Annotated in this window: 49 protein-coding genes and 1 pseudogene (1 of these 50 running past the window's edge); 30 read left to right on the plus strand and 20 right to left on the minus strand. The window is 56.2% G+C overall.

The annotated features are described in order from the left end of the window. Positions 1 to 912 (plus strand): MFS transporter (locus CW267_RS07810; protein WP_101148617.1); only part of this gene is annotated, 912 nt, incomplete at its 5' end. 44 nt (positions 913 to 956) lie between these two features. Here the strand turns inward: CW267_RS07810 and CW267_RS07815 are convergent. Next, complete coding sequence (locus tag CW267_RS07815) at positions 957 to 2,267, minus strand: MFS transporter (protein WP_012542864.1); 1,311 nt, start codon at positions 2,265 to 2,267, stop codon at positions 957 to 959. A gap of 231 nt (positions 2,268 to 2,498) precedes the next feature. Between CW267_RS07815 and CW267_RS07820 the strand changes: the two genes are divergently transcribed. Further along, positions 2,499 to 3,395 carry a LysR family transcriptional regulator gene (locus CW267_RS07820; RefSeq protein ID WP_012542863.1) on the plus strand — a complete coding sequence of 299 codons (897 nt, stop codon included), beginning with the start codon at positions 2,499 to 2,501 and terminating at the stop codon, positions 3,393 to 3,395. A gap of 37 nt (positions 3,396 to 3,432) precedes the next feature. Here CW267_RS07820 and aroD read toward each other — a convergent pair whose 3' ends face one another. From aroD to leuL, 9 genes are all read right to left on the minus strand, one after another. After that, positions 3,433 to 4,188 carry a type I 3-dehydroquinate dehydratase gene (gene aroD / locus CW267_RS07825; RefSeq protein ID WP_012968942.1) on the minus strand — a complete coding sequence of 252 codons (756 nt, stop codon included), beginning with the start codon at positions 4,186 to 4,188 and terminating at the stop codon, positions 3,433 to 3,435. A 30-nt stretch (positions 4,189 to 4,218) separates the two neighbouring features. After that, entirely contained in the window at positions 4,219 to 5,433 is a 1,215-nt protein-coding gene (locus CW267_RS07830) for an MFS transporter (RefSeq protein WP_096834287.1), read from the minus strand. 10 nt (positions 5,434 to 5,443) lie between these two features. Beyond that, positions 5,444 to 6,307 (minus strand): shikimate dehydrogenase, encoded by an 864-nt coding sequence (locus CW267_RS07835; protein ID WP_008807448.1) that lies wholly within the window; start codon positions 6,305 to 6,307, stop codon positions 5,444 to 5,446. A gap of 11 nt (positions 6,308 to 6,318) precedes the next feature. Further along, positions 6,319 to 8,352, minus strand: coding sequence for an FAD-dependent oxidoreductase (locus CW267_RS07840; RefSeq protein ID WP_022066129.1), 2,034 nt, complete (start codon positions 8,350 to 8,352; stop codon positions 6,319 to 6,321). Between the two features lie 397 nt (positions 8,353 to 8,749). After that, positions 8,750 to 9,355 carry a 3-isopropylmalate dehydratase small subunit gene (gene leuD, locus CW267_RS07845; protein WP_008807446.1) on the minus strand — a complete coding sequence of 202 codons (606 nt, stop codon included), beginning with the start codon at positions 9,353 to 9,355 and terminating at the stop codon, positions 8,750 to 8,752. A gap of 10 nt (positions 9,356 to 9,365) precedes the next feature. After that, entirely contained in the window at positions 9,366 to 10,766 is a 1,401-nt protein-coding gene (leuC, locus tag CW267_RS07850) for a 3-isopropylmalate dehydratase large subunit (protein WP_046882126.1), read from the minus strand. A gap of 2 nt (positions 10,767 to 10,768) precedes the next feature. Next, the gene (leuB, locus tag CW267_RS07855) at positions 10,769 to 11,860 is read right to left on the minus strand and encodes a 3-isopropylmalate dehydrogenase (protein WP_008807444.1); all 1,092 of its coding nucleotides are present in this window, start codon (positions 11,858 to 11,860) and stop codon (positions 10,769 to 10,771) included. Beyond that, positions 11,860 to 13,431: a 2-isopropylmalate synthase gene (gene leuA, locus CW267_RS07860; protein WP_008807443.1), complete on the minus strand. Its 1,572-nt coding sequence runs from the start codon at positions 13,429 to 13,431 to the stop codon at positions 11,860 to 11,862. Before leuA ends, leuB begins: the two co-directional genes overlap by 1 nt. A gap of 95 nt (positions 13,432 to 13,526) precedes the next feature. Next, positions 13,527 to 13,613 (minus strand): leu operon leader peptide, encoded by an 87-nt coding sequence (leuL, locus tag CW267_RS07865; RefSeq protein WP_004222662.1) that lies wholly within the window; start codon positions 13,611 to 13,613, stop codon positions 13,527 to 13,529. Between the two features lie 612 nt (positions 13,614 to 14,225). Between leuL and leuO the strand changes: the two genes are divergently transcribed. The 23 genes from leuO (at position 14,226) to mutT (ending at position 41,543) form a co-directional block, all read left to right on the plus strand. Further along, positions 14,226 to 15,194 (plus strand): transcriptional regulator LeuO, encoded by a 969-nt coding sequence (gene leuO, locus CW267_RS07875; RefSeq protein WP_072121929.1) that lies wholly within the window; start codon positions 14,226 to 14,228, stop codon positions 15,192 to 15,194. Positions 15,195 to 15,588: 394 nt separating this feature from the next. Continuing rightward, the gene (ilvI, locus tag CW267_RS07885; protein WP_023297065.1) at positions 15,589 to 17,313 is read left to right on the plus strand and encodes an acetolactate synthase 3 large subunit; all 1,725 of its coding nucleotides are present in this window, start codon (positions 15,589 to 15,591) and stop codon (positions 17,311 to 17,313) included. Between the two features lie 2 nt (positions 17,314 to 17,315). Next, positions 17,316 to 17,807 carry an acetolactate synthase small subunit gene (gene ilvN / locus CW267_RS07890; protein WP_002888536.1) on the plus strand — a complete coding sequence of 164 codons (492 nt, stop codon included), beginning with the start codon at positions 17,316 to 17,318 and terminating at the stop codon, positions 17,805 to 17,807. Positions 17,808 to 17,987: 180 nt separating this feature from the next. Further along, a complete protein-coding gene (cra, locus tag CW267_RS07895; protein ID WP_004145952.1) occupies positions 17,988 to 18,992 on the plus strand; it encodes a catabolite repressor/activator in 1,005 nt (334 codons plus the stop codon). A gap of 640 nt (positions 18,993 to 19,632) precedes the next feature. Next, the gene (mraZ, locus tag CW267_RS07905) at positions 19,633 to 20,091 is read left to right on the plus strand and encodes a division/cell wall cluster transcriptional repressor MraZ (protein ID WP_012542858.1); all 459 of its coding nucleotides are present in this window, start codon (positions 19,633 to 19,635) and stop codon (positions 20,089 to 20,091) included. 2 nt (positions 20,092 to 20,093) lie between these two features. Beyond that, positions 20,094 to 21,035, plus strand: a complete 942-nt coding sequence (gene rsmH, locus CW267_RS07910; RefSeq protein WP_047667425.1) for a 16S rRNA (cytosine(1402)-N(4))-methyltransferase RsmH — start codon at positions 20,094 to 20,096, stop codon at positions 21,033 to 21,035. Further along, a complete protein-coding gene (gene ftsL, locus CW267_RS07915; RefSeq protein WP_002888550.1) occupies positions 21,032 to 21,397 on the plus strand; it encodes a cell division protein FtsL in 366 nt (121 codons plus the stop codon). The genes rsmH and ftsL overlap by 4 nt, the downstream gene beginning before the upstream one ends. A 15-nt stretch (positions 21,398 to 21,412) precedes the next feature. After that, positions 21,413 to 23,179: a peptidoglycan glycosyltransferase FtsI gene (locus CW267_RS07920; protein ID WP_008807437.1), complete on the plus strand. Its 1,767-nt coding sequence runs from the start codon at positions 21,413 to 21,415 to the stop codon at positions 23,177 to 23,179. Next, positions 23,166 to 24,653: a UDP-N-acetylmuramoyl-L-alanyl-D-glutamate--2,6-diaminopimelate ligase gene (gene murE / locus CW267_RS07925; protein WP_008807436.1), complete on the plus strand. Its 1,488-nt coding sequence runs from the start codon at positions 23,166 to 23,168 to the stop codon at positions 24,651 to 24,653. Before CW267_RS07920 ends, murE begins: the two co-directional genes overlap by 14 nt. Beyond that, a complete protein-coding gene (murF, locus tag CW267_RS07930; RefSeq protein WP_100781231.1) occupies positions 24,650 to 26,008 on the plus strand; it encodes a UDP-N-acetylmuramoyl-tripeptide--D-alanyl-D-alanine ligase in 1,359 nt (452 codons plus the stop codon). The genes murE and murF overlap by 4 nt, the downstream gene beginning before the upstream one ends. Continuing rightward, a complete protein-coding gene (gene mraY, locus CW267_RS07935) occupies positions 26,002 to 27,084 on the plus strand; it encodes a phospho-N-acetylmuramoyl-pentapeptide-transferase (protein ID WP_008807434.1) in 1,083 nt (360 codons plus the stop codon). The genes murF and mraY overlap by 7 nt, the downstream gene beginning before the upstream one ends. A 2-nt stretch (positions 27,085 to 27,086) precedes the next feature. Continuing rightward, on the plus strand, positions 27,087 to 28,403 hold the full coding sequence (gene murD, locus CW267_RS07940; protein WP_008807433.1) for a UDP-N-acetylmuramoyl-L-alanine--D-glutamate ligase: 1,317 nt from the start codon (positions 27,087 to 27,089) through the stop codon (positions 28,401 to 28,403). Beyond that, entirely contained in the window at positions 28,403 to 29,677 is a 1,275-nt protein-coding gene (gene ftsW, locus CW267_RS07945; protein ID WP_004204337.1) for a cell division protein FtsW, read from the plus strand. The genes murD and ftsW overlap by 1 nt, the downstream gene beginning before the upstream one ends. Continuing rightward, entirely contained in the window at positions 29,674 to 30,744 is a 1,071-nt protein-coding gene (gene murG / locus CW267_RS07950; RefSeq protein ID WP_008807432.1) for an undecaprenyldiphospho-muramoylpentapeptide beta-N-acetylglucosaminyltransferase, read from the plus strand. Before ftsW ends, murG begins: the two co-directional genes overlap by 4 nt. Positions 30,745 to 30,792: 48 nt before the next feature. Beyond that, positions 30,793 to 32,268 carry a UDP-N-acetylmuramate--L-alanine ligase gene (gene murC, locus CW267_RS07955; RefSeq protein ID WP_008807431.1) on the plus strand — a complete coding sequence of 492 codons (1,476 nt, stop codon included), beginning with the start codon at positions 30,793 to 30,795 and terminating at the stop codon, positions 32,266 to 32,268. Beyond that, positions 32,261 to 33,181, plus strand: a complete 921-nt coding sequence (locus tag CW267_RS07960; RefSeq protein ID WP_008807430.1) for a D-alanine--D-alanine ligase — start codon at positions 32,261 to 32,263, stop codon at positions 33,179 to 33,181. The genes murC and CW267_RS07960 overlap by 8 nt, the downstream gene beginning before the upstream one ends. 1 nt (position 33,182) lies before the next feature. Continuing rightward, the gene (gene ftsQ, locus CW267_RS07965) at positions 33,183 to 34,013 is read left to right on the plus strand and encodes a cell division protein FtsQ (RefSeq protein ID WP_008807429.1); all 831 of its coding nucleotides are present in this window, start codon (positions 33,183 to 33,185) and stop codon (positions 34,011 to 34,013) included. Then, the gene (ftsA, locus tag CW267_RS07970; protein WP_004204343.1) at positions 34,010 to 35,272 is read left to right on the plus strand and encodes a cell division protein FtsA; all 1,263 of its coding nucleotides are present in this window, start codon (positions 34,010 to 34,012) and stop codon (positions 35,270 to 35,272) included. Before ftsQ ends, ftsA begins: the two co-directional genes overlap by 4 nt. A 62-nt stretch (positions 35,273 to 35,334) precedes the next feature. Further along, positions 35,335 to 36,486 carry a cell division protein FtsZ gene (gene ftsZ, locus CW267_RS07975; RefSeq protein WP_002888628.1) on the plus strand — a complete coding sequence of 384 codons (1,152 nt, stop codon included), beginning with the start codon at positions 35,335 to 35,337 and terminating at the stop codon, positions 36,484 to 36,486. Between the two features lie 100 nt (positions 36,487 to 36,586). Beyond that, complete coding sequence (gene lpxC, locus CW267_RS07980) at positions 36,587 to 37,504, plus strand: UDP-3-O-acyl-N-acetylglucosamine deacetylase (protein WP_002888632.1); 918 nt, start codon at positions 36,587 to 36,589, stop codon at positions 37,502 to 37,504. A gap of 323 nt (positions 37,505 to 37,827) precedes the next feature. After that, positions 37,828 to 38,325 (plus strand): secA translation cis-regulator SecM, encoded by a 498-nt coding sequence (gene secM, locus CW267_RS07985; protein WP_049245540.1) that lies wholly within the window; start codon positions 37,828 to 37,830, stop codon positions 38,323 to 38,325. Positions 38,326 to 38,387: 62 nt separating this feature from the next. Then, positions 38,388 to 41,093: a preprotein translocase subunit SecA gene (gene secA, locus CW267_RS07990; RefSeq protein ID WP_049152093.1), complete on the plus strand. Its 2,706-nt coding sequence runs from the start codon at positions 38,388 to 38,390 to the stop codon at positions 41,091 to 41,093. A 57-nt stretch (positions 41,094 to 41,150) separates the two neighbouring features. Further along, positions 41,151 to 41,543 carry an 8-oxo-dGTP diphosphatase MutT gene (gene mutT / locus CW267_RS07995; RefSeq protein WP_049152095.1) on the plus strand — a complete coding sequence of 131 codons (393 nt, stop codon included), beginning with the start codon at positions 41,151 to 41,153 and terminating at the stop codon, positions 41,541 to 41,543. Between the two features lie 52 nt (positions 41,544 to 41,595). On the opposite strand, the gene yacG is transcribed toward mutT, so the two are convergent. The 3 genes from yacG to coaE are packed head-to-tail and all read right to left on the minus strand — an operon-like array spanning position 41,596 to position 43,163. Continuing rightward, complete coding sequence (gene yacG, locus CW267_RS08000) at positions 41,596 to 41,790, minus strand: DNA gyrase inhibitor YacG (protein ID WP_008807425.1); 195 nt, start codon at positions 41,788 to 41,790, stop codon at positions 41,596 to 41,598. 9 nt (positions 41,791 to 41,799) lie between these two features. Then, positions 41,800 to 42,543: a cell division protein ZapD gene (gene zapD, locus CW267_RS08005; protein ID WP_008807424.1), complete on the minus strand. Its 744-nt coding sequence runs from the start codon at positions 42,541 to 42,543 to the stop codon at positions 41,800 to 41,802. Beyond that, entirely contained in the window at positions 42,543 to 43,163 is a 621-nt protein-coding gene (gene coaE / locus CW267_RS08010; protein ID WP_016160296.1) for a dephospho-CoA kinase, read from the minus strand. Before coaE ends, zapD begins: the two co-directional genes overlap by 1 nt. A gap of 343 nt (positions 43,164 to 43,506) precedes the next feature. Here coaE and CW267_RS08015 point away from each other — a divergent pair, with 343 nt between their 5' ends. Then, positions 43,507 to 44,550: a GMP reductase gene (locus tag CW267_RS08015; protein WP_012542849.1), complete on the plus strand. Its 1,044-nt coding sequence runs from the start codon at positions 43,507 to 43,509 to the stop codon at positions 44,548 to 44,550. Positions 44,551 to 44,586: 36 nt separating this feature from the next. Here the strand turns inward: CW267_RS08015 and hofC are convergent, their stop codons facing one another. The 4 genes and pseudogenes from hofC to nadC form a co-directional block, all read right to left on the minus strand. Continuing rightward, a complete protein-coding gene (hofC, locus tag CW267_RS08020) occupies positions 44,587 to 45,792 on the minus strand; it encodes a protein transport protein HofC (protein WP_100781230.1) in 1,206 nt (401 codons plus the stop codon). After that, positions 45,782 to 47,168: pseudogene (gene gspE, locus CW267_RS08025) on the minus strand (type II secretion system protein GspE). Before gspE ends, hofC begins: the two are co-directional and overlap by 11 nt. A gap of 10 nt (positions 47,169 to 47,178) precedes the next feature. Continuing rightward, positions 47,179 to 47,610, minus strand: a complete 432-nt coding sequence (gene ppdD, locus CW267_RS08030) for a prepilin peptidase-dependent pilin (RefSeq protein ID WP_008807418.1) — start codon at positions 47,608 to 47,610, stop codon at positions 47,179 to 47,181. 181 nt (positions 47,611 to 47,791) lie between these two features. Further along, complete coding sequence (nadC, locus tag CW267_RS08035) at positions 47,792 to 48,685, minus strand: carboxylating nicotinate-nucleotide diphosphorylase (RefSeq protein WP_002888684.1); 894 nt, start codon at positions 48,683 to 48,685, stop codon at positions 47,792 to 47,794. Between the two features lie 133 nt (positions 48,686 to 48,818). On the opposite strand from nadC, the gene ampD reads away from it, so the two are divergent. Then, positions 48,819 to 49,382 carry a 1,6-anhydro-N-acetylmuramyl-L-alanine amidase AmpD gene (ampD, locus tag CW267_RS08040; RefSeq protein WP_008807417.1) on the plus strand — a complete coding sequence of 188 codons (564 nt, stop codon included), beginning with the start codon at positions 48,819 to 48,821 and terminating at the stop codon, positions 49,380 to 49,382. Continuing rightward, positions 49,379 to 50,233 (plus strand): beta-lactamase regulator AmpE, encoded by an 855-nt coding sequence (gene ampE, locus CW267_RS08045; protein WP_012542846.1) that lies wholly within the window; start codon positions 49,379 to 49,381, stop codon positions 50,231 to 50,233. Before ampD ends, ampE begins: the two co-directional genes overlap by 4 nt. A gap of 119 nt (positions 50,234 to 50,352) precedes the next feature. Here ampE and CW267_RS08050 read toward each other — a convergent pair whose 3' ends face one another. The 3 genes from CW267_RS08050 to aroP form a co-directional block, all read right to left on the minus strand. Beyond that, positions 50,353 to 51,303 carry a family 43 glycosylhydrolase gene (locus tag CW267_RS08050; protein ID WP_022066122.1) on the minus strand — a complete coding sequence of 317 codons (951 nt, stop codon included), beginning with the start codon at positions 51,301 to 51,303 and terminating at the stop codon, positions 50,353 to 50,355. Further along, entirely contained in the window at positions 51,303 to 52,709 is a 1,407-nt protein-coding gene (locus CW267_RS08055) for a glycoside-pentoside-hexuronide (GPH):cation symporter (RefSeq protein WP_100781229.1), read from the minus strand. Before CW267_RS08055 ends, CW267_RS08050 begins: the two co-directional genes overlap by 1 nt. A 184-nt stretch (positions 52,710 to 52,893) precedes the next feature. Then, the gene (aroP, locus tag CW267_RS08060) at positions 52,894 to 54,264 is read right to left on the minus strand and encodes an aromatic amino acid transporter AroP (protein ID WP_008807413.1); all 1,371 of its coding nucleotides are present in this window, start codon (positions 54,262 to 54,264) and stop codon (positions 52,894 to 52,896) included. Between the two features lie 644 nt (positions 54,265 to 54,908). Here aroP and pdhR point away from each other — a divergent pair. Together pdhR and aceE are read left to right on the plus strand one after the other, a co-directional pair. Next, positions 54,909 to 55,688, plus strand: a complete 780-nt coding sequence (pdhR, locus tag CW267_RS08065; RefSeq protein WP_002888699.1) for a pyruvate dehydrogenase complex transcriptional repressor PdhR — start codon at positions 54,909 to 54,911, stop codon at positions 55,686 to 55,688. Positions 55,689 to 55,825: 137 nt separating this feature from the next. After that, positions 55,826 to 57,671, plus strand: the 5' portion of a protein-coding gene (gene aceE / locus CW267_RS08070; RefSeq protein ID WP_008807412.1) for a pyruvate dehydrogenase (acetyl-transferring), homodimeric type. The gene runs 818 nt beyond the window's last position; the window shows 1,846 of its 2,664 coding nt (coding positions 1-1,846); its start codon is at positions 55,826 to 55,828; the stop codon falls past the right edge of the window.

Here is a 57,671-nt window from a genome sequence, read left to right on the forward strand (position 1 = left end):
GGCAATGCGCTGCTGTTTGCCTTCAACCGTCACTACCTGACGTTAATTACCTGCGGGGTGATGCTGGCGTCCATCGCCAATGCCGCCATGCCGCAGCTCTTCGCCCTGGCCCGGGAGTATGCCGACAGCTCGGCGCGGGAAGTGGTGATGTTCAGCTCGATCATGCGCGCCCAGCTGTCGCTGGCGTGGGTGATTGGCCCGCCTCTGGCCTTTATGCTGGCCCTCAATTATGGCTTTACCACCATGTTTTCCATTGCGGCGGGCATCTTTGTCATTAGCCTGGCGCTGATTGCCATTAAACTGCCCTCGGTCCCGCGGGTGGAGCAGCCTTCGGAAGAGGCGGCGGCGCTGGTGCAGGCCGGCGGCTGGCAGGATAAGAACGTGCGCATGCTGTTTATCGCCTCCACGCTGATGTGGACCTGCAACACGATGTATATCATTGATATGCCGCTGTGGATCAGTAACGATCTCGGTCTTCCCGACAGCCTTGCCGGGATCCTGATGGGCACCGCCGCCGGACTGGAAATACCGGCGATGATCCTCGCCGGCTACTACGTGAAGCGCTTTGGTAAACGTAAAATGATGGTGGCGGCGGTCGCGGCCGGTGTGCTGTTTTATGCCGGGTTGATTCTGTTTCATGGCCGTACGGCGCTGCTGGCCCTGCAGCTATTTAACGCGGTCTTTATCGGTATTATCGCCGGGATCGGTATGCTGTGGTTCCAGGACTTAATGCCGGGTCGGGCGGGGGCGGCGACCACCCTGTTCACCAACAGTATTTCCACCGGCGTGATCCTCGCCGGCGTGATGCAGGGGGCGCTGTCGCAAAGTTATGGCCACGCCAGCGTCTACTGGACAATCGCCGCGATTTCGCTGGTGACACTGTTTTTGACCAGCAGGGTGAAGGATATCTGACAATCTGCCTTGCCCCGGCGAGCCGCGTCGCCGGGGCAAGCTGACTACTCCAGGACGATACGCTTGATATCGCCGATGATAAAAATGTAGGCAATCACGCCGATCAGCGCCGTCAGGCCGACATAGATCAGCGCGTAAAAGAAATTACCCGTTGCGGAGATAATCACGCCAATTATCAGTGGCGCAATAATAGATGCCATATTGGCGCAAAAGTTAAATATGCCGCCGGTGAGGCCTGCCATATTTTCCGGGGCAATATCAGAAATTAAGGTCCAGCCCAGACCGACCATCCCCTGGCCAAAAAATGCCACCGACATAATAATGATAACGGTGCTGTTAGCGCTTACCCAGTTCGCCGCAATAATACAGCTGGACAGTAGTAAACCGGAAATTATTGGTAACTTTCGACTGATGTTGACGGAGCCGGTTCGCTTCAGCAACCGGTCCGAGATCCAGCCGCCGAAGAGGATGCCGATCGCGGCGGCGAGGAAGGGCCAGGTGGCGAAAAATCCGACGTGAAGCCAGGGAAGATGGCGCTCGTTGGCAAGATAGCTGGGAAACCACGTCAGGAAAAACACCAGCGTGGTGTTCCCGGCGAACTGGCCCAGACTGGCGCCTACGATCTGACGACAGCCCAGCAGACGCCTGGCGTCACGCCAGTTAAATGGAACGTTCTGGATTTTATTGTTAATGTTGTTTGCGCCGATGTAATCCAATTCTGCTTTATTAGCCGTGCGTGATTCATGCGGTTCGTGATAAAAACGCCACCACACCAACGTAAATAAAATACCTAATCCGCCGGTGAGAAAAAACAGCGTTCTCCAGCCATGGTGTTCGAGGATTAAAAATAACAGCGGCGAGAAAGCGGCCAGCCCTATATATTCGCCAACTGTATATGTTGCCGTCGCCCGCGCGCGCTCATGCTGGGGAAACCAGGTGCTGACGATGCGGCTGTTGGCCGGAAAGCAGGGCGCTTCGCTGACGCCAAGCCCCAGGCGCAGGAGGAGCAGGGTTTTCAGCCCGAGGGTAAAACTTTGCAGCAGAGTAAACAGCGACCAGAAGAAAATAGACAGGGCATAGGTGAGCTTGTTACCAAAACGGTCTAAAAATACCCCGCCAGGGATCTGCGCCAGCGCATAGGTCCAGGCAAAGGCGGAGAAAATGATGCCCATCATCGCTGGATCGATATGAATTTCCTGGGTTAATTGTGGGGCGACAATACCCAGGATGGTGCGATCGAGATAATTGATCATCGTTCCGACGGACAACAGCAGTAAAATAACTATCCGAACGCGGCTTCTTTTTTTCGTCCCCGATGAGGAAGTGAGGACTTCCTGAGAGTTTGACATACTCATAGCGAGTTCCTTTAAAGTTTAAAATATTTTTGCATATATTCGCACATGCAAAAACATCTCCAGGAACTATAGATAGTATCTATGAATGGCAACGCTTTGTTGCACATTCATACGCTTCACAAAAGAATATTTGATGTAACGCCGATATTTACCCGCTCCCGCACATTATTGGTGGCTTGCATGGTATATTAGCGTCAGTGCATTTATTCTTATATTATACGGGCAAAAATAATGAACCTAAAGCAACTTTATTATTTTAAACGTCTGTCTGAAACCGAACATTACACCGAAGCCGCCTCCAGTCTGTGCATCACCCAGCCCTCGCTAAGCCATGCGATATCGGAGCTGGAGAAGGAGTTAGGGGTCGCGCTGTTCGCCAGACAGGGACGGAACGTTAAAATTACGCAAAACGGCAAGCGTTTTTTGCCGTATGTCGAAGATGCGCTGGCCTCGCTGGAGAATGGCCGGATGACATTACAAAAAAATGGCGCCGAGAATAAAGAGAATATTCGCATCGCCTTTATTTACACGATGGGCGAATATGTTGTTCCGCAGTTAATTAATCAATATTCTCTTTCACCTGAATGTCACAACGTTACTTTTTCTTTTACTCAGGGGACATCGCTGACCCTATTGCAGGAGCTGAAAGCTGGCAAAGTCGATCTGGCGATTTGCTCTTATATTGCGGATGAGCCGGATATCGATTTTATTCCTGTTATTCAGCAGGAGCTGGTGGTGGTCACGGCGAAGGATCATCCGTTGGCCCGCCTGTATGAACATGAGGTCGATCTGGTAGAGACGATTCATTATCCCTATATCTATTTTTCAGAGAATAGCGGTTTACGTCCGTTTATCGATAATGTGTTTATGCAGCAAAAGCTGGTGCCGGAGATCGCCTGCTACGTGGATGAGGATACCGCGATGGCCGGGCTGGTCAGTATTGACTATGGGATCGCGATTATGCCGCGGATCTCCGCGCTCTCCTATTACAACGTTCACATCCTGAAGATTAAAAACACCATCCCCCCACGCTATATCTATCTGGCGACAATGAAAGATCGGTTACTTTCCCCGGCGCTACAGTCATTTAAAAATGTGGTTATCCACGACAGCCAGAATCTCTGTTAGTGGATGGCCCGGAGATCGCCTCCGGGCCATTCGGGCATCAGGAGAGAATATCCATCACTTCACGTAGTTTGGCGATGGCGATCTGTCCTGGCGCAGAAGCCTGTCCTACGGTACCGAAGGTCATCGCCGAGCCGAATAAGCGCCCGGTAACCCGGCTAACGCCACCGGATTTGCCCATCGACATGGTAATCAGCGGGCGAGTGGCATATTTTTCTTTCATGGTCAGCGTAGCGGCAAGCAAGGTCAGAACGTCCTGCGGCGACTGCGGCATCACCGCGATCTTCGGCAGGTCGGCGCCCAGATCCTGCATGCGGCGCAGGCGATAGATAATATCTTCCTGAGCGGGAGTCTTGTGGAAATCATGGTTACTCATGATCACCTTGACGCCCGCGGCATGCGCATCGTCAACCAGCGCGCGGATCTGCGCTTCATCATTGAATAGCTCGATATCGATAACATCAACCAGTCCGCTGCGCGCGGCTTCGCGATTGAGCGCGAAGTACGCTTCGTCGCTGATCTCGGTTTCGCCACCTTCTTTCTTGCTGCGGAAGGTGAACAGCAGCGGGAGCGCTTTCAGCGCGCCACGGATTTCCGCCAGCGCGGCCATCACCTGGGTCATGTCTCTGACCTGGGTAAAGTGGTCAACGCGCCATTCGATAATATCGGCGCCGGCATCGACCAGACCATGGGCGTTACCCAGTATCTCATCGAGGGTTTTGCCGATCAGCGGTACACAAATGAGGGTTTCCCCTTCCTGAAAGGTGATGTTCTTTACGGTTACTGCATTTGTCATGTAGGTATCCATTATTGTTCGCGTTGAACCTCAGGCGGTGACTGCGGTGCGGGACACTTTTTGCGCCGCCCGAGCCTGCAGTTGACGATAGCCGATGTACAGGGCGATCACAAAGCCGATCACGGCGATTGCAAAATCAAACCACATAATGCTGGCAATACTGATCTGCGAAAGCTTTGCGGTGATCAGCGGGATCGTGAAGCTGGCGATACTGCCGGCGGTGTAGAAGATCCCGGTTGCTTTACCTTTTCCGTTCGGGAAACTCATCGCCATGATTGTTGCTCCCAACTGCAGTACCCCGCCGGCGGCGGCAAAGCCGATGATAAAGGCGAAGCCGGTGACCATCATCGGCGTCGGGAACAGGCACACCAGCAGCAGCGAAATCATCGACAGGCCAGTATAGATGATCATGGCGATGGCCGAGCTGAACACCTCTTTGACGAAGGAGGCGGTCACGAAGACGCAGACCAGCGAACCGACGGTATAGATGCTAAGCAGTTTAATCGCCGAGGCGTAGGGCAGACCGACCACGAATTGACCGTACTGCGCCAGCCACTGGCTGACCAGATAGAAGGTTGCCATGCCAATGTAGCCGTACAGGGTGAAGATCACCATATCCAGCTTATTAGCCTGCGGCCGGGCAGTTGCTTCCGCCTGCGCCGTAGGGGCCTCCTCTTTTTTCGCCGACTGGCTATCCGGGAATGGCATTTTGAGCAGGTAGATGCCGCTCAGGACAAACAGTCCCGCCGCAATGACGAACGACCAGCCGAACCACAGATTCGCCCAGATCAGGAAGCTGATAATGAACGGCAGCAGGAACTGCCCGGCGGAAACGAAGGCTTTGATCAGCACGTTGGCCCGGCTGGCGGAGTGCGGGAAAGACTCCATTAGCGCCGGATAGGTTCCGGAGTCGAGGAAGCTATTCGCCAGGCCCGCCATAATGCCGAAGACGTAGGCCAGATAGATATTTTTAGTCAGCAGGATGCCGACGAAGAAGATCAGATAGCTGAGGATCCCCAGATAAATAAAAGGCTTACGGCCAAAGCGATCCGACAAAAAGCCGGTCACAATGGTCGCCAGCTTGCCGATACCTAACGAGGAGATAACGATGGATACGCCAGCAGCGTCTGTTCCCCACTGTTCCTGAAGATGGGCCATGTTGAGGGTGATTAAGAGCACCCCCATGCCGTGAATCAGGTAGTTGAGATACAGCCCTGCCGCAGTAGGGATGTATTTATTTTTCATCATTCGCCTCTTAGAACAGAATGCTCTTGATGTAATCAACCGGCATCTGTTTACCCGTCCAGATTTCGAACGCGCGCGCGCCTTGCCACAGCATCATCCCCAGACCGTTCAGGGTGCGGCAGCCTTTTTTCTCCGCCACTTCCAGCAGGTGGGTTTTACGCGGGTTGTAGACGACGTCAGAGACGATCAGATCCGGGCGCAGGAAGCTGTCGTTCGGCAGCAACATTTGGCCTTCGAACGGCTTCATGCCAACGCCGGTGGCATTGGTCAGGATCACGCTGCTGTCGATTTCGGCGCGCAGCTTGTCATGATCGTCGAGATCGAACAGATGGATCTCGCAGTTGGTGTTGTTGCGGATCTTAGCTACCGTTTCTTCGGCGTTGGCGAAGAATTTATCGCGGCGGTTAAAGATGGAGATCGCCTTCACGCCATCCAGAGCCGCCTGGACGCAGAGCGCGGTCGCCGCGCCGCCGGCGCCGAGGACGGTCATCTTCTTGCCGATGATATCGATACCCGCTTCGCTAAGGGCGCGCATATAGCCGGTGCCGTCGGTGATATGTCCGGTCAGTACGCCATCGTCGTTGACCACGGTGTTGACCGCCCCGACCAGCTGCGCCGCCGGCGACAGCTTATCGAGATACTGGCAAATTTCGGTTTTGTTCGGCATAGAGACATTAAAGCCGCGCAGCTTCATTGCCCGAAAGCCCTGCACAACGTCCTTCAGCTCCTGATTACCGACTTCAAAAGCCAGATAAACATAGTCCAGCCCGAGATGGGCGAAAGCCTCGTTATGCATGGTGGGTGACATGCTGTGGCGAATCGGGGTGGCGATCAGGCCAATCAGCTCAGTGTGTCCAGTAATACGTTCTGCCATGACAAAAATCCTCAATAAGTTAGAAAGGGAATTCGTTGTGCTTCGCGACTGCCCAGCGCACCCATGTCTTCCAGGGTATCCAGCACGTTGCGGCCTTCGCGGATGCCGTCGATAATGCGCCGCGCCATCAGGCTGTCGCCGATATTCATGATTTTGACGTTATTGGCATTGGCCCAGCGCTCGATCTCGTCGAGACCCGTCCGGTTGGCGCGCATCCCCAGGCAGACAAAGCCGTAGTCAAAGGGGATATCGAAGGTTTGCTGTGTATTTTTCACCCGGAAATGGTCGGCAGCGACTGCCATCAGTTGGGTATTCATGTGCTGTTCGACCTGGTGCTCGTCGAGCATGGTCAACATGGCATTTTTGGTAATGATGTCGAGGTCGCGACCGGCGGCGTCCTGCATTTCGATTAATACCGCCTGCGCGCCGCGCGCCGTAAAGTATTCGATAACGTCGAGGCCAACGGCGCCTGCGCCGACGACGGCGATACGTTTACCCTCGATATCGGTAAATTTCGCCAGGTTGTCGATCATGCCGGTAATGGAAAAGACTTTGCCGTCCGCGGTATCAATGTTTTCCCGCAAGCCCTCAATGGGCGGCAGCAGCGGCGTTGAGCCGGTGGCGTTGACAATCAGATGCGGATGTAGGGCGGAAACTGAGGCCACGTCGGCACATTTGCCGACCTGCAGCATCAGGTTGTCCAGCGAGGCGATGCGATTTTTCATAAACTGCGGGAAATCAGCGATGCGTTTTTTCTCCGGCAGGCGGGAGATTTCGCTGGCGAGGCCGCCGACGTGGTTTTTCGCCTCCAGCAGCCAGGTATGGCAACCGACTTCCGCCGCCGTGCAGGCGGCTTCCATCCCGGCGGTGCCAGCGCCGATGACCACCACGTTCGTTTCGCGACTGACGCGGCGCATTTTGTAGGCATCGCCGTGGATGATGTCCGGGTTAATCGAACAGCGCAGCGGGCGCGAGCGGGCGATACGATGGTCAGCGCAACCGATATTGCAGGAGATGCATTTGCGCATCAGGCGCTCTTTACCGCCTTGCACCTTCTGCACCCACTCCGGCTCGGCAATCAGGCCGCGGCCAATGGCAATAAGGTCGGCATCGCCGCTGGCGAGAATATCCTCGGCCACCTGTGGTGAGCGAATATTGCCGGCGATGACCGTGGGCTTATGGAATTTATCGCGCACCGCGCGGGAGAGGTAGCGCTTCCAGCCATCCTCCAGCGACATCTGGTCGATTTGCAGATTCAGGTTGTCATTCTGCGCCGCAGAGACGTTGATGATATCGACCTTATCCTGGCAGAGTTCAAGGATGCGCAGGGAATCTTCGAGGGTATTGCCCCCCTTGAGGAAGTCGTCGGCGCTGATGCGCAGGCTGACCGGAAAACGCGGCCCCACGCAGGCGCGCACTTTATCGATAATCAGACTTAATATCCGGGTGCGATTTTCGACGGTGCCGCCAAATTCATCGGTGCGTTTGTTAAATAACGGCGATAAAAACTGGCTAATTAAATAGGAATGACCGGCATGAATTTCGACGCTGTCAAAACCCGCACGACGAACGCGCTCCGCGGCATCACCAAACTTTTCAACGGCATGATAAATTTCCTCATGCGTCATTGGGCGTGGAATATTTCCGTGCTTTTTCGAGGGCGTCGTGGAGGAAGAGAGTGGCGTCTGACCGTCAAGGCGGTAGGCGTACGCCGAAGCGCCAGCATGATTTAACTGAATGGATACGCAGGCGCCATGTTTATGCAGGGTCTCGGTTAATTTAAACAGCCGCGGAATATATTGATCGTTATCGATGCGTAACTGCGTGGTGCCGTTGGAAGCAAAGGGAAAATCAATACAGATGTTTTCGATGGTGATAAGTCCGGTGCCGCCTTTGGCCCGCAGTTCATAGTATTCCAGCTGTTCCTGCGACACCTCGCCGTTGAGCGTGGCCATATTGGTGCCCATAGGGGGCATGATAATGCGGTTTTTTAGCGTCATGCCGTTGATGGTCAACGGACTGAAAAGGTGCGGATAGTGGCTCATCTCTTCTCTCCACAGGAGGCCGGGAGGCCGATATGCGGGGGCCCGGGCGTGTCCTTAGTTAATATTTCTCTGTGGGCAAAGATAGCGAGGGGAAAAATCGAAAAATAATGTTTTTTTTTGTTCTGAGCTATAGGGGTTCTCTATGAGATTAACGCTTCTTTCACATTCTTATATTTTTATATTAAACACTCGTGCCTTATTTTTACTTGCAGTGAAGGGATAATACATAAACAACGAAGAGGAAGAGAAGGAAAGCGGAATGATTCTTCTTTATGGTGTGGGGCAGGGTGGGGTCAAGGCCTGACAATCAGCGAATCAATATTGGTTTTTGTGCGTGAGATCGCAATTTCCGCCGCGATAAAATTAAAAAGCCCGGTCAAATGACCGGGCCCGAAGGTTAATTCATAAACGCCGGCAGCTTGCGTTCATAGTCGGAAATCGCCTCTCCGTGCTGCAGCGTCAGGCCGATGCTATCCAGGCCGTTGAGCATACAGTGGCGGCGGAAGTCGTCGATCTTAAAGCTGTAGGTTTTATCCCCAGCTTTAACCACCTGCGCTTCCAGATCCACTTCAAACGTCATGCCCGGGTTGGCCTGCACCAGCTTGAACAGCTCGTCGACCTGCTCGTCGCTCAGGGTCACCGGCAGCAGCTGGTTATTGAAGCTGTTGCCGTAAAAGATATCGGCAAAGCTTGGCGCAATCACGACCTTAAAGCCGTAATCGGTCAACGCCCACGGCGCGTGCTCGCGCGAGGAGCCGCAGCCGAAGTTTTCACGTGCCAGCAGGATTGACGCCCCTTTGTATTGCGGGAAATTCAGCACAAAATCCGGGTTCGGCTGCTGGCCTTTATCGTCGAGAAAGCGCCAGTCGTTAAACAGGTGGGCGCCGAAGCCGGTGCGAGTCACTTTCTGCAAAAACTGCTTGGGAATAATCGCGTCGGTATCGACGTTTGCAGCATCCAGCGGAACCACCAGGCCGGTATGTTGGGTAAATTTCTCTGCCATGATGGTCTCCTTACTTCAGATTACGGATATCGGCGAAATGACCGGTAACAGCTGCCGCTGCGGCCATTGCCGGGCTCACCAGGTGCGTGCGTCCGCCGCGGCCCTGACGGCCTTCAAAATTACGGTTGCTGGTGGAGGCACAGCGCTCGCCCGGATTCAGGCGGTCATTGTTCATTGCCAGACACATCGAGCAACCCGGTAAGCGCCACTCAAAGCCGGCTTCGATGAAGATCTTATCCAGGCCTTCCGCTTCCGCCTGCGCTTTCACCGGACCGGAACCCGGCACCACCAGCGCCTGGACACCCGGCGCCACTTTACGCCCTTTAGCGATTTCCGCCGCGGCGCGTAAATCTTCGATTCGCGAGTTGGTGCAGGAGCCGATAAACACTTTATCGATAGCCACATCCGTCAGCGGGATCCCGGATTTCAGGCCCATGTAGGCCAGCGCTTTTTCGGCGCTGGCGCGTTCCACTGGATCGATGAATGACGCCGGATCGGGGATATTATCCGTCACTGAGATCACCTGGCCCGGGTTGGTGCCCCAGGTCACCTGCGGGGCAATCTCCGCCGCCTGCAGCGTCACCACGGTATCAAACGTCGCGCCATCGTCGGTTTTCAGGGTTTTCCAGTACGCGACGGCATCGTCAAAATCTTTGCCTTTCGGCGCATGCAGACGGCCGCGTACGTAATTGAAGGTGGTTTCGTCCGGCGCGACCAGGCCCGCTTTGGCGCCCATCTCGATCGCCATGTTGCACAGGGTCATACGCCCTTCCATGCTCAGATCGCGGATCGCTTCGCCGCAGAACTCAACCACATGGCCGGTGCCGCCGGCGCTACCGGTTTTACCAATGATGGCCAGCACGATATCTTTAGCGGTAATACCCGGCGCCGCTTTGCCTTGCACGTCGATTTTCATGGTCTTCGCGCGGCCCTGTTTCAGGGTCTGGGTCGCCAGCACATGCTCCACTTCGGAGGTGCCGATACCGAACGCCAGCGCCCCGAACGCGCCGTGGGTGGCGGTATGGGAGTCACCGCAAACAATGGTCATCCCCGGCAGGGTGACGCCCTGCTCCGGGCCCATGACGTGGACGATACCCTGGTATGGGTGATTTAAGTCATACAGCTCAACGCCAAACTCTTTACAGTTCTTAATCAGCTCCTGCATCTGGATGCGGGCCATCTCGCCGGACGCGTTGATATCTTTGGTCTGCGTCGAGACGTTGTGATCCATGGTCGCGAAGGTTTTACCCGGCTGGCGCACCTGGCGGCCATGCGCGCGCAGGCCGTCAAACGCCTGCGGGGAGGTCACTTCGTGCACCAGATGGCGGTCGATGTACAGCAGCGGGGTTTCGTTCTGCGCCTCATACACTACGTGCGCATCAAATAATTTTTCGTATAACGTCTTCGCCATGATTACACCCCTTCTGCGACATAGCGGGCAATGATATCGCCCATTTCATCAGTACTGACCGCCGCCGTTCCGCGCGCCAGGTCGCCGGTACGAACCCCTTCCTCTAAAGCACGGTTGATGGCGCTTTCAATGGCGGTCGCCGCTTCGTCAGCGTCGAGGCTGTAGCGCAGCAGCAGGGCCAGAGAGAGGATCTGCGCGATCGGGTTAGCGATATTTTTGCCCGCGATGTCCGGCGCCGAGCCGCCCGCTGGTTCATACAGGCCAAAACCTTGCTCGTTGAGGCTGGCGGACGGCAACATGCCCATAGAGCCGGTGATCATCGCGCACTCGTCGGAGAGGATGTCGCCAAACAGGTTGGAGCACAGCAGCACGTCGAACTGGGACGGATCTTTAATCAGTTGCATGGTGGCGTTATCGATATACATATGCGCCAGCTCAACGTCCGGATACTCCTTGCCGATCTCGGTGACGATTTCGCGCCACAGAATGGACGACTGCAGGACGTTGGCCTTATCGATGGAGGTCACTTTGTGACGACGCTTACGAGCGGATTCAAAAGCGATGCGCGCGATACGTTCGATTTCAAAGCGGTGATACACCTCGGTATCAAAGGCTTTCTCATGCTGACCGCTGCCTTCGCGGCCTTTTGGCTGGCCGAAGTAGATGCCGCCGGTCAGTTCGCGAACGCAGAGAATGTCGAAGCCGTTGGCAGCGATGTCGGCGCGCAGCGGGCAGAACTCCTCCAGCCCCTGGTACAGTTTGGCCGGACGCAGGTTGCTGAACAGTTTGAAGTGCTTACGCAGCGGCAGCAGCGCACCGCGCTCTGGCTGCTCGGCGGGCGGCAGGTGTTCCCATTTCGGACCACCGACGGAGCCGAACAGGATCGCATCCGCCTGTTCGCATCCGGCGACGGTCGCCTGCGGCAGGGGAGTCCCCTGACGGTCAATAGCCGCCCCACCGACGTCATACTGGCTGGTGGTAATGTGCATGGCAAAACGTTGGCGCACGGCTTCCAGTACTTTCATCGCCTGGTTCATCACTTCCGGGCCAATGCCATCACCCGGCAAAACGGCAATATGGTAATTCTTCGACATTACACGGTTTCCTTATTGTTCTCTTTATTCTGAGCTTTGCGTTGCAATTCTTTTTCGACTTCGGCGGCGCGCCAGATGTTGTTCAGCACGTGAACCATGGCTTTTGCTGACGACTCAACGATATCTGTGGCCAGACCAACACCGTGGAAACGGCGGCCGTTGTAGTCAACGACGATATCCACCTGGCCCAGGGCGTCTTTGCCGTGGCCTTTCGCACTTAAGCCATACTTCACTAAATCAATGTTGTAGTTTGTCACGCGGTTAATAGCCTGGTAGATGGCGTCGACCGGACCGTTGCCATTAGCGGCTTCGGTTTTGATTTCATCCCCGCAGACCAGCTTGATTGAAGCAGTGGCGATATCGCTGGAGCCAGACTGGACGCTGAAGTAGTCCAGGCGGAAATGCTCCGGCTCTTCCTGCTGCTTGTTGATAAACGCCAGCGCTTCCAGATCGTAATCGAAGACCTGGCCTTTTTTGTCCGCCAGCTTCAGGAACGCGTCGTACAGATGATCCAGGTTGTAATCGCTCTCCTGGTAACCCATCTCTTCCATCCGGTGTTTCACCGCCGCGCGACCGGAGCGGGAAGTCAGGTTCAGCTGTACCTGGTTCAGGCCGATGGATTCCGGAGTCATGATTTCGTAGTTTTCGCGGTTCTTCAGTACGCCGTCCTGGTGGATGCCGGAGGAGTGGGCGAAGGCGCCGGTGCCGACGATGGCTTTGTTGGCCGGGATCGGCATGTTGCAGATCTGGCTGACGGTCTGGCTGGTGCGCCAGATTTCATGATGATTAATGTTGGTGTGCACGTTCATGATGTCTTTGCGCACTTTGATCGCCATGATCACTTCTTCCAGCGCACAGTTGCCAGCGCGTTCGCCGATACCGTTCATCGCGCCTTCTACCTGGCGCGCACCGGCGTGGACCGCGGCGAGGGCGTTACCGACGGCGATGCCCAGGTCATCATGGGTGTGGACGGAAATAATCGCTTTGTCGATATTCGGCACGCGATCATACAGGCCGCTGATAATGTTGGCGTATTCGAACGGCATGGTGTAGCCGACGGTGTCCGGGATATTAATGGTGGTGGCGCCAGCGTTGATCGCCGCTTCCACGACGCGAGCCAGATCGGCAATCGGCGTGCGGCCGGCGTCTTCACAGGAGAATTCGACATCGTCAGTGTAGTTGCGCGCCCGCTTCACCATATAGATCGCGCGCTCAATCACTTCATCCAGCGTGCTGCGCAGTTTGGTGGCGATATGCATCGGCGAGGTCGCAATAAAGGTATGGATGCGGAAAGCTTCAGCCACCTTTAAGGATTCTGCTGCCACATCGATATCTTTCTCAACGCAGCGCGCCAGAGCGCAAACACGGCTGTTTTTGATGGTGCGTGCGATGCTTTGCACCGATTCAAAATCGCCCGGGGAAGAGACCGGGAAACCGACTTCCATTACGTCGACCCCCATACGCTCAAGGGCCAGAGCGATCTGCAGCTTCTCTTTGACACTCAGGCTTGCCTGTAACGCTTGTTCGCCATCACGTAAGGTCGTATCGAAAATAATGACTTGCTGGCTCATGGTTTGGATCCTTAGTCTGTGTCCTGGCGCCTTGTTGACGAGCATAAAAAAACCCGCGCCAAGGCGCGGGTTTTATAGTCTTGCTGGAAGATGACTTAACGCTGAACGTCGCCCAACAGCCTACCGCGCAAATGGCATGCGTTTAGTAGTAGTAGGCTGGTGATACGAGCGGTGCGAATCATTGCGTCAAACTCCAGATGAAATCGTTATGCTTTTAGAGTTACTGGATAGCCGTTTTAAAGTCAACCCCTGGCACGGAAAAAGCGTTATTGGCTCACGATGTGAATTAGCAAATTGTGCTGATGTAAGCCCCGTTTTGCCGAAGATCCTATTTTGGACAAAGGGAGGCGCACCCTCATTTGTTTCATTTGAAAAAGTGCTTTGCATTCAACGCATCGCTCACGATGTGCCATGAACGAGGCGGCAAAAAAAGCTATCTGAATGAAAATATTATATTTATTTTCCTTATGAATGTATTTGCCCATTAGCGGATTATTTTTCAATGATAAGCAGTTGTTAATTTTATGAGGTTAAAAATAAAATACTTTATTATTGCTTAAGTTACAGTTAACTATTAGTGTTGTTTTTATTTTTACGGATTATGGTTACACTCACCATCATTAAGTAACCGGTATGGTTTGAGCGGTTCATTTTCCTGGTAGTCCCGCTTTTTCACTGCCACTCATAGCCTTGATATATTCCTAAAAATCTCCTTTGCTATTTTGCAAATGTCATTTGCATGATAAATGATATTTTCGACGCTAATTATAGCGGTTTAGTAAAGGGAATTCATCGTGACGGCGGAATTAGATATGTTAATTGATACTCCAGAATATAAATCAGCCCCCGGACAGGAAGTCGTTAAACCTCAACTACGGATGGTTGATCTCAATCTGCTCACCGTTTTTGATGCGGTTATGCAAGAGCAGAATATCACCCGTGCCGCCCATACGCTCGGCATGTCTCAACCCGCGGTGAGTAACGCGGTTTCACGTCTGAAAGTGATGTTTAATGATGAGCTGTTTGTGCGCTATGGCCGCGGTATTCAGCCGACGGCGCGGGCCTATCAGCTTTTTGGTTCTGTGCGCCAGGCGCTGCAGCTGGTCCAAAACGAATTGCCGGGCTCCGGTTTTGAACCGCTAAGCAGTGAGCGCGTTTTCCATCTGTGCGTCTGCAGCCCGCTGGATAACATCCTGACGTCGGTTATTTTTAATAAAGTTGCGGAGATCGCACCCAATATTCATTTGGTCTTTAAATCCGCGCTGAATCAAAATACGGAACATCAGTTACGTTATCAGGAAACGGAATTTGTGATCGGTTATGAAGAGTTCCGTCGCCCTGAGTTTGCCTGCGTCCCGTTATTCAAAGACGAAATGGTTTTGGTGGCCAGTCGCAACCACCCCCGTATTTCCGGGCCGGTGATGGAGGCGGATATTTATCGTGAGGAGCATGCTACGGTGGCTCTCGATCGGTATGCCTCATTCAGTTTACCGTGGTATGACACGGCCGATAAACAGGCGCGTATCGCCTATCAGGGTAATGCGATGGTCAGCGTATTAAACGTGGTATCGCAAACTCAGATGGTGGCGATTGCCCCGCGCTGGCTGGCCAATGAGTTTGCCGATAAATTAGCCCTGCAAATATTACCTTTGCCGTTGAAGGTTAACAGCCGGACCTGCTATCTCTCGTGGCATGAAGCGGCTGGCCGCGATAAAGGCCATCAGTGGATGGAAGAGCTGCTGGTGGATATTTGCAAGCGCTGAGCCGATGGCAACGAGGATAAAAGGAGCTTCGGCTCCTTTTTTTATATGATGTAAATTCGATAATGCAGAATTTTGTTCTGTTTGACCTGTTCGAGGCATTCGTTTGGTTCGTGAAAAATGGATCAATTCCTGCTATCACGCCTTTTCTCCGAGTATTTACCATTCCCTTTTCTTATCTCTGAAGCAATCCACCATATTTTCACTTCTCCGCTTTCTTTTCTTCTTATTACGGGGATAACACATCCCCTGCGGCGAATTGCCTGCCTGCTGGCGAGCAGTTATGGTAGTGGCATGCAGTCCATTCACCTCAGTGCGGAGGGTCTCTCCTCCGCATCGTGCGAGCGCGCGGAAATTGAGTTCCGCTGTCGTAAAACAATAAGCCTGGAGGCAAACCATGGAGATGTTGTCAGGAGCCGAGATGGTCGTCCAATCGCTTGTCGATCAGGGCGTCAAGCAAGTATTCGGCTATCCCGGAGGCGCAGTCCTCGATATCTATGATGCGTTACATACCCTTGGCGGTATCGATCATGTGCTGGTTCGCCACGAGCAGGCGGCAGTGCATATGGCGGATGGCCTGGCGCGGGCGACCGGCGAGGTTGGCGTCGTGCTGGTCACCTCTGGACCAGGGGCGACGAACGCCATCACCGGTATCGCGACGGCCTATATGGATTCCATTCCGCTGGTGATCCTCTCCGGGCAGGTGGCGACATCGCTGATCGGCTACGATGCCTTCCAGGAGTGCGACATGGTGGGGATTTCCCGTCCGGTGGTGAAGCACAGTTTCCTGGTGAAGCAGACCGAAGATATTCCCGGTGTCCTGAAGAAAGCCTTCTGGCTGGCGGCCAGCGGTCGCCCCGGACCGGTGGTGGTCGATCTACCGAAAGATATTCTCAATCCGGCGAAAAAGCTGCCGTACGCCTGGCCGGAGGCGGTGAGTATGCGTTCGTATAACCCGACCACCAGCGGTCATAAGGGACAGATTAAACGCGCCCTGCAGACCCTGGTGGCGGCGAGTAAGCCGGTCGTTTACGTCGGCGGCGGGGCGATCAATGCGCATTGCGAACCCCAGCTGCGTGAACTGGTGGAAAAGCTGAAGCTGCCGGTTGCTTCCTCCCTGATGGGGCTTGGCGCTTTCCCGGCGACGCACCCGCAGGCGCTGGGGATGCTGGGTATGCACGGCACCTATGAAGCCAACATGACCATGCACCATTCGGACGTCATTTTCGCCGTCGGCGTCCGCTTTGACGATCGGACCACCAACAATCTGGCCAAGTACTGTCCGAACGCGACGGTGCTGCATATTGATATCGATCCGACCTCGATCTCGAAAACCGTGCCGGCGGATGTGCCGATCGTCGGCGATGCCCGGCTGGTACTGGAGCAGATGCTGGAGCTACTGGACCAGGAAGAGACGCAGCAGCCGCTGGACGACATTCGCGACTGGTGGCAACAGATCGAGCAGTGGCGTGCCCGCCATTGTCTGCGCTACGACGACCGGAGCGATAAAATCAAACCACAGGCGGTGATTGAAACTATCTGGCGGTTGACCCAGGGCGATGCCTACGTCACTTCCGATGTGGGCCAGCACCAGATGTTCGCCGCCCTGTATTACCCCTTCGACAAACCACGGCGCTGGATTAACTCCGGTGGTCTCGGCACCATGGGCTTTGGCCTACCGGCTGCGCTGGGGGTCAAAATGGCTCTGCCGGACGAAATGGTGGTCTGCGTGACCGGTGACGGCAGTATCCAGATGAACATTCAGGAACTCTCTACTGCGCTGCAGTATGAGTTACCGGTTCTGGTGCTTAACCTCAACAACCGCTATCTCGGGATGGTGAAGCAGTGGCAGGATATGCTCTATTCCGGGCGCCACTCCCAGTCCTATATGGAATCGCTGCCGGACTTTGTGCGTCTGGCGGAAGCCTATGGTCACGTCGGGATCCGCATCAGCGAGCCGCAGGAGCTGGAGTCAAAGCTTGCTGAAGCGCTGGAGCAGGTGCGTCAGCGCCGGCTGGTGTTTGTCGATGTCACCGTCGACGGCAGTGAGCATGTGTACCCCATGCAGATCCGCGGCGGCGGCATGGATGAGATGTGGTTGAGCAAAACGGAGAGGACCTGATTATGCGCCGGATATTATCGGTATTACTGGAAAACGAATCGGGCGCATTGTCCCGCGTTATCGGCCTCTTTTCCCAGCGTGGCTATAATATAGAAAGCCTGACTGTGGCGCCGACGGACGACCCTACGCTCTCCAGAATGACCATCCAGACCGTGGGCGATGAAAAAGCGATCGAGCAGATTGAAAAGCAGCTGCACAAGCTGGTGGATGTGCTGCGGGTCAGCGAATTGGGGCAGGGGGCCCATGTCGAACGCGAAATCATGCTGGTGAAGGTTCAGGCCAGCGGCTATGGCCGTGAAGAAGTGAAACGCAACACCGAAATCTTTCGCGGACAGATTATCGATGTGACGCCTTCTATCTATACCGTTCAGCTCGCCGGAACCAGTGATAAGCTTGATGCTTTCCTGGCTTCGCTGCGCGATGTCGCTCGGATCGTGGAAGTGGCTCGCTCCGGTGTGGTCGGCCTGTCTCGCGGTGATAAAATCATGCGCTGAGGATCGGGAACTGATGCAAAAATAGCCCGGCAGCGACTGTCGGGCTTTTTTTTTGCGAAATCAGTAGGAACTGTAAGCGAAAGCGGTTGCTGCGCTAACTATTCTGCGCTTAGATGTTATAAAAAGGGTTCCATACCTGAATAATGGTTATGTTTGGCACTTCTTACCCAAGGGGCAATTGTGAAACTGGATGAAATCGCCCGGCTGGCCGGTGTTTCAAGAACCACCGCGAGCTATGTGATTAATGGCAAAGCGAAGCAGTACCGCGTAAGCGATAAAACGGTCGAAAAGGTGATGGCTGTGGTGCGGGAGCATAACTATCATCCGAATGCGGTCGCCGCTGGCCTGCGTGCAGGACGCACACGATCTATCGGTCTGGTGATCCCGGATCTCGAAAATACCAGCTATACCCGCATTGCAAATTATCTCGAACGTCAGGCGCGTCAGCGCGGCTATCAGCTGCTGATTGCCTGTTCGGAGGATCAACCCGATAACGAGATGCGCTGCATTGAGCATCTGCTGCAGCGCCAGGTTGACGCTATCATTGTCTCCACTTCTCTGCCGCCGGAGCACCCTTTCTATCAACGCTGGGCTAACGATCCATTTCCGATTGTCGCGCTTGACCGCGCTCTTGACCGCGAGCATTTCACCAGTGTGGTCGGCGCTGATCAGGATGACGCTGAAATGCTCGCTGCCGAGTTGCGGACCTTCCCTGGCGAAACGGTACTTTATCTCGGCGCGCTGCCGGAACTGTCGGTGAGCTTCCTGCGCGAGCAGGGCTTCCGCAAAGCCTGGCAGGACGATCCGCGCGAGGTGCATTATCTCTATGCCAACAGCTATGAGCGCGAAGCCGCGGCTCAGCTGTTTGAGAAATGGCTTGAAACCCATCCGATGCCTCAGGCGCTGTTTACTACCTCTTTCCCGTTGCTGCAGGGCGTGATGGATGTGACGCTGCGCCGTGAGGGCAAACTGCCCTCCGAGCTGGCGATCGCCACCTTCGGCGATAATGAGCTGCTCGATTTTCTGCAGTGCCCGGTGCTGGCGGTGGCTCAGCGCCATCGCGATGTCGCTGAGCGGGTGCTGGAGATCGTCCTCGCCAGCCTCGATGAACCGCGCAAGCCAAAGCCGGGCCTGAGCCGTATTCGCCGTAATCTCTATCGTCGCGGTAGCCTGAATCGCCGCTAAGCGCGCAATATCGCCAGAGCCCAGGAATATTCCTGGCGGGCCTGCCGGAAAGCAGGCCTTTGGCGATTAATCAGGCAATTGACGTCCAAAATGCAAAACTGAATATATTTCAGACAAATCCCTAAACTTCTTTACGTGTTATTTTGTTTAATTCGCTGGCAATCGTTTTGTTACTCAAAACGGGACACAAAAAATGATTGCGCAGGCTTTAATTGTATTATTTTGTTACATTCACCAGGTTAATTGCTGAATTAACACTCATTTTGTACGCCCCAGCCTTTCTCTTCTGCCCTATCCCGCGTCTGGTCCGCCCCTCAGCCAGCAACAGGTACTGTTAACGACCGGCATAATGGCCTAAAATGCCGCTCGCGTCGCAAACTGACACTTTATATTTTCCCGCCGAAGATATTTTGTTGTTTATAACTGTTACGAGTTTGTTGGTTATTTTCTTACACGTATTCATAACGTTAATTTGCCTCGCCTGTTGATGATTTTTTCATCAGGGCTAATGTCGGCTGTAAATAATGGGTTTTTGAGCTCTGTTGGCATCCGTGCTGGCTTGACAAGCTTTTCCTCCGCTCCGTAAACTCCTTCTGGTGGGAATTTGTGGGATAAAGTGGCGAAAAGGGGTGAGGCTGGCATGTTCCGTGGAGCAACGTTGGTCAATCTCGACAGCAAAGGCCGCCTGGCCGTGCCAACGCGCTATCGCGATGGGCTGATCGAGGACGCTGCCGGTCAATTGGTATGCACCATTGACATTCATCACCCGTGCCTGCTGCTTTATCCATTGCCTGAATGGGAAATCATCGAGCAGAAATTGTCGCGTTTATCGAGCATGAATCCCGTTGAGCGGCGCGTACAGCGTTTGCTTCTGGGTCATGCCAGCGAATGTCAGATGGATAATGCCGGACGATTGCTCATCGCGCCGGTGTTACGGCAGCATGCCGGGCTGACAAAAGAAGTGATGCTGGTCGGGCAGTTTAATAAGTTTGAACTGTGGGATGAAACGACCTGGTATCAACGGGTCAAGGAAGATATCGACGCTGAGCAGTCCGCGACCGGTGAACTGTCGGAGCGCCTGCAGGATTTGTCCTTATAAAAATGATGGAAAATTATAAACATACTACGGTACTTCTGGATGAAGCCGTCAACGGCCTCAATATTCGTCCAGACGGTATCTATATTGATGGTACTTTTGGCCGCGGTGGTCACTCGCGCCTGATCCTCTCCCGGCTGGGAGCGGAAGGACGCTTGCTGGCAATCGATCGCGATCCACAGGCGATTGCCGTCGCGAAAACCATCGATGATCCCCGCTTTTCCATCGTACATGGTCCTTTTTCACAGCTCGCTGACTACGTCGACGAGCGTAATCTTACCGGTAAGATCGACGGTATTCTGCTCGATCTCGGCGTCTCTTCCCCGCAGCTTGACGATGCGGAACGCGGCTTTTCCTTTATGCGCGACGGGCCGCTGGACATGCGCATGGATCCGACGCGCGGTCAGTCCGCGGCCGAGTGGCTGCAGACGGCAGAAGAAGCCGATATCGCCTGGGTGATTAAAACCTTCGGCGAAGAGCGTTTCGGTAAACGTATCGCCCGCGCGATCGTCGAACGTAACCGTGTTGAACCGATGACCCGCACCAAAGAGCTGGCGGAGGTCATTGCTGCGGCGATGCCGGTAAAAGATAAGCATAAACATCCCGCGACCCGTACCTTCCAGGCGGTGCGCATATGGGTAAACAGTGAACTGGAGGAGATAGAGCAGGCGCTAAAAAGCTCGCTCAGCGTGCTGGCCCCGGGTGGGCGGCTATCGATCATTAGTTTTCATTCGCTGGAAGATCGCATTGTGAAGCGCTTTATGCGTGAACAAAGCCGCGGTCCGCAGGTTCCGGCGGGAATACCGATGACCGAAGCGCAGCTCAAAAAACTGGGCGGCCGTGAGTTACGAGCACTAGGCAAGTTGATGCCGGGCGAAGAAGAGGTGGCAGAGAATCCACGTGCCCGTAGTTCAGTGCTGCGTATTGCAGAGAGGACGAACGCATGATCGGCAGAGTGACAGAGGCCTTAAGCAAAGTTAAAGGGTCGATTGGAAGCAACGAGCGCCATGCTTTGCCTGGCGTGATCGGGGACGACCTTCTGCGGTTTGGGAAACTGCCACTCTGCCTGTTCATTTGCATCATTATTACGGCGATTACCGTGGTCACCACCGCGCACCATACGCGCCTGCTGACCGCGCAGCGTGAACAACTGGTTCTGGAACGCGACGCCCTGGATATCGAGTGGCGCAACCTGATCCTCGAAGAGAACGCGCTCGGCGATCACAGTCGGGTTGAGCGGATCGCGACCGAGAAGTTGCAGATGCAGCACGTCGATCCATCACAAGAAAATATCGTTGTACAGAAATAAGGATTATTGCGACGGATGAAAGCAGCGCCAAAAACGCCAAAAGCAAAGCGTCAGGAAGAACAGGCCAACTTTATCAGTTGGCGTTTTGCGTTGCTGTGCGGCTGTATTCTGCTGGCGCTGACTTTCCTGCTGGGTCGTGTCGCCTGGCTCCAGGTGGTCAGCCCCGACATGCTGGTGCGTCAGGGCGATATGCGCTCGCTGCGCGTCCAGGAAGTGTCTACCGCGCGCGGGATGATTACCGACCGCTCCGGGCGGCCGCTGGCGGTCAGCGTACCGGTGAAAGCTATCTGGGCCGATCCGAAGGAGCTGCATGATGCCGGCGGGGTCACCCTGGATACGCGCTGGAAGGCGCTGGCGGACGCCCTCAATATGCCGCTGGATCAGCTGGCAACGCGCATCAATACCAATCCGCGGATGCGTTTTATCTATCTGGCGCGTCAGGTAAACCCTGACATGGCCGACTACATCAAAAAGCTAAAGCTGCCGGGCATTCATCTGCGTGAAGAGTCCCGTCGTTATTACCCTTCCGGAGAAGTGACTGCTCACCTCATTGGCTTTACCAACGTCGACAGCCAGGGGATTGAAGGGGTCGAAAAAAGCTTTGATAAATGGCTTACCGGCCAGCCGGGCGAGCGTATCGTGCGTAAAGACCGCTATGGCCGGGTCATTGAAGATATCTCTTCTACCGACAGCCAGGCGGCGCACAACCTGGCGCTGAGCATCGACGAACGTCTGCAGGCGCTGGTCTATCGCGAGCTGAACAACGCCGTGGCCTTTAACAAAGCCGAGTCGGGCAGCGCCGTGTTAGTGGACGTTAACACCGGGGAAGTGCTGGCGATGGCCAACAGCCCCTCCTATAACCCGAACAACTTCGCCGGTACGGCGAAAGACACCATGCGTAACCGCGCTATCACCGACGTATTCGAACCGGGTTCGACGGTGAAACCGATGGTGGTGATGACGGCGCTGCAGCGCGGCATCGTCAACGAAAATACCGTGCTGAATACCATTCCCTATCGAATTAACGGCCACGAAATCAAAGACGTGGCGCGTTATAGCGAATTGACCCTGACCGGGGTGCTACAGAAGTCGAGTAACGTCGGTGTTTCTAAGCTGGCGTTAGCGATGCCGTCCTCAGCGTTAGTAGATACTTACTCACGTTTTGGGCTTGGAAAGGCGACCAATTTGGGGTTGGTCGGAGAACGCAGTGGCTTATATCCTCAAAAACAACGGTGGTCTGACATAGAGAGGGCCACCTTTTCTTTCGGCTACGGGCTAATGGTAACCCCGTTACAGTTAGCGCGAGTCTACGCAACGATTGGCAGCTATGGCATCTATCGCCCGCTGTCAATTACCAAGGTTGATCCACCGGTTCCGGGCGAGCGCGTCTTCCCGGAATCACTCGTTCGTACCGTCGTTCATATGATGGAAAGCGTGGCGCTGCCCGGCGGCGGCGGCGTGAAAGCGGCGATCAAAGGCTATCGCATCGCGATTAAAACCGGTACGGCGAAAAAAGTGGGGCCGGATGGCCGCTATATCAACAAATATATTGCTTACACCGCAGGCGTTGCGCCCGCCAGCCATCCGCGCTTCGCGCTGGTGGTGGTGATCAACGACCCGCAGGCAGGTAAATACTACGGTGGCGCCGTTTCCGCGCCGGTCTTCGGTGCCATCATGGGCGGCGTATTGCGCACCATGAACATTGAGCCGGATGCGCTGGCAACGGGCGAAAAAAGTGAATTTGTAATTAATCAAGGCGAGGGAACAGGTGGCAGATCGTAATTTGCGCGACCTACTCGCTCCGTGGGTGCCAAACGCACCGGAGCGCATTCTGCGAGAGATGACGCTGGACAGCCGGGTGGCTGCTTCCGGCGATCTCTTTATCGCGGTACAGGGTCATCAGGCGGACGGGCGTCGTTATATCCCGCAGGCGATAGCGCAAGGTGTGGCTGCCATTATTGCTGAAGCGCAGGGCGAGGCTGAAGACGGTGAGATCCGTGAAATGCACGGCGTGCCGGTTATTTACCTGAGCCAGCTTAACGAACGCTTATCGGCGCTGGCCGGGCGTTTTTATCATCAGCCGTCGCAGCAGCTGCGTCTGGTGGGCGTCACCGGTACTAACGGTAAAACGACCACCACTCAACTGCTGGCGCAGTGGGCGAAGCTGCTCGGCGAAACCAGCGCAGTGATGGGGACCGTTGGCAACGGCCTGCTGGATAAAGTCGTGCCGACCGAAAATACCACCGGTTCTGCGGTAGACGTTCAGCATGTGCTCTCCAGTCTGGTCGGGCAGGGGGCAACCTTCGGCGCGATGGAAGTCTCTTCCCACGGTCTGGTGCAACACCGCGTGGCGGCGCTGCAGTTTGCCGCCTCGGTGTTTACCAATCTGAGCCGCGACCACCTCGACTACCATGGCGACATGGAGCACTACGAAGCGGCGAAATGGCTGCTGTACTCGACCCACCATTGCGGCCAGGCCATCGTCAACGCTGACGATGAAGTGGGGCGTCGCTGGCTGGCGAAGCTGCCGGATGCGGTGGCGGTGTCGATGGAAGATCATATCAATCCGAACTGCCACGGCCGCTGGCTGAAGGCCACCGCGGTCAACTATCACGACAGCGGCGCGACCATTCAGTTTGACTCCAGCTGGGGCAACGGTGAAATCGAAAGCCGCCTGATGGGCGCCTTTAACGTCAGCAACCTGCTGCTGGCGCTGGCGACGCTGCTGGCGCTGGGCTATCCGCTGGCCGATCTGCTGAAAACCGCAGCGCGTTTACAGCCGGTATGCGGCCGTATGGAAGTGTTCAGCGCGCCCGGTAAACCGGCCGTGGTGGTGGATTACGCCCATACGCCTGACGCGCTGGAAAAAGCGCTGCAGGCCGCGCGCCTGCACTGCAGCGGCAAGCTGTGGTGCGTTTTCGGCTGCGGCGGCGACCGTGACAAAGGCAAGCGTCCGCTGATGGGCGCTATCGCTGAAGAATTTGCCGACATCGTGGTGGTCACTGATGACAACCCGCGCACCGAAGAGCCGCGGGCGATTATCAACGATATTCTGGCCGGCATGCTCGATGCGGGTCATGCGAAGGTGATGGAAGGCCGCGCGGAAGCGGTCACCAACGCCGTGATGCAGGCGAAAGAGAACGACGTGGTGCTGGTGGCGGGTAAAGGCCATGAAGATTACCAGATCGTCGGCAATCGCCGTCTGGATTATTCCGACCGCGTCACCGTCGCGCGTCTGCTGGGAGCGGTAGCATGATTCGCTTTACGTTAAGCCAGCTCGCCGCGATCGCCCATGGCGAACGGCAGGGTAGCGACATCGCTATCGACGAGGTGACCTCCGATACCCGTAAAGTGACGGCGGGCTGCCTGTTTGTGGCGCTCAAAGGCGAGCGTTTCGACGCTCATGATTTTGCCGAACAGGCGAAAGCAGCTGGCGCCGGCGCGCTGCTGGTGAGCCGTCCGCTGGCCTGCGATCTCCCGCAGGTGATCGTGAAAGATACCCGCCAGGCTTTCGGCGAGTTAGCCGCCTGGGTGCGTCAGCAGGTACCGACCCGCGTCGTCGCCTTGACCGGCTCGTCCGGTAAAACCTCGGTCAAAGAGATGACCGCGGCGATCCTTAGCCAGTGCGGCAACACACTGTATACCGCTGGCAACCTGAACAACGATATCGGTGTACCGATGACGCTGCTGCGCCTGACTAAAGAGCATCAGTACGCGGTGATCGAACTCGGCGCCAACCACCAGGGCGAAATCGCCTGGACCGTCAGCCTGACGCGTCCGGAAGCCGCGCTGGTCAACAACCTTGCTGCGGCGCACCTCGAAGGTTTCGGCTCGCTGGCGGGCGTGGCGAAGGCGAAGGGCGAAATCTATACCGGTCTGCCGGAAAACGGCATCGCCATTCTCAATGCTGATAACAACGACTGGCTGAACTGGCAGGCGGTGATTGGCGATCGCAAAGTGTGGCGCTTCTCACCGAATGCGGCCAACAGCGACTTCACGGCGACCAACGTGCAGATCACCAGCCACGGTACCGAATTTACGCTGCAGACCCCAACCGGCAACGTTGACGTCCTGCTGCCGCTGCCGGGACGCCATAACATCGCTAACGCGCTGGCGGCGACCTCGCTGGCGATGGCGGTAGGCGCCGATCTGGCGGCGGTAAAAGCCGGTCTGGCGCAGCTGAAGGCCGTTCCGGGGCGTCTGTTCCCGATCCGGCTGACGGAGAGCCAGCTGCTGCTGGATGACTCCTACAACGCCAACGTTGGTTCGATGACCGCGGCAGTGCAGGTACTGTCAGAGATGCCCGGCTTCCGGGCGATGGTGGTCGGCGATATGGCGGAGCTTGGCGCGGCAAGCGCGGCCTGCCATCGCGAAGTCGGCGAGGCAGCGAAAGCGGCGGGGCTGGATTGCGTCCTCAGCGTCGGCACCTTGAGCGCGGATATCAGCCGCGCCAGCGGCGTGGGCGAACATTTTAATGATAAAGCCGCAGTAGTGGCTCGCCTGCGCGAGCTGCTGGCGGAGCACAAGATAATGACCATTTTAGTGAAGGGTTCACGTAGTGCCGCCATGGAAGAGGTAGTACGCGCATTACAGGAGACTGGGACATGTTAGTATGGCTGGCCGAACATTTGGTCAAATATTATTCCGGCTTTAACGTCTTTTCTTATCTGACGTTTCGCGCCATCGTCAGCCTGCTGACCGCGCTGTTCATCTCGTTGTGGATGGGCCCGCGCATGATCGCCCGTCTGCAAAAACTCTCCTTCGGCCAGGTCGTACGTAACGACGGTCCAGAGTCCCATTTCAGCAAACGCGGCACGCCGACCATGGGGGGGATCATGATCCTCACTGCGATCACCGTCTCCGTTCTGCTGTGGGCTTACCCCTCCAACCCGTACGTCTGGTGCGTACTGACGGTATTAATCGGCTACGGGATCATCGGCTTTGTTGATGATTACCGTAAAGTCGTGCGCAAAGATACCAAAGGCCTGATCGCTCGCTGGAAGTATTTCTGGATGTCGGTGATCGCGCTGGGCGTGGCGTTCGCGCTCTATCTGGCCGGGAAAGACACCCCGGCGACCGAGCTGGTGGTGCCATTCTTTAAAGACGTGATGCCGCAGCTGGGCCTGCTCTATATCCTGCTGGCTTACTTCGTTATCGTCGGTACCGGCAATGCGGTCAACCTGACCGATGGCCTCGACGGCCTGGCGATTATGCCGACCGTCTTCGTCGCTGCCGGCTTTGCGCTGGTGGCATGGGCTACCGGCAACATGAACTTCGCCAACTACCTGCACATTCCTTATCTGCGCCATGCTGGCGAGCTGGTGATCGTCTGTACGGCGATTGTCGGCGCGGGTCTGGGCTTCCTGTGGTTTAACACCTATCCGGCGCAGGTCTTTATGGGCGACGTCGGTTCGCTGGCGCTTGGCGGCGCGCTGGGCATTATCGCCGTGCTGCTGCGTCAGGAATTCCTGCTGGTGATTATGGGCGGCGTTTTCGTCGTGGAGACTCTGTCGGTGATCCTGCAGGTTGGCTCCTTTAAGCTGCGCGGTCAGCGCATCTTCCGTATGGCGCCGATTCACCATCACTATGAACTGAAGGGCTGGCCGGAGCCGCGCGTTATCGTGCGCTTCTGGATTATTTCGCTGATGCTGGTGCTGATTGGCCTGGCGACGCTGAAGGTACGTTAATCATGGCAGATTATCAGGGTAAAAAAGTCGTCATTATTGGGCTGGGTATGACCGGCCTGTCATGCGTGGACTTTTTCATGGCGCGCGGCGTGACGCCGCGCGTGATGGACACCCGCGTCGCGCCTCCGGGGCTGGATAAATTACCCGAATCGGTCGAATGCCATGTCGGTGGACTCAATGATACCTGGCTGCTGGCGGCGGATCTGATTGTCGCCAGTCCCGGCATCGCGCTGGCCCATCCTTCACTGAGCGCGGCAGCCGATGCAGGCGTAGAGATCGTTGGTGATATCGAACTGTTCTGCCGCGAGGCGCAGGCGCCGATTATCGCCATTACCGGCTCTAACGGCAAAAGCACTGTCACTACTCTGGTGGGCGAGATGGCGAAAGCGGCCGGCGTTAACGTCGGCGTGGGCGGTAATATCGGCCTGCCGGCGCTGATGCTGCTGGACACCGATCGTGAGCTGTATGTGCTGGAGCTCTCCAGCTTCCAGCTGGAAACGACCTCCAGCCTGCAGGCGGTGGCGGCAACCATCCTCAACGTGACTGAGGACCATATGGACCGCTACCCGCTGGGGCTGCAGCAGTATCGCGCGGCGAAGCTGCGGATTTACGAGAATGCAAAAACCTGCGTGGTGAACGCGGACGATGCGCTCACGATGCCGGTACGCGGGGCGGACGATCGCTGCATCAGCTTTGGTGTCGATGTCGGTGACTACCACCTTAACCGTCAGCAGGGCGAAACCTGGCTGCGCGTTAAAGGTGAGAAAGTCCTCAATGTGAAAGAGATGCCTCTCACCGGTCAGCATAACTACAGCAACGCCCTGGCGGCACTGGCGCTGGCCGATGCCGCGGGCCTGCCGCGGGCCAGTAGCCTCAAGGCATTAACCACCTTCACTGGTCTGGCCCATCGCTTTCAGCTGGTGCTGGATCACAACGGCGTACGCTGGATTAACGACTCGAAGGCCACCAACGTCGGCAGCACCGAGGCGGCGCTGAACGGCCTGCAGCTGGACGGCACGCTGTATCTGCTGCTGGGCGGCGACGGCAAGTCCGCTGATTTTACCCCGCTGAAGCGCTACCTCGGCGGCGATCGTATTCGCTTGTACTGTTTTGGTCGCGATGGCGCCGAGCTCGCTGAGCTGCGTCCTGACGTGGCGGTACAAACTGAGACCATGGAACAGGCGATGCGTCAGATAGCGCCCCTGGTGAAAGCGGGCGACATGGTGCTCCTGTCGCCGGCGTGCGCCAGCCTGGATCAGTTTAAGAATTTTGAACAACGGGGCGATATGTTTGCCCGTCTGGCGAAGGAGTTAGGTTGATGCGTTTCTCTCTCCCACGCCTGAGAATGCCGCAGCTGAGCTTGCCTCGGTTGAGACTGCCGCGACTGCCGGGGATGTTTATCTTCGCCTGGTTGTTCGCCGCGCTAAAAGGCTGGGTGATGGGCTCGCGCCCGAAAGATAACGACAGTCTGGTGATGTATGACCGGATGCTGCTATGGCTGACCTTCGGCCTGGCGGCGATCGGCTTTATCATGGTGACCTCGGCGTCGATGCCGGTGGGGCAGCGCCTGGCGAACGATCCTTTCCTCTTTGCCAAGCGCGACGGCCTGTATATTGTGCTGGCCTTTGTCCTCGCGCTGGTGACGCTGCGCCTGCCGATGGATTTCTGGCAGCGCCACAGTACCGCGATGCTGATTGCCTCAATTGTGATGCTGCTGATCGTACTGGTGGTGGGCAGCTCGGTAAACGGCGCATCGCGCTGGATCGCCCTTGGCCCGCTGCGTATTCAGCCGGCGGAGTTCACCAAGCTGTCGCTGTTCTGCTATATCGCCAACTATCTGGTGCGTAAAGCGGATGAAGTGCGTAACAACCTGCGCGGGTTCTTAAAACCGATGGGCGTGATTTTCGTGCTGGCGATCCTGCTGCTGGCGCAGCCTGACCTCGGTACCGTGGTAGTGCTGTTCGTCACCACGCTGGCGATGCTCTTCCTTGCTGGCGCGAAACTGTGGCAGTTCATCGCCATTATCGGCATGGGTATCTCGGCGGTGGTCCTGCTGATCCTCGCTGAACCGTACCGTATTCGCCGCGTGACCTCCTTCTGGAACCCATGGGAAGACCCGTTCGGCAGTGGTTACCAGCTGACCCAGTCGCTGATGGCCTTTGGCCGCGGCGAGATGTGGGGGCAGGGCCTCGGCAACTCAGTGCAAAAACTGGAGTATTTGCCGGAAGCGCACACTGACTTTATCTTCGCCATTATCGGCGAAGAACTCGGTTATATCGGTGTGGTACTGGCGCTTTTAATGGTATTCTTCGTCGCTTTCCGCGCCATGTCGATTGGCCGTAAAGCGCTGGAGATCGATCATCGCTTCTCCGGCTTCCTCGCCTGTGCGATTGGCATCTGGTTTAGCTTCCAGGCGTTAGTTAACGTCGGGGCGGCGGCGGGGATGCTGCCGACGAAAGGTTTGACGCTGCCGCTGATCAGTTATGGTGGTTCCAGTCTGCTGATTATGTCGACGGCCATCATGTTGTTGTTGCGAATAGATTATGAAACGCGTCTGGAAAAAGCCCAGGCGTTTACACGGGGTGTTCGATGAGCGGTCAGGAAAAGCGGTTGATGGTGATGGCGGGCGGTACCGGCGGGCATGTGTTCCCGGGGCTGGCGGTCGCGCACCATTTAATGGACCAGGGCTGGCAGGTTCGCTGGCTGGGTACCGCCGATCGTATGGAAGCGGATTTAGTGCCGAAAAACGGCATCGAGATTGATTTTATCCGTATCTCCGGCCTGCGTGGCAAAGGGATAAAAGCGCAACTGCTGGCGCCGGTGCGTATCTTCAACGCCTGGCGTCAGGCGCGAGCGATCATGAAGCGTTTCCAGCCGGATGTGGTGCTGGGCATGGGCGGCTATGTCTCCGGGCCTGGCGGTCTGGCGGCGTGGTCGTTGGGGATCCCGGTGGTCCTCCACGAACAAAACGGTATTGCCGGTCTGACCAACAAATGGCTGGCGAAGATTGCGAAGAAAGTGATGCAGGCGTTTCCCGGCGCGTTCCCGCATGCGGACGTGGTCGGAAACCCGGTGCGTACCGATGTACTGGCGCTGCCGCTGCCGGGTCAGAGACTGGTGGGGCGTCATGGACCGATTCGCGTGCTGGTGGTCGGTGGCTCTCAGGGCGCGCGCGTCCTGAACCAGACTATGCCGCAGGTGGCGGCGAAGCTCGGTGATGCGGTGACCATCTGGCATCAGAGCGGCAAAGGCGGTCAGCAAACCGTGCAACAGGCCTATGCCGCTGCGGGGCAGCCGCAGCATAAAGTGACGGAATTTATTGATGACATGGCCGCGGCCTATGCCTGGGCTGATGTCGTGGTTTGCCGTTCCGGCGCGCTGACGGTCAGCGAAATCGCGGCTGCAGGTTTACCGGCGCTGTTTGTACCCTTCCAGCACAAAGATCGTCAGCAGTACTGGAATGCGCTGCCGCTGGAGAAAGCCGGCGCGGCGAAAATTCTTGAACAGCCTGAGTTCACGGTAGAGGCGGTTGCCTCTACCCTGGCGAGCTGGGATCGGGAAACGTTGCTGGATATGGCGGAACGAGCGCGTGGCGCTTCGATTCCGGACGCTACCGAGCGAGTAGCAGAAGAGGTCAGCGCCGTAGCTTTGGCGCGCTAATTGCGGTGATTTTCACCGCCCGAATGACAGAAGTTGATGGCGTAAAGAATGAATACACAAGATTTGGCAAAACTGCGTTCCATAGTGCCCGAGATGCGTCGCGTCCGGCACATTCACTTTGTCGGCATCGGCGGTGCCGGTATGGGCGGTATTGCCGAAGTGTTGGCTAATGAAGGTTATCAGATCAGCGGCTCCGACCTGGCGCCGAATCCGGTGACCCAACAGCTGTCGCAGCTTGGCGCCACTATTTATTTCAACCATCGCCCGGAAAACGTGCGCGATGCCAGCGTTGTGGTCGTTTCCAGCGCGATTTCCGCAGATAACCCGGAAATCGTTGCCGCACACGAAGCGCGCATTCCGGTGATCCGCCGTGCGGAAATGCTGGCGGAGCTGATGCGCTTCCGCCACGGGATTGCGATTGCCGGAACTCACGGCAAAACCACTACCACCGCGATGGTGTCCAGTATTTACGCCGAAGCCGGGCTCGACCCGACCTTCGTCAACGGCGGGCTGGTGAAAGCGGCGGGCGTGCATGCCCGTCTCGGCCATAGCCGTTATCTGATTGCGGAAGCGGATGAGAGCGATGCGTCGTTCCTGCATCTGCAGCCGATGGTCGCGATTGTGACCAACATCGAAGCCGACCATATGGATACCTACCATGGCGACTTCGAAAATCTGAAGCAGACCTTTATTAACTTCCTGCACAACCTGCCGTTCTACGGACGCGCGGTGATGTGCGTGGACGATCCGGTTATTCGTGAACTGCTGCCGCGCGTCGGCCGGCAGATCACCACCTACGGTTTTAGCGACGACGCCGACGTTCGCGTCGAGGACTACCGTCAGCTTGGGGCTCAAGGCCATTTTCGCCTGGTGCGTCAGGATAAAGAGATCCTGCAGGTCACGCTCAATGCCCCGGGACGCCATAACGCATTGAACGCGGCGGCGGCGGTGGCCGTGGCGACGGAAGAGGGGATTGACGACCAGGCGATCCTGCGCGCGCTGGAAAGTTTCCAGGGAACCGGACGCCGCTTTGATTTTCTTGGCGAGTTTCCGCTGGCGGAAGTCAACGGCAAGCCGGGCAGCGCGATGCTGATCGATGACTACGGCCACCACCCGACGGAAGTGGACGCCACCATCAAAGCCGCGCGCGCTGGCTGGCCGGATAAAAATCTGGTGATGCTGTTCCAGCCGCACCGTTATACCCGTACCCGCGATCTGTATGACGATTTCGCCAACGTGCTGACCCAGGTCGATGCGCTGCTGATGCTGGATGTCTATCCGGCGGGCGAAGCGCCGATCCCGGGCGCCGATAGCCGCTCACTGTGCCGTACGATCCGCGGTCGCGGTAAAGTTGACCCAATCCTGGTCTCTGACCCGGCCCAGGCCGCGGAGATGCTGGCGTCGGTGCTGACCGGTAACGATTTAGTGCTGGTGCAGGGCGCGGGCAATATCGGAAAAATTGCCCGTCACCTGGCTGAAATCAAACTGGCTCCGCAAAAAACGGAGGAAGAGCGCCATGGCTGATAAAATCGCGGTGCTTTTCGGTGGAACCTCCGCTGAACGTGAAGTGTCGCTGAATTCAGGCGCCGCGGTGCTGGCCGGGCTGCGTGAAGGCGGGGTGGATGCCCATCCGGTCGACCCGCGCGACATCGATATTACCCAGTTAAAAAATCTGGGCTTTAAGAAAGCGTTTATTGCCCTCCATGGCCGCGGCGGGGAAGATGGCACATTGCAGGGGCTGCTGGATCTGATCCAGTTGCCTTATACCGGCAGCGGGGTGATGGCCTCTGCGTTGTCGATGGATAAACTGCGCAGCAAATGGCTGTGGCAGGGGGCGGGATTGCCGGTCGCGCCGTGGGTCGCGCTGACCCGCGCCCAGTTTACTGCAGGACTTTCTGCTGCCGTTGAACAACAGATTGCGGCGCTGGGCCTGCCGGTCATCATCAAGCCGAGCCGTGAAGGCTCCAGCGTCGGGATGTCGAAAGTCAGCGAAAGCTGTGATTTACCGAGTGCATTGGCGCTGGCTTTTCAGCATGATGATGAAGTTTTGGTCGAAAAATGGCTTAGTGGGCCGGAATTTACCGTCGCCATCGTCGGTGAAGAAATTTTACCGTCAATACGTATCCAGGCCGCGGGAACCTTCTATGATTATGAGGCGAAGTATCTGTCTGATGAGACGCAATATTTCTGCCCTGGATTTGAAGATCCCGCGCGTGAGTCAGACATCCAGAGCCTGGTGCTTAAAGCCTGGAATGTTCTGGGGTGTAAAGGCTGGGGCCGTATTGACGTGATGCTGGACAGCGATGGCCAGTTTTATCTGCTGGAAGCAAATACTTCCCCGGGCATGACCAGCCATAGCCTTGTACCGATGGCGGCGCGTCAGGCAGGAATGAGCTTCTCCCAGCTTGTTGTACGAATTCTGGACCTGGCGGGGTGATATGTCGCAGGCTGCGCTGAATACGCGGAACCATGAAGAGGACGTTTCTTCTTCGCGTCGGAGTAATGGAACGCGGCTGGCAGGGATCGTTTTCCTGCTGGCGGTGCTGTTTACCGTGCTGGTCAGCGGGTGGATGGTTCTTGGCTGGATGGAAGATGCGCAGCGCTTGCCGCTGTCGAAGATGGTGGTGACCGGCGAGCGTCACTATACGCGCAATGATGACATCCGCCAGGCGATTCTGGCGTTGGGTTCACCGGGTACTTTCATGACTCAGGATGTGAACATTATTCAGAGTCAAATTGAACGCTTGCCGTGGATTAAGCAGGCGAGCGTCCGTAAGCAGTGGCCCGATGAATTGAAGATTCATCTGGTTGAATATGTGCCGATTGCGCGCTGGAATGATCAACATATGGTGGATGCAGAAGGAAATGCCTTCAGCGTACCGGCGGATCGCACCAGCAAACAGAATTTACCGATGTTATACGGCCCGGAAGGCAGTGAGAACGAAGTGCTGCAAGGGTATCGTGACATGGGGCAGGTGCTGGCAAAGGATAAATTCACGTTGAAAGTGGCGGCGATGACCGCCCGTCGCTCCTGGCAGTTGACGCTTAATAATGACATTAAGCTCAACCTTGGCCGTGGCGATACCATGAAACGGCTTCAGCGCTTTATGGAACTCTACCCGGTTCTCCAGCAGCAGGCGCAGACCGACGGCAAACGGATTAGCTACGTTGATTTGCGTTATGACTCGGGTGCGGCAGTGGGCTGGGTACCTGCTCCCGTAGAGGAAACTAATCAACAACAGAATCAGGCACAGGCAGAACAACAATGATCAAGGCGACGGACAGAAAACTGGTAGTTGGACTGGAGATTGGCACCGCTAAGGTGGCCGCTTTAGTAGGGGAAGTTCTGCCCGACGGCATGATTAATATCATCGGCGTGGGCAGTTGCCCATCACGTGGTATGGATAAAGGCGGTGTGAACGACCTCGAGTCGGTGGTGAAATGCGTACAGCGCGCCATCGACCAGGCCGAACTGATGGCGGATTGCCAGATTTCATCAGTTTATTTGGCACTTTCGGGTAAACATATAAGCTGTCAGAATGAAATCGGGATGGTACCGATTTCGGAAGAAGAAGTGACGCTGGATGACGTTGAGAACGTGGTCCACACCGCGAAGTCGGTTCGCGTCCGCGATGAACATCGCGTCCTGCACGTGATTCCGCAGGAATATGCCATCGACTACCAGGAAGGGATTAAAAACCCGGTAGGGCTGTCCGGCGTGCGTATGCAGGCGAAGGTGCATCTGATTACCTGCCATAACGATATGGCGAAAAACATTGTTAAAGCGGTGGAACGTTGCGGTCTGAAAGTTGACCAACTTATTTTCGCCGGGTTAGCGGCCAGTTATTCGGTATTAACAGAAGATGAACGTGAGCTGGGCGTCTGCGTCGTGGACATCGGCGGTGGTACAATGGATATCGCCGTCTACACCGGCGGCGCATTGCGTCACACCAAAGTGATCCCGTACGCCGGGAACGTGGTGACCAGCGATATCGCCTATGCCTTTGGTACGCCGCCGAGCGATGCCGAAGCGATTAAGGTTCGTCACGGTTGCGCATTAGGTTCCATCGTCGGTAAAGACGAAAACGTCGAAGTCCCGAGCGTAGGCGGACGTCCGCCGCGCAGCCTGCAGCGTCAGACGCTGGCAGAGGTGATTGAACCGCGTTATACCGAGCTGCTTAATCTGGTCAACGAAGAGATCCTGCAGCTGCAGGAACAGCTTCGCCAGCAGGGTGTCAAACATCATCTGGCGGCAGGGATTGTGTTAACCGGCGGCGCGGCGCAAATTGAAGGCCTGGCGGCCTGCGCGCAGCGGGTATTCCATACCCAGGTGCGTATTGGCGCGCCGCTGAACATTACTGGTTTAACGGATTACGCCCAGGAGCCGTATTATTCGACGGCGGTTGGGCTGCTGCACTACGGCAAAGAGTCACATTTGAGTGGTGAAGCGGAAGTCGAAAAACGCGTGACGGCGTCAGTGGGCTCGTGGATTAAACGACTCAACAGCTGGCTGCGAAAAGAGTTTTAATTTTTTAAGAGAACGCAGACAATTAGCGTTCTCAGGCGACAGGCACAAGACGGAGAGAAACTATGTTTGAACCTATGGAACTGACCAACGACGCGGTGATTAAAGTCATCGGCGTCGGTGGCGGCGGCGGTAACGCCGTTGAACACATGGTGCGCGAGCGCATTGAGGGTGTTGAATTCTTCGCGGTGAACACCGATGCGCAGGCGCTGCGTAAAACGGCTGTTGGCCAGACTATCCAGATCGGTAGCGGTATTACCAAAGGTCTGGGTGCGGGCGCGAACCCGGAAGTCGGCCGCAATGCGGCGGACGAAGACCGCGAAGCGCTGCGTGCGGCCCTTGATGGCGCAGACATGGTGTTCATCGCGGCAGGTATGGGCGGCGGTACCGGTACCGGTGCGGCGCCAGTGGTTGCGGAAGTGGCGAAGGATCTGGGTATCCTCACCGTTGCGGTGGTCACGAAGCCGTTTAATTTCGAAGGCAAGAAGCGCATGGCGTTTGCTGAGCAGGGGATCACCGAGCTGTCCAAGCACGTTGACTCACTGATCACCATCCCGAACGACAAGCTGCTGAAAGTACTCGGCCGTGGTATTTCTCTGCTCGACGCGTTCGGCGCGGCAAACGATGTACTGAAAGGCGCGGTGCAGGGTATCGCCGAACTGATTACGCGTCCGGGCCTGATGAACGTCGACTTCGCGGACGTCCGTACCGTGATGTCAGAAATGGGCTACGCGATGATGGGCTCCGGCGTGGCGAGTGGTGAAGACCGTGCGGAAGAAGCGGCTGAAATGGCTATCTCTTCTCCGCTGCTGGAAGATATCGACCTGTCCGGCGCGCGCGGCGTACTGGTTAACATCACTGCGGGCTTCGACCTGCGTCTGGATGAGTTCGAAACCGTGGGTAACACCATCCGTGCCTTTGCGTCGGATAACGCGACCGTAGTTATCGGTACTTCTCTGGACCCGGATATGAACGACGAGCTGCGCGTGACCGTGGTGGCGACTGGTATCGGCATGGACAAGCGTCCGGAAATTACCCTGGTGACCAACAAACAGGTTCAGCAGCCGGTGATGGATCGCTACCAGCAGCACGGTATGTCGCCGCTGACGCAAGAGCAGAAGCCGGCAGCAAAAGTGGTGAACGACAATACGCCGCAAACCGCGAAAGAGCCGGATTATCTGGATATCCCAGCCTTCCTGCGTAAGCAAGCCGATTAAGAATCGACTGGAAGTTGGGCATCTGCGCTCTTTGTGCTAAACTGGCCTCCCGATAGTGGTGTACACTTCGGTTGGATAGGTAAATTGGCGAGATTATACGATGATCAAACAAAGGACTCTTAAACGTATCGTTCAGGCGACTGGTGTCGGTTTGCATACCGGCAAGAAAGTCACACTGACGTTACGCCCTGCGCCGGCAAATACCGGGGTCATCTATCGTCGCACCGACTTGAATCCACCGGTAGATTTTCCGGCTGATGCCAAATCTGTGCGTGATACCATGCTCTGTACTTGCCTGGTTAATGAGCATGACGTGCGGATTTCTACGGTTGAACACCTGAACGCCGCATTGGCTGGCCTGGGTATCGACAACATTATTGTTGAAGTCGATGCGCCGGAAATCCCGATTATGGACGGCAGTGCGGCTCCGTTCGTTTATCTGTTGCTGGACGCCGGCATCGATGAACTGAACTGCGCCAAGAAATTTGTTCGTATCAAAGAGACGGTTCGCGTCGAAGATGGCGACAAATGGGCTGAATTCAAACCGTACAATGGTTTTTCGCTGGATTTCACCATCGATTTTAACCATCCGGCGATTGATGCCAGCACCCAGCGCTATACGCTGAACTTCTCGGCCGATGCGTTCATGCGTCAGATTAGCCGTGCGCGTACCTTCGGTTTTATGCGCGATATCGAATATCTGCAGTCCCGCGGCCTGTGCCTGGGCGGCAGCTTCGATTGTGCCATCGTTGTTGACGATTATCGCGTACTGAACGAAGACGGTCTGCGCTTTGAAGACGAATTTGTTCGCCACAAAATGCTGGATGCGATCGGTGACCTGTTTATGTGTGGTCACAACATTATCGGCGCATTCACGGCGTACAAATCGGGTCACGCGTTGAATAACAAACTGCTGCAGGCGGTCCTGGCAAAACAGGAAGCCTGGGAGTATGTGACCTTCGAAGACGACGCAAAACTGCCTATGGCGTTCCGCGCACCGTCGATGGTTCTGGCGTAAGCCTGACCATTCAGTAAATTCGACTGGTAACCTGGTACTCTCTCCGACCAGGGAACCAGTCGTTTTTCTTTTATAACCCCTTCCAGTTATTTTTCGCAGTGATTGTCGGGCAATAATTAGCGCGCGTTCGCTGTTTTATTAAGCGTTTTCCCCGGGCAATCGCCTTCATTCATGCTGCCTCAGCGCGGTAATAATGTTAGTATTTGAGCGCAAAATTATTTCTCCGGGTTGCTTTACCCCGTGGATGTCAGGGTGTCCTGCAAAAAACGCTAATTAAGAGGCAGCCTGAACGACGACGGGTATACCAACGAAAGGTAATGAAAGTGAGTGGATTGCTGACGCGCTGGCGACAGTTTGGCAGACGGTATTTTTGGCCGCATCTCCTGTTGGGGATGGTCGCGGCCAGCTTCGGCCTGCCCGCGCTTAGCAACAGCCACGAAACCGCGACGCCGGCGAAGGCAACGTCCAGCAACCATAATCCGAGCAAAGTTAACTTCTCTCAGCTGGCGCTGCTGGAGAGTAATCGTCGGCCGAACTTTACCGTCGACTACTGGCATCAGCACGCCATTCGCACCGTTATTCGTCATCTCTCCTTCGCGATGGCGCCACAGGCATTGCCGGTGGCGGAAGAAACTTCTCCGCTGCAGGCCCAACATCTGGCGCTGCTTGATACGCTCAGCGCGCTGCTGACCCAGGACAGCACGCCGCCGGTGGTGATCCGCCAGGTGGCTTACATCTCTTCCTCATATTCTGCCTTCCGCGTGAGCGCCTGGATTAGCCAGGTGGCGGGGATCCGCGCAGGACCTCAACGTCTCAGCTGAAAATAACCACGGACCATCCTATTTTTTGTGACTCCGCACCGCGGGGCGTTTGAGATTTTATTATGCTTATTAAAATGTTAACTAAGGTTTTCGGCAGCCGTAACGACCGTACGCTGCGTCGTATGCGCAAAGTTGTCAATATCATCAACGGTATGGAACCGGCGATGGAAAAACTCTCTGATGACGAGCTGAAAGCGAAAACTGCTGAATTCCGCGCGCGCCTGGAAAAAGGCGAAGTGCTGGAAAACCTGATCCCGGAAGCCTTTGCCGTCGTTCGCGAAGCCAGTAAGCGTGTGTTTGGCATGCGCCACTTCGACGTCCAGCTGCTGGGCGGTATGGTGCTTAACGATCGCTGCATCGCCGAGATGCGTACTGGTGAAGGTAAAACGCTGACCGCGACCCTGCCAGCGTACCTCAACGCGCTGACCGGTAAAGGCGTCCACGTGGTGACCGTCAACGACTATCTGGCGCAGCGTGACGCCGAAAACAACCGTCCGCTGTTCGAATTCCTTGGTATGAGCGTGGGCATCAATATGTCCGGTCTGCCGGCGCCGGCGAAGCGTGACGCCTACGCGGCCGACATCACTTACGGTACCAACAACGAATACGGCTTCGACTATCTGCGCGACAACATGGCCTTCAGCCCGGAAGAGCGCGTTCAACGTAAACTGCACTATGCGCTGGTGGATGAGGTGGACTCCATCCTGATCGACGAAGCGCGTACCCCGCTGATCATTTCCGGTCCGGCGGAAGACAGCTCTGAAATGTACCGTAAGGTAAACAAAATCATCCCGCATCTGATCCGTCAGGAAAAAGAGGATTCGGATACCTTTACCGGTGAAGGCCACTTCTCTGTTGATGAGAAAGCCCGCCAGGTTAACCTGACCGAACGCGGTCTGGTGCTCATCGAAGAGCTGCTGGTGCAGGAAGGCATTATGGAAGAAGGTGAGTCGCTGTACTCCCCGACCAACATCATGCTGATGCACCACGTGACCGCCGCGCTGCGCGCCCATGCGTTGTTCACCCGCGACGTTGACTACATCGTTAAAGATGGCGAAGTTATCATCGTCGATGAGCACACTGGCCGTACGATGCAAGGCCGCCGTTGGTCCGATGGTCTGCACCAGGCGGTAGAAGCCAAAGAAGGCGTGGAGATCCAGAACGAGAACCAGACTCTGGCCTCTATCACCTTCCAGAACTACTTCCGCCTGTACGAGAAACTGGCGGGGATGACCGGTACAGCGGATACCGAAGCCTTCGAATTCAGCTCTATCTATAAGCTGGATACCGTTGTCGTGCCGACCAACCGTCCGATGATCCGTAAGGACATGGCGGATCTGGTCTATATGACCGAAGCGGAAAAAATTCAGGCGATTATCGAAGATATTAAAACCCGCACCGCTGCCGGCCAGCCGGTGCTGGTGGGGACTATCTCGATCGAAAAATCCGAAGTAGTTTCGCGCGAGCTGACCAAAGCCGGCATCAAGCACAACGTACTGAACGCCAAGTTCCACGCCAGCGAAGCGGATATCGTCGCCCAGGCGGGTTATCCGGCAGCGGTGACCATTGCCACCAACATGGCGGGTCGTGGTACCGATATTATGCTCGGCGGTAGCTGGCAGGCGGAAGTCGCCGCGCTGGAAAATCCGACGGCGGAACAGATTGAAAAAATCAAAGCGGACTGGCAGGTGCGCCATGATGCGGTTCTGGCCGCAGGCGGTCTACACATTATCGGTACTGAGCGTCATGAATCACGCCGTATCGATAACCAGCTGCGTGGCCGTGCGGGTCGTCAGGGTGATGCCGGTTCTTCCCGCTTCTACCTGTCGATGGAAGATGCCCTGATGCGTATCTTCGCCTCCGATCGTGTGTCCGGCATGATGCGCAAACTGGGGATGAAACCGGGTGAAGCCATCGAGCACCCATGGGTGACTAAGGCTATCGCCAACGCCCAGCGTAAAGTGGAAAGCCGTAACTTTGATATTCGTAAGCAGCTGCTGGAATATGATGATGTGGCTAACGACCAGCGCCGCGCGATCTACACTCAGCGTAACGAACTGCTGGACGTGTCTGATGTCAGCGAAACCATCAACAGCATCCGCGAAGACGTCTTTAAAGCGACTATCGATGCGCATATTCCGCCGCAGTCGCTGGAAGAGATGTGGGATATTGAAGGCCTGCAGGAGCGTCTGAAAAACGACTTCGACCTCGAGCTGCCGATCAAAGAGTGGCTGGATAAAGAGCCAGAGCTGCATGAAGAGACCCTGCGTGAACGTATTCTGCAGAGCGCGGTAGAAACTTACCAGCGTAAAGAAGAAGTGGTCGGTGCCGAGATGATGCGTCACTTTGAGAAAGGTGTGATGCTGCAGACCCTGGACTCCCTGTGGAAAGAGCACCTGGCAGCGATGGACTATCTGCGTCAGGGTATCCATCTGCGTGGCTATGCGCAGAAAGATCCGAAGCAGGAGTACAAGCGCGAATCGTTCTCTATGTTTGCTGCGATGCTGGAGTCACTGAAGTATGAAGTGATTAGCACCCTGAGCAAAGTCCAGGTGCGTATGCCGGAAGAAGTCGAAGCGATGGAGCAACAGCGTCGTGAAGAAGCCGAGCGCCTGGCGCAGATGCAGCAGCTCAGCCATCAGAGCGACGATGAGGCCGCTGCCGAGGATCTGGCGGCACAAACCGGCGAGCGTAAAGTGGGGCGTAACGATCCCTGTCCGTGCGGTTCCGGTAAAAAATATAAACAGTGCCACGGCCGTCTGAGCTAAGGCCTGATAAAAAAACAAAGGCGCAGAGTTCTGCGCCTTTTTTATGGAGCTGATTCAATGAAAAAACTGCAAATCGCCGTCGGGATAATTCGCAATCCGCAAGGCGAAATCTTTATTACCCAGCGCGCCGCTGATGCCCATATGGCGAATAAGCTGGAGTTCCCGGGCGGGAAGATTGAATCTGATGAGACGCCGGAGCAGGCGCTAATTCGCGAGCTGCAGGAAGAGGTTGGAATTACGGTAAGGTCTGCAACGCTATTCGATAAGCTGGAGTATCAGTTCCCTGACCGCCATATAACGCTGTGGTTTTTCCTTGTGGAAAGTTGGCAAGGCGAGCCATGGGGCAAAGAAGGGCAACCGGGACGGTGGATGGCGGGTCAGACACTGGATCCAGAGGAGTTCCCCCCGGCGAATGAACCGGTTATCAACAAACTTATCGGCCTGGGCTGAGCGTCAGGCTACAACGCTAACCCGATAATTATCGGGTTAGCGTGCCGGTAAATCAGGGCTGCTGCTCGCTCCAGTCATCGCTGTCGGAGAGATCGCCCGCACTGGGGATGCGTTTCTCTTCTGCGGCCCATTCTCCCAGATCGATCAGCTGACAGCGCTTGCTGCAGAATGGACGAAAGGGACTCTGCTCGCCCCACACCACGTTTTTGCCGCAGGTCGGGCAGTTGACGATGGTCTCTTCAGACATGTTATCTCCTTAGCAGCAGGCCAGTTCAAAATCAAAGCGCTCCGGCACGATCCCATACTCACTGTCCAGCGGCAGGAAACGGATAGCGAAACGGCTCTTATGGCCGGAGATCTGCGGATACAGCTGGTGAGCCAGATCGAGACGCAGACGTAGCAGATCGGCATCTTCGCCATTATCCTGGTAAAAGCCGTTGAGGCTGGTCTGTTTGCGAAACAGCGCAGAGTTACGGATCAGGTCGAGGATCAGGTTCAGGGACTGGATCAGCGGATCGAGGCTGGCGAGCCAGCTGGCCACCTGCTCGTCCCGATGCGCCTGTGGCATATGGAGCCAGATATGCAGGGTCGGTAAATCGAAGCTGCAGCAGCCGCCTGGAATACTCAGGCGCTGACGCACCAGCGCAATCAGGCGATCTTCACGCAGAAACTGGCCAATACGCGGCGCGGCCATCAGGGTGCTGGAGGATTGCTTCAGCTGCTGGCGCAGTTCGTTAATGCGCTCCTGATCGACGCCCGGTACTTCTGCCCAGGACTGGAGCTTGCGCTGCTGGCGCTCCAGTTCTTTAACCAGGTCGGTACGCACCTCGCCACGCTCCAGCACATCCAACAGATCGCCGGCGTTACGGAAAAAATGGAGCGCATCGGCATGAGTGGCAATCATCGGATGGAAAGCCATTTGCTGGATCAGAAATTCGATGCGCAGCCAGGTACGCATTTTCTCATTAAGAGGATGTTCAAACAGAACGGGGGTATGCATTACGAGTTTTCCTGTGAGGCGGCCTGCGATGCCAGCATTAAATACTTTTCGTGCAGGCGGGCAACATCCGATGCCACTGCATCCGGCGTGCCAGTGTTTTCAATAACATCGTCCGCGGCGGCCAGGCGCTGCTCGCGCGTGGCCTGAGCGGCAAGAATATGTTCTGCATGTTCGCGGCTGACCTTGTCACGCAGCATGGTGCGTTCGATCTGCGTTTCTTTTGGCACATCGACGACCAGTACGCGATCGGCCTGACCGGACAGGCGGTTTTCGACCAGCAAAGGTACGACCCAGAGGAGATAAGGGGAGGTAGCAGCCTGCATCTGGCGGCGCGTTTCCTGCTGGATCAGCGGATGCAACAGCGCGTTAAGCCAGGCTTTATCCTCCACGTGAGCAAAAATTTTTTCCCGCAGCAGGCGGCGGTTCAGCGTGCCGTCGGGGGCAATCATCTGCGACCCAAAGTGGCCGGCGATGGCCTGGAGCGCTGGGGTGCCAGGTTCGACCACCTGGCGGGCGATAACATCGGCATCAACAACGTTAACCCCGAGCTGCGCGAAGGCGTCTGCGACCGTGCTTTTACCGCTGCCGATCCCACCTGTTAACGCGACTGTGTACCCCATATCTTCTGACCCTGAAACGGATTGCTCGTATTTTTTGCATTCAGACAGCGATGACTGGCCGCACGTCGGAGAGGTGATAGTGATCATGTCGTGATAGTCACGTGCCAACCGGGATCGCCGCCCGCTATTCTGTTTCTTTTAATCAAGCAAATCAAATGGTTAAAAATAATACGCTGGCGAGGAAAGGCATAAGCGCTTTTTTCTCCATTCACCAGGTAAATTTATACGATTGTAGCGTAAAAAAAGTGAAAATCGCAGTCTTGCGCAGGCCTGATTCGTGCGTATGATAACGTCACTGGAGTTGTGCTCTCACAATAATGCAATTAACCCCAGGAATTCGCACATGCGTATTGAAGAAGATCTGAAGCTTGGTTTCAAAGACGTTCTTATCCGCCCGAAACGCTCTACTCTCAAAAGCCGTTCTGATGTTGAGCTGGAACGTGAATTCACTTTCAAACATTCAGGCCAGACCTGGTCCGGTGTGCCAATTATTGCGGCCAACATGGATACCGTCGGCACCTTCAGTATGGCGAAAGCGCTGGCCACTTTTGGTATTCTGACTGCGGTACACAAGCACTACACCGTTGAGGAATGGCAGGCGTTTGTACAGGGCGCATCCGCAGATGTCCTCAAGCATGTGATGGTTTCCACCGGCACTTCCGATGCGGATTTCGAAAAGACGCAACAGATCCTCTCTCAGAATCCGCAACTGAAATTTGTGTGCATCGACGTGGCTAACGGCTACTCTGAGCACTTCGTGCAGTTTGTGGCGAAAGCCCGTGAAGCCTGGCCGCAGAAAACCATTATCGCCGGAAACGTGGTCACCGGTGAAATGTGCGAAGAGCTGATCCTCTCCGGCGCCGATATTGTGAAAGTCGGGATTGGCCCGGGTTCCGTCTGCACTACCCGCGTCAAAACTGGCGTCGGCTATCCGCAGCTCTCCGCCGTGATCGAGTGCGCTGATGCGGCGCACGGCCTGGGCGGCCAGATCATCAGCGACGGCGGATGCACCATGCCGGGTGATGTGGCGAAAGCTTTCGGCGGCGGCGCCGATTTCGTGATGCTCGGCGGCATGCTGGCGGGCCATGAAGAGAGCGGCGGAACCATCGTTGAAGAGAACGGGGAAAAATTCATGCTGTTCTATGGCATGAGCTCCGAGTCGGCGATGACGCGCCATGTTGGCGGTGTCGCGAAATACCGCGCGGCGGAAGGTAAAACCGTTAAGCTACCGCTGCGTGGCCCGGTGGATAATACTGCTCGCGATATCCTTGGCGGCCTGCGTTCAGCCTGCACCTATGTTGGCGCGTCGCGTCTGAAAGAGCTGACCAAACGGACGACCTTTATCCGCGTTCAGGAACAAGAGAACCGGATATTCAATAGCCTGTAAGTGGCTTCGCTGGCGCCTGTGCTGCGCCAGCGTTTCTCACCCTCCCGCCCCGCCAATGGCATCGCCCAGATGAAAAACGGGCAAATACATCGCCACCACCAGAATGCCGACCAGTGAACCGGTTATCACCAGCATGATGGGTTCGAGATGCGCAGCCAGACTGTCGGCTCGCTGATGCGTTTGCTCTCGATGATGGTGCGCCAGATTTTCCAGCATTTGATCCAGCGCCCCCGCGCTTTCACCCGTACGGATGAGCTGCAGGCACAGCGGAGTAAAACCGCCGCACCGGCTTAACGCCTGCCAAATCGGTTCCCCCTGGGCTATCAGCGTACGGGCTTGCGCCAGGCGCTGGCGCCAGAGTGGGCACGACAGAGTTGCTTCAACACTTTGCAAACCCTGCAGAAAGCTAATACCGGCGCTTTGGGTTAAAGCCAGGATGGTAAAGATCAGGCTCAGCTGTTGGCCGCCGATCAGGGGGCCGATGAGAGGGAGCGCGTTCAGCAATCGCTGGCGACGCAGCAACCAGTCGCTACGCCGCCGGACCAGCTGGTTGAGCAGCAGCGGGCTCAGGAAAAGGGCCAGCAGTAGCGGCCAGCCGCGACTTAGCATGTCGCCTGCCGCAACGACCATCCGCGTCAACAGCGGCAGCGGCGTACTGAACGTCTGGTAGATGGCGGTGAACTCGGGCAGGACAAAATAGAGCATCCCCAGCACCACCAGCAGCGCCAGGGCGAGTACGATCAGCGGGTAACGCAGCGCTTTTTTGACCTTGCCGGCGAGCCGCTGCTGCTCCTGCTGTTGGTTGGCCAGCTGCTGGCAGCAAATATCGAGCTTGCCTGTCAGTTCGCCGGTGCTAATCATCGCCAGATAAAGCGGCGGAAAGGCTTGTGGCCACTGCGCCAGCGCGGTAGTGAAAGCTACACCCTGAACCAGTTCGCGGCCCAGGGACTCAAGCAGCGCTTGCCATTGCGGGTGTGGTTGCTGCTGCGCCAGCAGAGATAAACCGTCCGCCAGCGGCAGGCCGGCCTGCAGCAGGGTGGCGAGCTGACGGATCGTTTCGCTACTGTAGCGTGGGTGCCAGAGATTCAGCTTCACTGCACAGCGGCGCACGGCCAGCGGCATGACGCGCTGCTGCTGAAGGTCGTGCAGCACCTCCAGACGACTGGCTTGCCATAGCATCCCCTGGCAAGGGGCGCCGTGCGCATCGATACCGCGCCAGCGCCAGAGACGCTTAGTCGCCATGGGGGATCCCCAGCACCCGCACCACCTCTTCAAGGCTGGTCAGCCCCTGTTCGATAGCCTGACAACCGCTTTCAAAAAGCGTCATCATCCCCGCGGCTCGCGCCAGAGATTCAATTTCAATGGCATTCAGCCCCTGGACTATTCCCTGGCGTAACCCGGGGGTGACAGGCATGACCTCAAACAGCGCCAGCCTGCCGTGATAACCGTGATAACAGTGATCGCAGCCAGCCGCCTGCCAGCGCGGCAGCGGGCGTGGCCACAGGCTGTGCGGCAGGTCGGCGGCGCTACCGACATTGCGCCGACAGTGGGGGCACAGCTTGCGGACCAGGCGCTGGGCGATAACCAGCGAGAGCGCTGAAGATATCATCCAGCGGGCGATGCCCATCTGCTGCAGGCGGGTGAGGGTTTCGCTGGTGGAGTTGGTGTGCAGGGTGGAAAGCACCAGATGGCCGGTCTGGGCGGCTTTCAGGGCTATTTCAGCGGTCTCGGCGTCACGAATCTCGCCTACCATGACAATATCCGGATCCTGGCGTAACAGGGCGCGGAGTACGCTGTGAAAGGTGAGCCCGGAACGCGGATTAATTTGCGTCTGATTCATCCCGGCGATGGGGATCTCCAGCGGATCCTCGACGCTACAGATGTTCACTTGCTCCCGGTTTCTGGCCTGCAGGGCGCTGTAGAGGGTCACCGTTTTACCGCTTCCGGTCGGGCCGGTGACCAGCAGTAGACCCTGCGGCTGATTAAGCGCCTGGCGAAAAGCCGCCAGCTGGGAAGAGGAGAGTCCGAGGGCCTCCAGATCCAGGGCCTGGTCAACCTGATGCAGAAGACGCAGGACAATTTTTTCGCCATAGCGGCAGGGTAGAGTGGCGATGCGAAAGGAGAGCGGTCGTCCGCCGAGGTTCAGCGCGAACTGACCATCCTGTGGTAAACGATGCTCGGCGATATCGAGACTGGCCATGACCTTGAGTCGCGCAATAATCGGTGCCGCCAGCTCGGGGGCCAGCAACGGCAGGGCATGGAGGACGCCATCGACCCGCAGGCGGATGCGTAAATGCGTTTCCGTGGGTTCGATATGAATATCGGACGCCCGCTGACGCAGAGCCTGTTCGAGGATCTGGTTGACCCGTTCGGCGATATTTTCCGGCCCCGCGTTTTGCGCCAGTTGCGCCTGCTTTTCCTGGGCCTGCAGACGCTTGTCCATCTGTTCCTGGCTCCAGCATTCAATATCGATTCGCTTTTGCGTCGCGAAGCGCAGCGCCTCCATCAGCTCCGCCGGTGGGGGTATCGACCACCGCAATGGCTATTGTCTGCTCGTCGCTATGCAGCAACATGGCGTGATAGCGGCGACAGAGAGGGATCAGCTGTTCTGTTTTCATGTGTTTGCCCTTACTTCACCCGGAAGACGTCTTCGCAGGCCTGCTGAAGGGCGCTGTTGCCGGTGATAGTGCAGACGCGCTGCCAGCCAGTGACGCCCTCGGCGTTATCCCAGGTCGGCGTCAGGGTGACGCCCAGTCCGTTCAGACTCTCCTGGCCGGTGAGGGTGACGACCCCTTTGGCCACGCTCATGGCGGAGAGGTAGCGAGTGGTTGTCGGCGAGGGAATGCCGTTGCTGCCGCCGTCACATACCGTCAGGCCGCCATGATCGAGCGCGCAAAGTTCTATGGCCGTCCGGTAAGGGACAAAGGTCTGCAGCAGGTCGGTGAGGGCGGCTTTACGCAGGTAGTTCTGGTAGGCCGGGATGCCAATGGCACTGAGAATAGCGATGATCCCAATGACCACCATCAGTTCAATCAGGGTGAAACCACGTTGTTTATCCATAAGTCGCTCCTTGTTGTGACAGGAGCACTGTGACGGGATTTGGGATACCAGGCGAGGAGGCGAAAACAATCCGGGAAACCAGATTCCAGGGTTTTTACTTTGCTTACATGGTGGGCATGAACGGCTGCGAGTCGGCTCGCAAAATCAGGCCCTCACGCCCGGCAGCGTGAAGGCCAATTACTTAGCGAAAACGCATCGACAGGTCGAGCGCCTGCACATGTTTGGTCAGGGCGCCGACGGAGATATAGTCGACGCCGGTGTCGGCAAATTCGCGGATGGTGTCGAAGGTAACGTTACCGGAGACCTCCAGCGCCGCCTGGCCTGCGGTGATTTTCACCGCCTCGCGCATCAGGTCGGTGGTGAAGTTATCGAGCATAATGATGTCCGCCCCGGCTTTTAACGCCTGCTCCAGCTCATCCAGGGTTTCCACTTCCACTTCCACCGGCACATCAGGATGTAGCCAGAACGCCTTTTCCACCGCCTGACGGATCGAGCCGGAGGCGATGATATGGTTTTCTTTAATCAGGAAAGCGTCGAACAGGCCCAGGCGGTGGTTGGCGCCGCCGCCGCAGAGTACCGCGTATTTCAGCGCGGTACGCAGTCCTGGCAGCGTTTTACGGGTATCCAGAAGTTGGGTTTTGGTGCCGGCCAGCAGGTCGACGTAGCGACGGACGACGCTGGCGACACCGGAGAGAGTTTGCACAAAGTTCAGCGCCGTGCGTTCGCCGGTGAGCAGAATACGCGACGGGCCTTCCAGCTCGAACAGCGGCTGGTCGGCTTTGACCGCATCGCCGTCGGCCACGTGCCAGGTGATATTCACGTCGTCACCGGCGAGCTGAATAAAGACCTCTTCCACCCAGCGTTTGCCACAGAAGACGCCATCTTCGCGGGTAATGACCACCGCATGGGAGCGTGCATCCTGCGGCAATAATTGCGCGCTAATATCGTTGTTGGCGTCGACTTCGCCGCCCAAATCTTCCCGCAGGGAGTGTGCGACAGCATCGGTAATATCGAGGTTAATACGTTCCAGCAGCACGTCACGGCGGCGGTCGGGGTTGTAACGACGAGGCGACATGATAAAGCTCCAGATAGATAAGATTCAGAAGTGGGAAACATGCTAACCTGAACGACGTTTCAGTACCATACACACTTCATCCTTTGGGCCGGCGTGTGGCCCGGAAGCATGAGTTCGCGAAAGGAGATCCCGCATGCAGTTGAACGAGGGATGGCTGGTCGGCGCGCGTCGGGTTCCCTCGCCGCACCATGACTGCCGTCCGGATGAAGAAGCCCCTTCCTTACTGGTGGTGCATAACATTAGCCTGCCACCGGGTGAATTTGGTGGTCCGTGGATTGATGCGCTGTTCACTGGCACCCTGGATCCCCATGCGCATCCTTTCTTTGCCGAGATTGCTCATCTGCGCGTTTCGGCACATTGTCTGATTCGCCGTGATGGCGAAATCGTGCAGTATGTGCCTTTCGATAAGCGTGCGTGGCATGCGGGGGTCTCCTGCTATCAGGGGCGAGAACGCTGCAATGACTTTTCCATTGGCATTGAGCTGGAAGGCACGGATACCCTGGCGTATACCGATGCGCAGTACCAGCAGCTGGCGGCGGTGACGGAACTACTGATCACGATTTACCCGGCTATCGCCGAAAACATCGCGGGCCACAGCGATATCGCGCCCGTGCGGAAAACCGATCCAGGACCGGCCTTTGACTGGATAAAATTCCGGGCGCTACTCAGTGCGCCGTCAGATAAGGAGACATCATGACGCTGTTTACGACGCTGCTGGTGCTTATCGCCGAACGGCTGTTTAAGCTGGGCGAACACTGGCAGCTTGATCATCGGCTGGAGGTGGTGTTCCGCCGGATAAAACATTTTTCGCTGCTGGGCACGCTGCTGATGACGGTGGTGGCTGTCGCGGTGGTGTATCTCATTCAGCGCCTGCTGCAGGGGCAGCTATTTAACGTACCTCTGCTGGTGTTCTGGATCTTGCTGGGCCTGTTGTGCATCGGGGCAGGCAAGGTTCGGCTGCATTATCATGCCTATCTGAAAGCGGCGTCGCGCAATGACAGTCGCGCCTGCGATGCCATGGCCAGCGAGCTGACGCTGATCCACGGCGTACCGCCGGGCTGCGATGAGCGTGAATATCTGAGTGAGCTGCAAAATGCGCTGCTGTGGATTAACTATCGATATTACCTGGCGCCGCTTTTCTGGTTTGTGGTGGGGGGCGCGTGGGGGCCGCTGACGCTTATCGCTTACAGCGTACTGCGCGCCTGGCAGACGTGGCTGGCGCGCTACCAGACGCCGCATCACCGTTTGCAGTCTGGGATCGATGGTCTCTTGCATATCGTGGACTGGCTGCCGGTGCGTCTGGTGGGGGTTGTCTATGCTCTGGTGGGGCATGGAGAGAAAGCGCTCCCGGCGTGGTTTGCATCGTTAGGCGACCGCCATTCATCGCAGTATCAGGTATTGACCCGCCTGGCGCAGTATTCCCTGGCTCGTGAACCGCACGTGGATAAAGTGGCGACCCCGAAGGCCGCGGTGTCGATGGCCAAGAAAACCTCGCTGGTGGTGGTGGTGATCATGGCGCTGCTGACGATTTACGGCACCCTGGTTTAACGGCCTGAGCCCGCGTTCAGCCTGCCACGATGCATGCACCTGCGGGACTCTTGCTGCCGGGTGGCGGCTTCGCCTGACCCGGCCTGCAGAACCGCGTCAGCGGGCTTCATTCCGAACCGCTACAGCGTATCCGCCGGCGGGATGCCGAAGTCGGGCATCCCGTCCTCCCTCCAGCTGACGAGTTTTAACCGCGTATGGCGATTGGGGTCATACAGTGGATCGCCTTCTATCTCGGTGTAATTCCGCGCGTGATACACCAGCACATCTTCCCCTTCCGGCGTTTGGGTAAAACTATTATGGCCCGGGCCATACTGGCGGTTTTCATAGCTGGTACGAAAGACCGGCTGCGGGGCTTTATGCCAGTTCGTCGGCTGCAGCGGATCGGCCTGCAGATCGATCCAGAGTAACCCCATGCAGTAGTTTTCATCGGTGGCGCTGGCGGAATAGCTGATGAACAGCTTATCGCCATGCACCAGCACCGCAGGACCTTCGTTGACCTTAAATCCCCGGCACTCCCAGTCGAACTCCGGCTTGCTCAGCATGACCGGCTCGCCTTTTAGCGTCCACGGGTTGGCCATTTCAGCAAGATATAAGTTTGAGTTGCCTTCGATATGCGGGGATTTTTGCGCCCACAGATACCAGCGTTTGCCCTGATGGATAAAAGTAGTGGCATCGAGGGCGAAGGTATCGAAAGGCGTGACCACCTGGCCTTTTTCCTGCCAGCGACCGGTCAGCGGATCGTTGTCGGCGCACTCGAGAACGAACATGCGATGCTGGAACATCCCCAGCGCATCCAGATCGTGAGTATGGGTGGCGGCAAAATAGATATACCACTTACCGTCTATTTCATGCAGCTCCGGCGCCCAAATCAGCTGGCTCATCGGCCCGCTTTGCGGCGCGCGCCAGACCACTACCGGCTCAGCATCGCGCAATCCTTCAAGGGTGGCCGCGCGCCGGATCTCCAGCCGGTCATATTCCGGTACCGAGGCAATAAAGTAGTAGTGATTAAGGTGGCGCAGAATAAAGGGGTCTGCGCGCTGTTCAATAAAGGGGTTTGGCCAGTTGTTCATCAGGCTTTCCTTACGTGTTCACTGGTTTTCAGTTCCTGGTATTCGTTCAGCTCGCTGTAGTTGCTGCGGCGCTTCTCTAAATCGCTTTGAATCTGGCGCATCAGGGTGCGGTCAACCTTCAGCAGGCGCACCACGCCGGCGGTGATCAGATAGCCGACGCCGGGGATGACCGAGAATAGGAGCACGATGCCGTTGAGGGCGGAGGCGCTTTGCGCTTTCGCGCCGGCGTCGTAGCCGTACCATGACAGCAGGAAACCTACCATTGCTCCGGCGACCGCCAGGCCGACCTTGAGGAAGAACAGATTGCCGGAGAAGCTAATGCCGGTGATGCGCTTACCGGTTTTCCACTCGCCATAGTCGTCAACGTCGGACATCAGCGACCAGTGCAGCGGAGAGGGGATCTGATGCAGGATGTTGAGCAGGAAGTAGAGCACCATAATCAGCGTGGTGGCGTGCGGATTAAAGAAATAGAAGGCGCAGGAGAAAATCGCCAGCACGATGTTGGTCCAGAAGAAAACCTGCAGTTTGCACCAGCGGTCGGTGAGGACTTTCGCCAGCATGCTGCCAATCATCATCCCGACCACGCCGAGGCTGATAAACAGGGTGGCAAAATGGGTGCTTTGTCCCATCACCCAGGTGACGTAATACATGGTGGCGGCCATGCGAATAAAGCCCGGGCAGACGTTGCACAGCGTGAGCAGCAGGATGCGCACCCACTGGTCATTTTTCCACACGTCTTTGAGGTCTTTTTTCAGTTCATCATTCGTCTGCACCGCCGGGTGTATGCGTTCACGCACGGTAGCGAAGCAGAACAGGAACATACACATGCCGATAAAGGCCAGCACGGTCATCGCCATCTGGTAGCCCTTCGCTTTATCGGCGCCGCCGAACCAGTCGGCCATTGGCAGCAGCGTCAATGACAGCAGCAGCGTGGCGATACCCACCATCACAAAACGATAGGACTGGCAGGCAACGCGTTCTTTCGGATCAGCGGTCATCACCGTTCCCAGCGAGCAGTAGGGGATGTTAATCGCGGTATAGGTCACCGACAGCAGAAAGTAGGTCACGAACGCATAGATAACTTTGCTGTTATAGGTCCACTCAGGAGTAGTGAACATCAGCACGCTGAACAGGGCGTAGGGGAAGGCAATCCACAGTAGCCATGGACGAAAGCGGCCATATTTACTGCGGGTACGGTCGGCAAGGGCGCCCATAATCGGATCGGTCACCGCATCGATGATGCGCACCGACAACAGCAGTACGCCGACCAGCGCCGGCGCCAGGCCGAAGATATCGGTATAAAAATAGTTAACAAACAGCATGATGGCGCCAAATATGATATTGCATCCGGCATCACCCATCCCGTAACCAATCTTTTCCTTTATTGATAGTCTATTGTCTGCCATGTGCGGTCTCTCCGTTGCAGTATGGAGAGAATTATTGGCTGCTATCGAGGGAAATACGTTGCAGGAACTCGTTAACGATATGGATATATCAGCTATGGAGGGGAAAGTGTGAAGCAGATAACAATGCTCTGCGCCCGTTATTCAGGGAGGGGCGCAGAGCAAAGAGAAATATTTATGAGATGTATTATTGTGCTTTTATGGTGGCGGCGGCTTTCTGTTTAAACAGATAGCCCACGCCCAGCACCGCAATCCATACCGGGATCAGCCAAACGGAAATCGCCATCCCCGGGGTCATCAGCATAATCACCAGCACTGCCGCCATAAACAGCAGGCACACCCAGTTACCCAGCGGGTAGAAGAGGGCAGGGAAGCGAGTGGTGACCCCCTGCTGCTGTTTGGCGCGACGGAATTTCATATGCGCCAGGCTGATCATCGCCCAGTTGATAACCAGGGCCGAGACCACCAGCGCCATCAACAGGCCGAAGGCGGATTCCGGCGCCAGGTAGTTTATCAGTACGCACAGCGCGGTCACCAGGGCCGAGACGAGGATGGTATTCACCGGCACGCCGCGTTTGTCGACGCTGAGCAGCGCTTTCGGCGCGTTACCCTGCTGGGCAAGGCCGAACAGCATACGGCTGTTGCAGTAGACGCAGCTGTTATAAACCGACAGAGCCGCCGTCAGCACCACGACGTTAAGGGCATTTGCCACCAGCGTATCGCCAAGCTCATGGAAAATCAGGACGAATGGGCTGGTGTCCGCGGTCACGCGGGTCCACGGCAGCAGGGAGAGCAGCACCGCCAGCGAGCCAACATAGAAGATCAGGATACGGTAGATAACCTGGTTGGTGGCTTTCGGAATGCTTTGCTCAGGATTATCCGCTTCCGCCGCGGTGATCCCCACCAGCTCCAGACCGCCGAAGGAGAACATGATGATCGCCATCATCATTACCAGTCCGGTAAAGCCGTGCGGCAGGAAGCCACCCTGATCCCACAGGTTACGTACCGTCGCCTGCGGGCCGCCGTTACCGCTGAACAGCAGCCAGCCGCCGAACAGAATCATCGCCACCACGGCGACCACTTTGATAATCGCGAACCAGAACTCCATTTCCCCGAACACTTTCACGTTGGTCAGGTTAATGGCGTTGATAGCGATGAAGAAGACCGCCGCAGAGGCCCAGGTCGGGATTTCCGGCCACCAGAACTGGATATATTTGCCGACGGCGGTGAGTTCCGCCATGGCCACCAGGACATACAACACCCAGTAGTTCCAGCCGGAAGCGAAGCCGGCAAAGCCGCCCCAGTATTTATATGCGAAGTGGCTGAACGAACCTGCTACCGGCTCTTCCACCACCATCTCACCCAACTGACGCATGATCAGAAAGGCGATAAAGCCGGCAATCGCGTAACCAAGAATGATACCCGGGCCGGCGGACTGAATGACGGACGCGCTTCCCAGAAACAGGCCGGTGCCGATAGCCCCGCCCAGCGCGATAAGCTGAATGTGGCGGTTTTTCAGGCCGCGCTTCAGCCGATCGCCGTGCTGTTGACCTTCCATATGAAACCTCGTGTGTGGTTATTTTTTGTGTACGTCATCCGTCAGGTTGCTGCTTCTCTGCTGTCCCTGCCAGAAAGCATAGCCAGCGAAAATTTGGGCGAAGTGGCCCACTTTTTACCTGAGTGATGGCGCGCACATATTGTTGTGTTTGTGTATTTAGCGACTTCCGTTTCTGTATTGTTTTGTTTACGGAAGGCGGTGTGGTAATTCAAAAAAAGGCCTTTCGTCTGAGGGAGAATAGTGTTAAGCGCGACCGAATGCACCTGCTTTATGAAGGGATGATGACGATGTGTCTAAAAAGACATCAATAGACACATTCAGTATTATTCCATCGCATTACCTATGAGTGGTTATTTATTCTGTTAATTTGATTTTTTATTCATCTATGGCGCAGTTGAATCGGTTCAGATAGCGTAATTTTTCGTTTCCATAAAGTTAACGCTACCCCTTTGTGAGTAAACGTAACATTTGTGCAAGGTTACATTTCTGAAATGTTATTTCTGTAAGGTTGTTAAAATGTCCGCGGTTTACTGATTTCAATCAAAACCTGTATGGACAGAAGGTGAATACTTTGTTACTTTAGCGCTACGAACTTTAAATTGGTAAGACCAATTGACTCCGGGCTAATGGCAGAGACAGGGAATATGGCCTACAGCAAAATCCGCCAACCAAAATTATCCGATGTGATAGAGCAGCAGCTGGAGTTTCTGATCCTTGAGGGGACCTTGCGCCCCGGTGAAAAACTTCCGCCCGAACGCGAACTGGCTAAGCAGTTCGACGTTTCCCGCCCCTCGCTGCGTGAGGCGATTCAACGCCTCGAAGCCAAGGGCTTGTTGCTTCGTCGTCAGGGAGGTGGAACGTTTGTTCAGAGCCGCCTGTGGCAGAGCTTCAGCGATCCGCTGGTCGAGCTGCTGTCCGATCACCCTGAATCCCAATTCGATCTGCTTGAGACCCGTCACGCGCTGGAAGGCATCGCGGCTTATTACGCGGCGCTGCGCAGCAATGATGAAGATCGCGATCGTATCCGCGAGCTGCATCAGGCCATTGAACGGGCGCAGCAGTCGGGCGATCTGGACGCTGAGTCCGGCGCCGTCGTCCAGTATCAAATCGCCGTCACCGAGGCGGCACACAATGTGGTTTTGCTCCATCTGCTAAGGTGTATGGAGCCGATGCTGGCACAAAACGTTCGTCAGAACTTTGAATTGCTGTATGCCCGCCGGGAAATGCTCCCGTTGGTCAGCAACCATCGTACTCGCATTTTCGAGGCGATAATGGCCGGGGAGCCGGAGCAGGCGCGTGAGGCGTCGCACCGTCACCTGGCGTTCATTGAGGAAATTTTGCTGGACCGTAGCCGTGAGCAGAGTCGTAGAGAGCGCTCACTGCGTCGTTTACAGCAACGAAAGGACGAGAACTCCGGTTCTTAAGCGCCATTTTTAGAGCGCGGCAACTAAACGCAGAACCTGTCTTATTGAATTTTTGGTTGTTCAAAGGTGAAGAACGAAGAGTTCAATGGGACAGGTTCCAGATTAATCAACGATTAGATAGATAAGGAATACCCCCCATGTCAGAACGTTTACCAAATGACGTGGATCCGATCGAAACTCGCGACTGGCTACAGGCGATCGAATCGGTCATCCGTGAAGAAGGTGTTGAGCGTGCTCAGTATCTTATTGACCAACTCCTTTCTGAAGCCCGCAAAGGCGGGGTGAAAGTGGCTGCTGGCGCATCGACCGGCGGTTACGTCAACACTATTGCCGTTGAAGATGAACCGGAATACCCGGGTAATCTGGATCTGGAACGTCGTATCCGTTCTGCGATCCGCTGGAACGCGATCATGACCGTTCTGCGCGCATCGAAAAAAGATCTCGAACTGGGCGGCCACATGGCTTCCTTCCAGTCTTCCGCAACCTTCTACGAAGTGTGCTTCAACCACTTCTTCCGCGCACGCAACGAGCAGGATGGCGGCGATCTGGTGTACTTCCAGGGCCACATCTCTCCGGGCGTGTATGCGCGTGCTTTCCTGGAAGGTCGTCTGACTGAAGAGCAGATGAACAATTTCCGTCAGGAAGTTCACGGTAAAGGTCTGTCCTCTTATCCGCACCCGAAACTGATGCCGGAATTCTGGCAGTTCCCGACCGTTTCTATGGGTCTGGGCCCAATCGGGGCAATTTATCAGGCTAAATTCCTGAAATATCTGGAACACCGTGGTCTGAAAGACACCTCCAAACAAACCGTTTATGCTTTCCTGGGCGACGGTGAGATGGACGAGCCGGAATCTAAAGGTGCGATCACCATCGCCACCCGCGAGAAGCTGGACAACCTGGTCTTCGTTATCAACTGTAACCTGCAGCGTCTTGATGGCCCGGTAACGGGTAACGGCAAAATCATCAACGAACTGGAAGGCATCTTCGCGGGCGCTGGCTGGAACGTTATCAAGGTTATCTGGGGCGGTCGTTGGGATGAGCTGCTGCGTAAAGACACCAGCGGTAAGCTGATCCAGCTGATGGAAGAAACCGTTGACGGCGATTACCAGACCTTCAAATCCAAAGACGGCGCATATGTGCGCGAGCACTTCTTCGGTAAATATCCGGAGACCGCGGCGCTGGTTGCCGACTGGACTGACGAGCAGATTTGGGCCCTGAACCGCGGCGGCCACGATCCGAAGAAAGTTTACGCTGCACTGAAAAAAGCGCAGGAAACCAAAGGCAAAGCGACCGTAATCCTCGCCCATACCATTAAAGGTTACGGCATGGGTGACACCGCTGAAGGTAAGAACATCGCCCACCAGGTTAAGAAAATGAACATGGACGGCGTTCGTTACGTCCGCGATCGTTTCAACGTGCCGGTTGCCGATGCCGATCTCGAAAAACTGCCGTACGTCACCTTCCCGGAAGGTTCCGAAGAGCACACCTATCTGCACGCTCAGCGCCAGAAACTGCACGGCTATCTGCCGAGCCGTCAGCCGAACTTCTCTGAGAAGCTGGAGCTGCCGACGCTGGAAGATTTCGCTCCGCTGCTGGAAGAGCAGAATAAAGAGATCTCTACCACTATCGCATTTGTTCGTGCCCTGAACGTGATGCTGAAGAACAAATCCATCAAAGACCGCCTCGTGCCGATTATCGCCGACGAAGCGCGTACTTTCGGTATGGAAGGTCTGTTCCGTCAGATCGGTATTTACAGCCCGAACGGCCAGCAGTACACCCCGCAGGACCGTGAGCAGGTTGCTTACTACAAAGAAGACGAGAAAGGCCAGATCCTGCAGGAAGGGATCAACGAGCTGGGCGCAGGCGCATCCTGGCTGGCTGCGGCGACTTCTTACAGCACCAACAACCTGCCGATGATCCCGTTCTACATCTACTACTCGATGTTCGGGTTCCAGCGTATCGGCGACCTGTGCTGGCAGGCAG

It is taken from the genome of Klebsiella sp. X1-16S-Nf21, from assembly GCF_002837615.1.
Classification (GTDB): Bacteria; Pseudomonadota; Gammaproteobacteria; order Enterobacterales; family Enterobacteriaceae; genus Klebsiella; species Klebsiella variicola.

Excerpts from the sequence above, each read along its gene's own strand:
- CW267_RS07815 (WP_012542864.1), bottom strand. The coding sequence starts at position 2,267 with ATGAGTATGTCAAACTCTCAGGAAGTCCTCACTTCCTCATCGGGGACG.
- CW267_RS07820 (WP_012542863.1), top strand. The coding sequence starts at position 2,499 with ATGAACCTAAAGCAACTTTATTATTTTAAACGTCTGTCTGAAACCGAA.
- aroD (WP_012968942.1), bottom strand. The coding sequence starts at position 4,188 with ATGACAAATGCAGTAACCGTAAAGAACATCACCTTTCAGGAAGGGGAA.
- CW267_RS07830 (WP_096834287.1), bottom strand. The coding sequence starts at position 5,433 with ATGAAAAATAAATACATCCCTACTGCGGCAGGGCTGTATCTCAACTAC.
- CW267_RS07835 (WP_008807448.1), bottom strand. The coding sequence starts at position 6,307 with ATGGCAGAACGTATTACTGGACACACTGAGCTGATTGGCCTGATCGCC.
- CW267_RS07840 (WP_022066129.1), bottom strand. The coding sequence starts at position 8,352 with ATGAGCCACTATCCGCACCTTTTCAGTCCGTTGACCATCAACGGCATG.
- leuD (WP_008807446.1), bottom strand. The coding sequence starts at position 9,355 with ATGGCAGAGAAATTTACCCAACATACCGGCCTGGTGGTTCCGCTGGAT.
- leuC (WP_046882126.1), bottom strand. The coding sequence starts at position 10,766 with ATGGCGAAGACGTTATACGAAAAATTATTTGATGCGCACGTAGTGTAT.
- leuB (WP_008807444.1), bottom strand. The coding sequence starts at position 11,860 with ATGTCGAAGAATTACCATATTGCCGTTTTGCCGGGTGATGGCATTGGC.
- leuA (WP_008807443.1), bottom strand. The coding sequence starts at position 13,431 with ATGAGCCAGCAAGTCATTATTTTCGATACGACCTTACGTGATGGCGAA.
- leuL (WP_004222662.1), bottom strand. The coding sequence starts at position 13,613 with ATGATTCGCACCGCTCGTATCACCAGCCTACTACTACTAAACGCATGC.
- ilvI (WP_023297065.1), top strand. The coding sequence starts at position 15,589 with ATGGAGATGTTGTCAGGAGCCGAGATGGTCGTCCAATCGCTTGTCGAT.
- ilvN (WP_002888536.1), top strand. The coding sequence starts at position 17,316 with ATGCGCCGGATATTATCGGTATTACTGGAAAACGAATCGGGCGCATTG.
- mraZ (WP_012542858.1), top strand. The coding sequence starts at position 19,633 with ATGTTCCGTGGAGCAACGTTGGTCAATCTCGACAGCAAAGGCCGCCTG.
- rsmH (WP_047667425.1), top strand. The coding sequence starts at position 20,094 with ATGATGGAAAATTATAAACATACTACGGTACTTCTGGATGAAGCCGTC.
- ftsL (WP_002888550.1), top strand. The coding sequence starts at position 21,032 with ATGATCGGCAGAGTGACAGAGGCCTTAAGCAAAGTTAAAGGGTCGATT.
- CW267_RS07920 (WP_008807437.1), top strand. The coding sequence starts at position 21,413 with ATGAAAGCAGCGCCAAAAACGCCAAAAGCAAAGCGTCAGGAAGAACAG.
- murF (WP_100781231.1), top strand. The coding sequence starts at position 24,650 with ATGATTCGCTTTACGTTAAGCCAGCTCGCCGCGATCGCCCATGGCGAA.
- mraY (WP_008807434.1), top strand. The coding sequence starts at position 26,002 with ATGTTAGTATGGCTGGCCGAACATTTGGTCAAATATTATTCCGGCTTT.
- murD (WP_008807433.1), top strand. The coding sequence starts at position 27,087 with ATGGCAGATTATCAGGGTAAAAAAGTCGTCATTATTGGGCTGGGTATG.
- ftsW (WP_004204337.1), top strand. The coding sequence starts at position 28,403 with ATGCGTTTCTCTCTCCCACGCCTGAGAATGCCGCAGCTGAGCTTGCCT.
- murG (WP_008807432.1), top strand. The coding sequence starts at position 29,674 with ATGAGCGGTCAGGAAAAGCGGTTGATGGTGATGGCGGGCGGTACCGGC.
- murC (WP_008807431.1), top strand. The coding sequence starts at position 30,793 with ATGAATACACAAGATTTGGCAAAACTGCGTTCCATAGTGCCCGAGATG.
- CW267_RS07960 (WP_008807430.1), top strand. The coding sequence starts at position 32,261 with ATGGCTGATAAAATCGCGGTGCTTTTCGGTGGAACCTCCGCTGAACGT.
- ftsQ (WP_008807429.1), top strand. The coding sequence starts at position 33,183 with ATGTCGCAGGCTGCGCTGAATACGCGGAACCATGAAGAGGACGTTTCT.
- ftsA (WP_004204343.1), top strand. The coding sequence starts at position 34,010 with ATGATCAAGGCGACGGACAGAAAACTGGTAGTTGGACTGGAGATTGGC.
- ftsZ (WP_002888628.1), top strand. The coding sequence starts at position 35,335 with ATGTTTGAACCTATGGAACTGACCAACGACGCGGTGATTAAAGTCATC.
- lpxC (WP_002888632.1), top strand. The coding sequence starts at position 36,587 with ATGATCAAACAAAGGACTCTTAAACGTATCGTTCAGGCGACTGGTGTC.
- secA (WP_049152093.1), top strand. The coding sequence starts at position 38,388 with ATGCTTATTAAAATGTTAACTAAGGTTTTCGGCAGCCGTAACGACCGT.
- mutT (WP_049152095.1), top strand. The coding sequence starts at position 41,151 with ATGAAAAAACTGCAAATCGCCGTCGGGATAATTCGCAATCCGCAAGGC.
- yacG (WP_008807425.1), bottom strand. The coding sequence starts at position 41,790 with ATGTCTGAAGAGACCATCGTCAACTGCCCGACCTGCGGCAAAAACGTG.
- zapD (WP_008807424.1), bottom strand. The coding sequence starts at position 42,543 with ATGCATACCCCCGTTCTGTTTGAACATCCTCTTAATGAGAAAATGCGT.
- coaE (WP_016160296.1), bottom strand. The coding sequence starts at position 43,163 with ATGGGGTACACAGTCGCGTTAACAGGTGGGATCGGCAGCGGTAAAAGC.
- CW267_RS08015 (WP_012542849.1), top strand. The coding sequence starts at position 43,507 with ATGCGTATTGAAGAAGATCTGAAGCTTGGTTTCAAAGACGTTCTTATC.
- hofC (WP_100781230.1), bottom strand. The coding sequence starts at position 45,792 with ATGGCGACTAAGCGTCTCTGGCGCTGGCGCGGTATCGATGCGCACGGC.
- ppdD (WP_008807418.1), bottom strand. The coding sequence starts at position 47,610 with ATGGATAAACAACGTGGTTTCACCCTGATTGAACTGATGGTGGTCATT.
- nadC (WP_002888684.1), bottom strand. The coding sequence starts at position 48,685 with ATGTCGCCTCGTCGTTACAACCCCGACCGCCGCCGTGACGTGCTGCTG.
- ampD (WP_008807417.1), top strand. The coding sequence starts at position 48,819 with ATGCAGTTGAACGAGGGATGGCTGGTCGGCGCGCGTCGGGTTCCCTCG.
- ampE (WP_012542846.1), top strand. The coding sequence starts at position 49,379 with ATGACGCTGTTTACGACGCTGCTGGTGCTTATCGCCGAACGGCTGTTT.
- CW267_RS08050 (WP_022066122.1), bottom strand. The coding sequence starts at position 51,303 with ATGAACAACTGGCCAAACCCCTTTATTGAACAGCGCGCAGACCCCTTT.
- CW267_RS08055 (WP_100781229.1), bottom strand. The coding sequence starts at position 52,709 with ATGGCAGACAATAGACTATCAATAAAGGAAAAGATTGGTTACGGGATG.
- aroP (WP_008807413.1), bottom strand. The coding sequence starts at position 54,264 with ATGGAAGGTCAACAGCACGGCGATCGGCTGAAGCGCGGCCTGAAAAAC.
- pdhR (WP_002888699.1), top strand. The coding sequence starts at position 54,909 with ATGGCCTACAGCAAAATCCGCCAACCAAAATTATCCGATGTGATAGAG.